Origin of the sequence: Maledivibacter halophilus (genome assembly GCF_900167445.1) — a bacterium.
GTDB lineage: Bacteria > Bacillota > Clostridia > Peptostreptococcales > Caminicellaceae > Maledivibacter > Maledivibacter halophilus.
Map to the genome: position 1 here is coordinate 142195 of NZ_FUZT01000011.1, position 57671 is coordinate 199865.

Genomic DNA, 57671 nt, shown 5'->3' on the forward strand with positions numbered 1-57671 from the left:
ATTTCTTCATCCTCTGTGATTTCTTCATCCTCTGTGATTTCTTCATCCTCACTGACTATTTTACCATCTAAAGTTATAGTTTCTTCTTTTGGCTCTGCATAGGAATAATACAATGCAGGGGATATCATCTGAACCAATATAGCTAATACGAGCATTAGGTGAATCACCCATTTGCTTTTCTTGTGAAAAACCTTCATTTTTTGCCTCCTTGATATGATTTTCATTGCTAATAGGTTTATTTTAAAACTCTATAAGCCCGCTTTTCAATTCTCTCAAATTGTCAGATTCATATCTATCCTTTTCTTGCTCACATGTATCCCTTTTTTTGCTCTTTTAGTAAAAAGCCGCTAATACAATATAAAAAAGTATTTTAAGGCAAATCTTTTACTATAAAAGGTAAATTTCATTCATATTATTGAACATTTCTAAAATTACCATCTTCATCAGTAACTACATCTCCAAGATAAAAGCCTCCAGTAGGAGTATGGACGATTCCTTGGATTTCAGATCGCCAACAACGATATCCGTTATTATCTACAAGGGGAATGATTGTGCAATAATCAAAAAGTTTTCTCTGAATAGCAGTAATTTGCTTCGTTCTTTCATCATAATCAACTGTTTTTCTGGCCTTAGCCACCATTGCATTGTAGTTTTCCGGATCTGGATTAGTACACTTAACATTCCTATTGCAGAAATTATCAACTAATAGAAATGGCTCTGACCAGCCTAATCCCAAGTAAGCCATTTGGAAATTACCATCAACTACATCTTGATTTACATATGACCAATTCTGTGTCTTTATTTGCATATCAATTCCAACTGCCTTCAAATCTATTTGAAGAGACTGGGCAACTTTTTTTGGAGTTTCTGAATCTCTGCAATCAAATTCGAATACAAAGTTTTTACCATCCTTATCTACAAAACCATCATTATTTGTATCTGTCCAACCGGTATCAGCCAATAACTGTTTTGACAATTCAGGGTCATATCCATAATTGGTTTTATAGTAATCAACTACTTCTTCTGAATAATTCAAGCATTTTCTTAATACCAAGCTATATGCAGGTGTTTCAAATTCACTCAAATAGGCCGCCAAATTATCTCTGCTGATAGCATGGATAATGGCTTTACGAACATTAATCTCTTGGAAAAGTGGATCAGTCATATTAAGTTCTGCGTAATTGACTTCTGCACCATATGCCTCAAACATATCAATATTTTCTGCATTCTTAAGTTCATCATAGTATTCAGAGGGAACCATTGCAAGGACATCATAGTCACCATTTTGAACTCCCTGTGCAAATGTAAAACTCTCACCAGAGAATACAACCTTTATAGTTTTTACAGGAGAAGGCCCCTGATTTTTCAACATGGGATTGTGGGTTTTATAGCCTTCATTAGCTTTCAATATTGCATATGCACCTGGCTGATATTCATCAAGATAGTATGCTCCGTAGGGATGACATCCCCAAAGTTTTTCATCAGCAGACATATTCTCAATTTCATCCTTATCAATCAATCCTACGAAACAATTCTGAAAATTATACAGCATATCTGCCTGATATTCACTCAAATGAACAACAACATTACGTCCGTCAACTTCCATTGACTTAATGGCCTTGTATCCGTCTGCATAAGGACTGACTTCTAAACCATATTCAACACTTGCAATGAAATCCACAGGTTCAACTTGCTCACCTGTGGAATATTTCATTCCTTCAGGAAAAGTAAGTGTCCATGTCAAACCATCTTCACTCCACTTAGATTCTGAAGCAATTCCCGGAAGCACATCTCCTGTTTTCGGATCTTTTTCAAGAATAGGATCTGCCAACAAACACTGCATGTCATTCCATGATGATACCTGGAAAAGATCCACACCCTCCCATGCATCATCCTGAATTATCAAAGTTTTTCTTCCTACCGCTCCGTCAGTATTTGCACTTTTACTGCAGCCGGCAAAGCTTGCAAGTGAAAGTACTAAAGCAAAAATTAATGTAAGTTTAAGTATTTTGCTCTTTTCCATCTATTTAACTCCTCTCATTTAAATGAACAAATTGCATAATTCCTTTCTGTAAAAACCATCTAATATATAGCTTTAAAATCTTCAAAAACATAACATATATATTATGCAATTTCCTCAAATAAGTTATATTTATAATACATTCTAAATTTTTTTTAGTATGGACTCATATCTAAAACAGGCCACTTGATGTCCATTGGGAAATATAATATTTTGAGGTGCTTCATTAGCACAATCCTTTGTGGCATAGGGACATCTCGGATGGAAGTTACAGCCCGTAGGCAAGTTAATTAAACTTACCGGAGCTCCCTCCATTAAATATTTCTCTTTATCTCTATCATGGGGATCAAGTATGGGAGATGCTGCCATCAAGCCTTCTGTATATGGATGCTTAGGATCTTTTATTACTTCATCAGTAGGGCCAAATTCAACAAGCTTACCTAGATACATTACTGCAATTCTGTCACTTATATATCTTATTACATTGAGATCATGGGTAATTACCAGATACGTCAAATTAAAACTTTCTTGTAAATCAAGAAGCAAATTTAATATTTGTGCTTGTACTGAAATATCCAAAGCTGAAGTAGGCTCATCTAATATCATTACCTTCGGCTCAAGAACCAGGGCTCTTGCAATGGCAATACGCTGCAATTGCCCTCCCGATAATTGATGGGGATAGCTGTTGAGATATCTTGAATCCATCTTAACAAGCTCTAAGGATTTAACTGCCTTTTCCTTAGCTAATTTCTTTGGCATACCGTGGAGTATCAATGGCCTCATAATAGAGCTCATAACCGTGCTTCGTGGATTCAAATTTGAAGCAGGGTCCTGAAAGACAACTGCAACATCGGTACGAAATTTTTTCATTTCTTTTCTAGTGGCCTTTGAAAGATTTATTCCATTAAACACAACATGGCTATCTGTAGGTTTTGTAAGATTTAAAATCACCCTTGCCAAAGTAGTTTTTCCGCTTCCAGATTCTCCAACCAAACCAACAATTTCACCTTTGTTGATGGTAAGGGTAACATCATCTACTGCCTTTACATAATTCTTTTTTCTTTTTATGCCTTTATTTATTGTAAAATATTTTTTAAGATTATTTAGTTCAATTACAGCTTCACCCATTATTCATCACCACCTTTTCTAAATGGCAGCTAAAGGAGTGGGATTCTGTAACCATTTTTTCTTCAGGGTCCTCTGTTTTACAAAGTTCAACAGCATATGGACATCTATTTTCAAATCTGCATCCAGGAAGGTTCTCTGTCAATCTTGGAACACTACCATCTATTGTCTGTAATCGGCCTTCTAACTTAGTTTTTCTTGGCAATGACTTCATAAGTAATTGAGTATAGGGATGTTTAGGATTATCAAATATGTCAAAGACTGTTCCTTGCTCTACAACTTCTCCTGCATACATAACTGCAACTTTGTCAGCAACCTCTGCAACCAAACCAAAATTATGAGTAATAAGCATAATAGCCGTATTGTATTTATCTCTAAGGTTTTTTATTATATTTAGAATTTGCGCTTCAATGGTAACATCAAGGGCTGTAGTGGGTTCATCGGCAATTAGTAATTGAGGCGTTCTCGCTAGCATCATGGCAATCATCACACGCTGTCTCATACCTCCTGACAACTCATGAGGAAAACTATATGCATTCTTCTTGGCGTCGGGCATCTTAACATCATTATATATTTTTATAACCCTGTTCCAAGCCTCTTTCTTTGAGACTTTATCAAGGATGATTCCTTCAGCCACCTGATATCCCGTGGTGTACACAGGGTTGAGAGAATCAAGGGGATTTTGAAAAATCATTCCTATTTCTCTTCCACGTATCCCTTCAAGCTGTCTATCGATATATTTATTTATATCCTCACCATTAAAGAATATATTTCCTTTTATTATTTCATTATGTTCAGTTAAAAGACGTAAAATAGAATGTGCAATTGTTGATTTTCCGCATCCAGATTCTCCTACAATTGCAAATATCTCTCCTTTATTTATAGAAAAGGAAACGTTCTTTACCGCGGATAAATACCCATCCTTAACCTTGTAATTCACACATAGTTTATTTAACCTTAATAATTCTTCACTCATACACCTCTCCTTTTACTGTGATTTCATTCTTGGATCAAGCAGGTCACGAAGGCCTTCGCCTAAAATATTAAATCCAAATACTGTATAAACCAATGCTAGTCCTGGGAATATGCAAAGCCATGGTCCACGGGATATAAAATTTATTCCTTCAGAAACCATCAGGCCCCAGTCTGGTGAAGGTGGCTGTGAACCCACTCCAAGAAAACTGAGGGTAGTAGTTGACATAATAGTTCTTGGCAACTGCATGGAAACTGTTACAATTAATACCGGAACAATATTGGGTAAAATATACCTAAACATTATAGATATAGGATTCTCACCAAAGGATATTCCCGTTTCTATAAAGGCTTGATTTTTTATTGACATTGTTTTGGCCCGTACCATTCTGGCATATGAGGCCCAATTCACTACAGCAATAGCAATTATAGCATTTGTAAGGCCTGAACCAATGACTGTAACAACAGCAAGGGCCATAATCATTCCGGGAATACACCAAGTCAAATCCGCCACAAAGGTCAGTAATCTATCGGCAAGTCCTCCAAAATAGCCACAAATCAAACCTATAATCACTCCAAAAATCAACTGAAGACCTGCACCTAATATGGCGACCTGCAGAGTTATTTTGCTTCCATAAATTATACGACTAAATAAATCCCTTCCCATATTATCTGTCCCAAATATGTATTTGACACTTGGACCAGCCAAAATATTTTGTGGATGGACTTCATCATAATTAAAGGAAGCAATTTGACTGGCAAATATTGCAGATATAATTACACTCAATATGATTATAAAACCAATCATAAAATTCCTATTTCTATAGCAAGAACTCAAAAACTCTTTAAATGGACTATCATTCATTATTTTTCACCCCCTGTAACTGAAATTCTGATTCGGGGATCTAAAATACCCAGAACTATATCACTAAGGATGTTACAGATAATTGTCAAAACAGTAATGATTAATATACATGCCTGTACAACATTAAAGTCCTGTTGAATAATGGCATTTATCATTAAATTCCCCATTCCTGGTATTCCAAAAATTTTTTCTATTATAATATATCCTGAAATCAGCCACGGCAGCGACATAAATAAATTTACAGTAATTACAATTAATGAGTTGCGAAGTACATGCCTTGTTAATACTGTTTTATTATCCAATCCCTTTGCATATGCCGTTGTAACATATTTTTCCCGAAGAGCATCCAAAGCTTCTGATTTAGTTAAACGTATGGTGCTTGCCAGTCCTCCTATTACACCTGTGGCTATAGGCAATATATAATTTTTCCAGGATTCAAAGCCACTGAGAGGAAACCACTTTAGCTTAACAGCAAAAATCAACATTAATAGTACTGCTAACCAAAAGGAAGGTATGGCTGTAAAAACCAAAGAGGTACTTACAGTTATGCGATCAAACCAGCTATCTTTTTTATATGCACAAATAAGACCTAATGGGATAGCTACAATTGTACTTATTATCAAAGTTGTAACTGTAAGTTTAAGACTGATTGGTATGCAATTTTTGAGTAACGACCAAACATCTATTCTGTACTTATAAGAAATACCAAAATCTCCCGAAAAAATTATGCGCCGCATCCAATCCATGTATTGTACTAGTAAAGGTCTATCCAGACCATACTCATGCCTTAAGCCCTCTAAATTTTCCACCTTAACTAACGGTCCTGCCATGAGAGTCACCGGATCACCAGGCATGAAATATAACATACTAAAAACGAGAAATGACACGCTAAACAGCAATAATATTCCAACTCCCAATCTTTTCATTATATAGTTTCGCATAAACCATCTCCTTTCTTATTATGTAATTAAATCAGTCTCAAAAGATTTTCAAATTAAGTCTGCCATCACTCCTTTGATATGAATTAATACATTCAAGAAAATCATAATTTCAAGATATAGCATAATTATTCTAAATAAGCAGTATTTATACCAATTATTTTATTGCAAATTATTATGATGAGGATTTAGTATTGCATTACTGTGAAGAAACTCTTTTCAGTGCATGATCTTATTATTAAATCCTATTAAATGAGCTAAACTGTAATATAAATTTGTAAAATTCAAAAAGATATTATGACAAAAGTGGGTTTTGTTTTTAATGGAATTCAATATTTTATTGAAAAAACATCTATTAGGTTAATGGATGAAAAATGGGTTATTATATTTGAAAAGAATTATCCTATATGTATTGAAAAGGAATTTTAAACATATAACATATTAATGGACTATATCTATGAGATTTGTAATCCCATAGATATAGTCTAAGTATTATGTAATTTCCTCAAATAGTTAAACTATTTGATTCTTAAAAGGTTCAATATATCAGCTTACACTTGTGTTAATCTTCCAGCTCCTTGCCTCCATTCGTTTTTCCCAAAGATCATTATATTTGCCCCTTTTTCTTATTAGATCCCCGTGGGTTCCTCTTTGAACAATTTTTCCTTCATTTAAGACTAATATTTGGTCGGCATCATTTATGGTAGATAGTTTATGGGCAATTACAATAATAGTTTTTTCTTTTATAAGCTCATCTATAGCCCTTTGTATATGCTTTTCATTATCAGGATCAACACTGGCAGTTGCCTCATCAAGAAGTATAATAGGTGCATCCTTTAAAATAGCCCTAGCTATTGATATTCTTTGCTTTTCGCCACCTGATAAAGTTGCCCCTGCTTCACCAACTATCGTATCATATCCATTTTCAAGATCCATAATAAAATTATGACATCTGGCTTTTTTGCAGGCCTTTATAACTTCTTCCATAGTAGCTTCTGGCTTTGAAAATTTAATATTATTTAAAATAGTATCATTAAAGAGATATACTCTTTGAAATACCATGCTTATATTTTTTAAAAGATTTTCCATTCCCATTTCCCTTATATCTATTCCTCCAATTTTTATACTTCCTTTTTCTATATCCCAAAATCTAGCTATTAAATTTGCAATAGTAGTTTTACCACAGCCCGAAGGCCCTACTAAAGCTGTCATGGTTTTTTCCTTTGCCTTAAAGCTTATATCCTTTAAAACCTTCTCTTTTTCATAGGCAAAAGACACCCTGTGAAATTCTATATCAAAATTATTCAAATTTACTTCTGTGTTATTTTCTTTTAATATTTTTTCTTCCATAAGCTTTCCATAACGGTCCAATCCTGCTATCATTATTCTTCCCAAGGGCAATGCACTTCCTATAACTCTAAAGGGGAGAAATATCTGATAAATAAATATCATCATCATAAAGGCAATAGGAAGCTCCATAGTTCCCTTTGTAACAAAATAGGATGCCAAAAATATTACAGCTCCTGTTCCTAGTGCTATAAAGACATCCAATGAAAGAAAGGGCTTAAGCAGTGATTTTTCAAGCTTTATTAATATATTCCTTGTATCTTTAAAGCTTTTATATGTAGCCTTTGACTTTTGTCCTTCTAAGTTAAAGGCCTTTATAACAGAAATCCCCTTTACATATTCTATTACAGCACTTACAAGCTTTGATTGCACCTCTTGCTTTTTCATCGAGTTTTCACTTGATTTTTTAAATAATTTATCTAGAATTACAAAGGAAGCTATGGTTGTTAAACTTACGACTATTCCAATTCTATAGTCAAGGATAATAATAATAATTGAACTTATAATTACCCCTATTGAACCAGAAACTATTTTAGATAAAGTGCTCATTCCATGTTCTTCTATAAAATTCAAATCAGAAGATAATACTGCACTGATATATCCTACATTTCCTTCTGTAAAATAACCCGTGGGCAGTTTTTTTAAATAATCCCCTATCTTCATCCTTTCATCTGCAAATATTTTATATCCAGTTCCGCTCTGTAAACCATCTACTAGCCTTCTAAATAATGCTCTTAGAATAACACTAATGACCACCCCAGAAGCTGCAATTACAACATCTTCTTTGACTAGAGTATTATCATTTATTTTTATTAGCCCATATAATATAAATATAATTGGTCCATTTATAGTAAAGGATTCTAAAATGCTAAAAATTATGGCCCATTTTAGACGAAGGCTGTATTTTCCTGAAAAATTTATTAATCTTTTAACTATACTAAGCATATTTTACCTCCTCTACATCTGCATTTATACTCCAATTCATAGTTTCTAAATGAGAATCCCATAAAGCCCTATATTTATGACTTTTTTCTAAAAGCTCCTTATGGGTTCCTTGAGCTATTAGCTTACCTTTATCCATTACTATAATATTATCTGCATCTACTATGGTAGAAAGTCTGTGGGCTATTACCACAACTGTTTTTCCTGCTATAAGTTTACTCAAGGCTCCTTGAATCTTATCCTCATTTTCCGGGTCTGTAAATGCTGTTGCTTCATCCATTATTATAATAGGGGCATCTTTTAAAATTGCCCGAGCTATTGTCATCCTCTGCTTTTGGCCTCCCGATAATTTATCTCCAGAGTCTCCAACCCTTGTCTTATATCCCTTTTCCATTTCCATTATAAAATCATGGCACTGGGCAATTTTTGCTGCACTTTTTACTTCTTCATCTGTTGCCCTTGGATTTCCTATTCTTATATTTTCCATAATACTTGTATTAAACAAAAAATTATCTTGGGAAACATAGCTTATCTTTTCCATTAAATCTTCAACGGAGAATTCATTTATATTATGTCCATCTATATTTATTTCTCCCTTATTGATATCCCAGAAATGTACTAAAAGCTTTGCCAATGTTGATTTTCCACTACCAGATTCTCCAACTATTGCAGTTAAAGTATTTTCCCTTAATTCAAAGCTTACATCCTTTATAACCTCTTCCTTTTCATATGCAAAGGTTACATTTTTAAATTCTATATCATATTTTTTTATCTTTAAATCTTTGTAGCCTTCCTTTAGTTGTGTACCTTCAAAGGTCTTTTCTAATTGATCAATTTTATAACTAAGCTGAACTACAGTTGGTGCAAATTCTAACATCCTAGTCAAAGGAATACCTGCACTCATAGATAAAATTAAAGAAAATATAAATTTACTAAGCTCTAATGTTCCATTTAAATACATATTTAATCCAAGGGGCAGCAGCAGTAATACAGTGCAGGGAAGTATTGCTCCATACATGGCCATATAGGTCCAGGATTCCTTAAACCAATCTAATGTAAAATCCCTATACCCTTTTACAGAATTTTTATATCTTTTATAAGAATCTGTAGTTCTTCCAAATATCTTTATTACTTCCATTCCATTTATATATTCAATTATTGTGGAATTCATATTTTCTGCCGACCTATAATATTTAGGCATTTTCTTTGTTCCATTTTTCATCATAATCATCATTGGAATCACCCCAAAGGGAATTGAACCTAATGAAAGCAGCCCTAGTCTCCAATCTACAGCAAATATTATAATGTATATTAAAATTGGAACTATAACAAAGGGTATTCCCTCAGGTATCATATGGGCAAGTAATGCCTCTACAGCTTCTATATCCTCTACTAAATTCTTTTTATAGCTTCCTGCTCCCTTATTATTTATCTCCCCTAATGGAATCTTTCTCATCTTTTCCACAAATTTGATTCTCATACCCATTAAGGTATCAAAGGCTGCTTCATGGGAAGCATCTAATCCTTTATAATAAAAATATCCCTTTAAAAACAAAGATAGAATAATACCCCCTGACATAATTAACAAGTAATTTGTTTCTACAAAAGCCCTTTCAACAAATTTTATTATTATATTGTAGGTTAATAAAAAGGGAACTACTCCCATTATTCCACTTAATAAAATAAGGAAAAAAGCTAAATAAATTTTGCCTTTAAATTCTTTTGCATAGTCAAAAACTTTTATAAAACCCTTCATTTTATATCCCTTCCTTCTAATGTTTTAATAAAAATAGGATTATCGATAATGAGTTTCATTATCGATAATCCTATTTTATTAAAATTTATTTTTATTTACCATTTCCAAAAAGGATTTTATTTTGTCTAATTAGTATTTTTTATCTTACATGGTAAAAGCAATCCCTTGGACTAAAACCATATTTTTTACGAAATGCTTTAGAAAAGCTGCTGCTACTTGAATATCCCACCATATTTGCAACCTCATTAACACTTTTATGGTGGATTTCAAGAAATAAACGGGCTAGTTCCATTCTTCTATCTAATAAATAGGTATATACTGGCTTTCCAAAAATATTTTTGAATCCAGTTTTTAATTTAAACTCATTTAAGCAAATCAATTTAGAAAGCTCTGTAAGGGTTATGGGGGAAGATACACTGTTATCCAATATTTCCTTTGCTTTATAGAGGCTTTGTATTTCTGTTTTAGAAAGCTTTATATCACTCACATTCTTAGTATATTTTTGTGTAATATTATTTAAACAAATTGAAAGAAGTTCTATAGCCTTACCTTCCAAGTAGATATTTTTCACATTGTTATAGGGGCAATGTAATATTTGTTCTATGACAATTTTACTTTCTACTGGTAATTTGAATTTATTTATCTTAAAATTTCTATATTCCTTATGAAAAATATTCTTGTTTAAGGACAGAGATGAAAGAAAGTCCTTAAATTTTTCAGGCTTTATAATAATCGATATACCTTCATAATAATGGCCGGGCATCCAATTGCAAATTTCTGTTATATTATCTACTTGATATAATATTGCTTCTCCTGTCTTCATTTGAAGTTCTGTTTTGCTATTATGCTCTATCCATTCCATATTTTCTCCAATACATATTGCCAATATAAATACTTCTCCTTCTGTTTTAGCACCTATTTCAATATCTTTTTTTGTATTTATATTATTAAAATATATTTCTAAATCTTTGTTTAGTATTGTTTTAACGCATTTTCCCTTTCCAATATATTCAGGAAATTCAAAGCTTATTTCTTTATTATGAAAAAATCTTGTAAATTCTTTGGAGAAATCACTATTTATATTAGAAAATGTTTCAATTTCCCTTATTATATCTGATTTATATATATCAAATTCCTCCTTTTAAATAAATCAATAAAATTACTAAAACATATATTCTATTTGAATAGTCTTCCTCTATATACTTTATCTCCTTTTTAATGAAGCAAATTACATAATATATATGCTAGTCCTCTAAAGATTTGAAAACTATATAGTAGTCAGTTTCCATAAAAGAAAATTATGTAATTTCCTCAATTACTAGAATCTTGTACTTTTATATTTCTATTATACATTTTATATCATTTGATAATTATTATCAATATATAATTAAATTGAACAGACTAATTTCAATTGATTAATCTATCCTTTGTCTTTTTTTATCATTTTTTGCATCTTATTAAGATTATCATTTGTTTTCTTTTTCTTTTATTAATTTTATTGCACTATCTATATAACTATCTCCAATTTTTTCAACTTGTATTGAGCCATTAATAGGACTAACCATAAGATATACATCTTTATCTTCTAATTTACCAGCAAACATATAAGACTCAATAATTCTTTTATTTGTTGGTAATTTATCAGAAAATACAACTTCAAAGGGTGGTTTTTTAAAATCTGTAAGATCATAGTCTAAAACTTTACTAGATAAATTAAAAGTAAAACCACAAAATAATAATGATTAAAACACATAGCCATCCTTGCAAAACACTGCTTGGATGGCGTTTTTATTATTGTGGCATATTTAAATTTGTTCTGGAATTGACGCTTATAATTAAATTAGTTCACAATAGTCTCGTTTGTTATTTGAGTATGCTTATTTAAAAGTCATACAAATAGCTTTTGTTTCTGTATATTGTTTATTTGCCCATATAGATCTATCACGGCCAAAGAAGCCTGATTGCTTATATCCACCAAATGGTGTATTTGCAGCACCTTCTGTAAAGCTATTTACCGATATAACTCCAGCTTTTATATCTCTAGTTAACCTATGGGCTATATGCATATCATTGGTATAAACCGATGCTTGTAATCCATATTCTGTGTCATTTGCTATTTTTATTACTTCGTCTATATCTTTAAATGTCATAATAGCAAATACTGGACCAAATATTTCTTCTTTTGCAATTGCCATATCCGGTGTAACTTCATCAAAAACAGCTGGCCTTACAAAATACCCACCGGTTTCAGTTAAAATCCTTTCTCCACCATATAATAATTTACCACCTTCATTTTTACCTATTTCAACATATTTAAGAACTTCATTCATATGTTTTTCTTCAATTAAAGCGCCTAATCGATTTTTAGGATTTAATGGATCTCCTATTGTCCACGATTTTACTTTATCTAAAATACATTGAGTCAATTTCTCTTTAATATCTTCATGTATTAATACTCTTGAATTTTGTGTACAGTTTTCACCCATATTCCAAAGAGTAGCCGCTGCAATTTGATCAGCTACATAGTCAAAATCATCTATATCCGGCATTACAATTGTAGGACTCTTACCGCCCATTTCTAAAAGAATTCTTTTAGCATTTGATCTTCCCGCACATTCAAGAAGTGATTTTCCAACAGAAGTTGAACCTGTAAAAGTTAATAGGCTAACTTCGTTATGCATAGCAAGATAGTTTCCAACAACGCTTCCACTTCCTGGCAATACATTTATAACTCCATCTGGAACTCCAGCTTCTTTAAATAATGCAGCTAGTTTAATTAAAGTAAGGGAAGTAAGCTTTGATGGCTTTACTAATACACTATTTCCTGCTGCTAAAATCGGTGCTAATTTCCAAGCAGCCATTTGTAATGGGAAATTCCATGGTAATATTGCAGCAACCACACCAATAGACTCTCTCACTACAATATTTAAAGTATTATCATCAGACGGAGTTATTTCATCTTGTATTTTATCTATAGCTTCAGCATGAAATCTAAAACACTCTATCGTTTCGGGTAAGTCCGTTTGAATTGTATCAAATATCGGTTTACCACTATCGAGGGTTTCCAGTATTGCAAACTCTTGAGCTTTTTCTTCAAATAAATTTGCAAACTTTAATAACACTTCTTTTCTAAAATTAGGATCTTTAGCCCAAATCCTAGACTCAAATGAGGCTTTAGCAGCATTTATAGCCATTTCAACATCCTTTTCACAGCAGCTTGTTACCTCAGTTATAACCTCTTCTGTAGCTGGATTTATAGTTTTGAATTTCTTGCCACCCAAGCTTTCAACATAATTTCCATTTATAAAAGCCCTTGTTTCAAGATTTTTAGATATTTCCTTTGCAAGTTCTTTATATTCACTAGTTTTTAAGAGCATTATTTAAACCTCCGATTATTCCATATTTTTTTCAACATCATCAATAATTCTATTGATATGTTCCTCCATAGTTTTCTTTGCAGCTTCTACATCCCTATTCTTAATTGATTCAACCAATTTTTTATGATGTTTTAATTGTGCAAGCTTTATATCTTCTGTTACTATGGAAAAGAATGTATATGCATTGTTCTCTGTAAGTAACAATCTACTTAAATAATATAAAGTTTTATTATGTGACATTTCAGCTATTTTTAAATGCAATTTCAAGTCTTGTTCATTTCCAAGTTTATTGTCATTAATTTCGCTAACATTTCCCATATAAATTAGCTCTAATTCAGTTAATTCACTATCTGTTCTATTTTGACAGGCAAGCTCTACCGATTTAATCTCTAATATTTTTCTCACTTCCAAAATTTCTATTAATTTTTCTTTTATATTATCATCATGGGATAGATTTGCTAATTCTAATGCTACATCAATCTTTGACTTTTGTTCATAGGTTTTTTTTAAATAACTTTCACCATTTTCCGTTAAAACTCTTCCTTTATTACTGATTTTTTTTATTAGTCCTCTATCTTCTAAGTCTTTTAATATCCTACCTACAGATGCTTGGGGTATATTTATTTCTTGACTGATATATATAGCGCCTACAGGAATCTTAACCTCAGACATTACAGACATAATTCTTATTTCATCAGACATATTAGTATTCATCTTCCACCTCTATAAATAATATTATTGCTTAATCATTTCTGATTAGCTAATACTATTTTACCATGTCTTTCTGATTTTTCAAGCTTATATAAAGGTAGCTGCTAATACAAATAGCCAATGTGCCATAATCCCTGCACATAAACCAGCTATTGTATGTGAAAGAATAGCTTTTGTTGCAAGTTCTCTACTATCAAGAGCATCCATCATAGCAACATGAACAGATAAATACCCACTATATGACATACCCATTGCAGTAAATACTGCTATATCATTTGCTCCTATTAAACCATTTTTCAAAAAGTCTGGAACCATACCTAAAGATGCTCCTACTGAACCTACAGCAGTGGCAGGAAATGCAATTGCTTCTGGTGTCAAAAATCCAAATAGAGGATCTAATATAAACCATATTTTACTTGCTAAAAGCGGCAACAACCCAATCCCCTCCATAGCAGCTCCAGTGTACATACCATCAGGTCCAACACCTTTAACAAGCATCATAACGAATGTACATATAATGATATTTCCAGGAATAATATCTAACCCAAGTTGAACACCAGTTTTTCCACCATCGAGTAATGTACACATAACTCTATTAACCATTCCGCCTGGTCTAATTTTTCTTTCTTTAAGTAGATCAAACTCAGTATCATCTGATTCAACTTTTATTAACTTATCCCCTTCTTTTCCATAATATTTTTTTGCAAAAATATTCATTAATCTAACACTGATAACGCTTGCAAATACAGCAGCAATATTACCACAAAAAACAGCCATAGTCATTTCTGTATCTCTAGATAATCCTAACATAAATGTAGCAACAATTAATCCCATACCAAATGTAGTGGCTAAATTAGTAAGTAAGGCCCTTTGTCTAAATGTAAAATACTTTATAAATCCTTTATCATTTCCTAAAGCTATAATAGCCGGACTATCAGATAAATAAGTAGTAATTATGCCTAAAGAAGAAGCTCCTGGCAAACCATAAATAGGTTTCATAAGTGGTGATAAAACTTTATTAATCAAAGCTATAATACCAAACTCAGAAAGTATTGCTGAAAAAGCTCCCGTAAGAACTGCAACTCCCATAATATAGAGTACCGTATTTATTATTAAATCATGGGCTGTATTAAACATTGTTCCAAACATATTTTTTACACCCATTATCGATCCAAATAGTGTGAAAAATAAAATTGTTACAATTATAGATATATAAGTCTCTCTATTAACCGCCTTAACTATGAGTGGATTTCTTTTATTAACTTGTTTCATAATTTATTCCTCCTCAATATTTTCTAATTGATTTCTAATTCTATTAGAAGTAGGAGTTTTTCCAAGACCACCGTAGGTACATCTAAACTCCAACGGTAACTTTGTTCCAATATCATAAATTGATTCAATTGTTTCATCTAACGGAATTACTTTATCAAACCCTGCTAATGCCATAGTTGCACTTGAAACAGCATTTGAACCCGCCATAATATTTTTACCTAAACAAGGTACTTCAACTCTATTTGCAACGGGGTCACAAACAAGACCCGTTATAGCCTGCAGAGCCATAGAAGCTGCATCAAGACATTTCTCTACATTCCCACCTCCAAATACTTGAACTATACCTGCTGCTGCCATACCTGACGCAGAGCCACATTCAGCTTGACAACCAGCAACTTCTGCCGCAAAAGTAGATTTATTAACTATAAATATACCTATTAAAGCGGCAGCCAGCATTCCTTTGACAATTTCCTCATGGGGAAAATCATAAGTATCTTTTAATGCAATCATTGTTCCTGGTAAACCTGCACAAGCTCCAGCTGTGGGAGCTGCAATAATTACTCCCATAGAACTTTTCATTTCCATTATAGCTGTAACATTTCTAACAATATTATTAACCAACTCATTTGGAAGTAGAAGATTTTTCCTTTTAGCCTTATCTACCATATCAGACTGTTGACCTAAGATTCTATCCTTATATTCATTGTGCTTAACACCTTTTCTTACACAATTCTCCATAATATCAACCAAATTAGACATCTCATTAAAAACTTCTTCTTCTGAAATATTACCTCTTTTACTTTCATATAAAGTTGCCATTTCCCACATTTCTCTATCGCTAGTTTTTGCAAATTCAAACAATTGCTTTGCAGTCTCAAAGGGCACTTCACATTTAGCAGATGATCTTGTAGGTAAAATCGGATCTAGATAAATAACGTATTCCTTATCGACTTTATCTAATGCTTTTTTAAGTTCTTCTCCAAAAGGTTTAGCATACTTAATTTCAAATATATATTTTCCATTATTACTATTTTCTAATATAAACTCATTTTCATTAAATACAGTAAAAACCAAATCCCTGATTTTATCTGATTGTTCTTCTGTACACATAATTAAAGCTTCATAGTAATCACCGCAAATATTAATATCAACACCATCTAATTTTTGCATTTCAATCATTCCGCCACCAGTACTAATTGCTTCCCAATTATGAACTTCTCCATTACTAGCAGTTATTTTCATTCTATAATTGTTAGGGTGTACAGCATTATAATCCAGAATATTAAAAACCACTTTTAATCCTGTTTCTTCTGCAATTTTTAACGCTTTAGGAACTTTTTCATCCGTAACATCAATTCCCATAAGTCCACTTACCAAGCCTATATCTGAACCATGTCCATCATAAGACTCTGCCAAAGAACCATTTATGTCAAAATCCACTATAGCTTCTTTTATACCATTTTGTGAAGACATATAAATCAATCTTCCAATTCTTGAAGCAGCAGCAACATGTGAACTTGAAGGGCCCCTCATCACCGGGCCAATTACATCATTAAAAATACTTGGTATTATTTTACTCATGATCTAACCTCCTAAAGTCTTTAATATTTATCTACATTTAAAAAACTAACTACTTTAAAACTTCTAGATCAACTTGCTTAAGTATATATTTCTTTTCAGATTCTGATAATTCTCTTCTTGGTCTTCTAGAATAACCACCTTTTAAACCCTTTACATCTAGTAGATATTTTAGAATTTGTGTAGGCTTTCCATATTCTTCTAACAGATATAATGCAGGCAGCATTTTTTTATATAATTCAAAGGCTTCTTCTCTTTTATTGTTGTTTATTAAATCATATAATGCAACACAATTTTTTGGTGCAACATTTGATAGCATACTAATCCAGCCATCAGCTCCGATTGCAAATGACTCATATGGTAGGCAATCAGAACCACAAAAAACAGATACATCTTCTCTAGCTATTATTTGCAATTTTGTTAATTCTGAAATATCTCCTGTAGAATCTTTTACTACTGCTATTTTAGGTAGGGTGAATAGTTTTTCAAAGGTTTCCTTCTCAATATTAACACCAGCAGAACCAGGATTATTATATACTATTAAAGGTAAATTTGTATTTTCTGTTATATATTTAAAATGTTCAAAAATTTCACCTTGGCTTGGATGACAATAATAGGGAGGTAAAACCATGGCAATCTGCGCACCAGCAGCCTCAGCTATATTTATCAGTTCAACAACATCCTCACTTCTTTCTCTTGAAGCACCTACAGCAACGGGTACTCTTCCATCAATATAAGGAATTATAGCCTCCAAAATTTCTTTGTACTCTTTTGTTGATACACTTAAATACTCACTTGTAGCTCCAAGCACACAAAGACCATGTATGCCCGACTCAATTAAATAATCAACATTTTTTTTCATCGCTTCAAAATCAAATTTTCCTTTTTCATCAAATGGAGTAACTACTACCGAATACACACCTTTAAATTTCATAATCATGTTCCTTTCTTTTTTAAATTTATTATAGATAATTGCAAATCTATTAACTACAATAGCTAGAGACCTTTTGTTTTTCGCATATTTTAGACTATTTCGGAAATTCCACGTATAGTCCAATCATGTTTTAGTCAATAAAATTCAGCATCACTAACCACTTATGATTTGTGATTGATTTAAATATATCATGTAAGGAAATCGTTGTCAAGATGTTTTTGCTAAATTTATTACCATATAATCATTTGTGGTTAGTGTTTTAGCAAAATTACAATAAAAAATGCCTCACAAAATTTTGTGTAGGCACTTTATTTAATAACTTGATTGGATATTCATATTCTTTTGGTTCTCTACAGCTAAATATTAGCATATCTTCTAAACCTCTATTTTAAAATTTATTCAGTACTCCTAGCCAGAACTCAGCTTACAATATACATCCTTCTGGTTTGGTGTATGTAATTATTTAAAAAATAGGAGAGTAAAAACAATATAAAATATGTACCTTATAAATACAGAAAATCTCTTATGAAAGATCTAAAAAAAGTATATCCACCCCTTACAAATAGAAGAAGCAGAACTTAAATTTTAAAAATTTAAAACTGAATGGGAAGAAAGGTATCCACTAATAATTAAATCTTAGAAGGATAAATGGGAAAACTTACGATATACTTCAAATATTACTATGATCTGTCTTAAAATCCACGACATTTGTCGTGGATTTTAATTAATTACACACTCTCTTTAATCAAATAGTGCTTTGATATAACCTGTGACTTCGTTATCTTTTGCATTAGCAAAGAATAATTCTTTAAATTCTTTATAGTCTAGAATATTTTTTAAATATTTCGTATCCATATTCTTATAAGCTTCCAACACTGGATATTGGGATGCAAATTTAATACTTTTATACATTGCTTTTCTACTACGCGCTTCACCTTCGGCATAGATTTTTGGATATCCTCCTCCAAATCCTTGAGCAAATAGTTTCTCAAATACATACCTCATATTAATTTCAGCACCCCATCCAAAACCTTGACCAAATGGCATACTGATAGCATTACCTGCATTTACTTGTGTAAATAAATAAGCATCTAACGGTGTATTTACATATCCACATGTAATGTTTGAAAAAGCATTACATGACATTGCTGCACCCTGACCAGTTCCACACCCAGTTACCACAAAGTCTACTGCTTCACTAGCCAATAGAATACTTGCAATTACACCTAATTGAATATAATTAATTTCATGTTTATCCTTTTCACTATACATACCATAATTTTGTACTGTATGTCCTTTTTTCTCTGCTTCTTCTTTTAATATAGAGTATATTAATCTATTTTTATCTGCTTGAGAATCTTCATTAATTAATGCGATTTTCATAATAATCCTTCTTTCTAGAATATTCTAATCAATGCACCTAAAATACCAAATAAAATTATACCAGCTAGTACTTTTGATATTTTAACATCTTTCTTCAATAAATAGAAAATAAATAAAGTAGTTAATAGAGATAATAAATTAGGCATAATCCCATTGATTGTTTCAAGTAAACTTGTTTCATTAAATGTTATTGCTAAAGGTACATTCATTGTTGTTGCAACCATTGCACCAATAACCATTAACCCTAAAATAGACGCCCCTTTGAATAGTTTTTCCATAACACCAGACTCTTCTACCTTATTTAGAAAAGAAGTCCCTAATTTATAACCTTCAAATACTAAATAGTAACGTGCTGCAAAGTTAGGAATGTTAAATAATATTAAATATAATATAGGTCCAAATATATTACCTTGTAATGCTAATGAACAACCTAATCCAGCAGCAATTACACGTAATGTCCCAAAGAAAAAGGAATCACCAATAGCTGATAAAGGTCCCATTAACCCTACTTTTACTGCGTTGATTGAATCAGTATCAAAATCTTTACTATTTGCATTTTGTTCTTCCATTGCTGTAGTAATACTCAATAATACAGTGCAGATAAATGGAGTAATATTATTAAATTCCAAATGTCTTTTTAAAGCCTTAGACATTTCTTTCTTGCTATCACTATATAACTTTCTTAGCACTGGCATTAATGACCATGCCCAACCTAAGTTTAATTGTCTTTCATAATTAAAAGAAGAGTTATAAGCGATGGATCTAAAAAATACCTTTTTCAATTCCTTTTTTGTAATTTTTTTATTAGAAGTCATCATCATTATCCCCTTTCCCTGCTACTGCAACTTGTTTGTTATTTACAATTAATAAAGCGATAAAGATACCTATGCAAGCAATACCTAATACTGGAATTTTTAAATAACTAGCTGCTAGGAATCCTAAGAAGAAGTATGGAGCTAGCTCTTTAGAAATAATCAGCTTAACTAACATAGCAAAACCTAAAGCTGGTAACATAGATGCTGCTGCAGATAATCCATTCATAATAAATCCAGGAATTATTCCTAATAAAGACTTTATTGTTGGTCCACCTGCATAGAAACACACACCAACTAATATAGCCATTGGAATTGAATAAGCAAATGTGGATAATACATGCATTCTTGCTACACCCTTATCATTTCCATCTTCAGCATATTGGTCAGCTTTATGTACAAAGTAACCACGAACAAATGTATAGATAAATTGTTTAACTAATAATGCAAGAGTAGCAATTGGAAGTGATAAAGCTACAGCTCCTTCAATTCCTGAACCAGTAGTAATTGCAAATGCAGTACCTAATATACCACCAGTATAAATATCTGGTGGAAAAGCTCCTCCAATTGTTAAAGTACCCATGTAAACTAGTTCTAAAGATGCTCCTACTAATAATCCTTGCTGTACATCCCCTAATGCTATACCAACTAATAAACCAGTACATAACGGTCTGTCATATTGTGAATATCCAAGTGCATCACCCATGTAAGCAAAAAATGCAATCAATCCTACCAAAATAGCTTGTATCATATTGTTCTCCTCCTTCTATAATGTTTAAAAATATTTAACAGGATCGTTAGGTACCATACGTAATTCAATACTTTTACCCATATTTTTTAATTCAGTTAATTCTTGTTCATCCTCATCTGAGAAGTTAATATTATTGTTTGCTGGATGTGGATGAGTTTTATCAGTAGCTTTTAAACCACCAATATTCACAGTTTTAATACGATCCACGGATTTTGCTAATCGATAAGCATCTACAACTTTATCTACTACGATAAATAAATTATACTTATCAGTTTTGCCATTATTAAGGGCATTAATAGAATCTTCTATACTTTTGATAACTAATTTACAGCTAGCAGGTTTTGCTAATCTCAAAGTAGTCCTTTTTAAATCATTAATTACTGCTTCGTCATTGGCAATTAAAATGCAATCTGCACCTAGATAACCTGTCCATGAAAACGCTACCTGACCATGTAACAAACGATGGTCTACCCTAAGTAATTTAACCATTTTCTTCACCTCCTAAAAATCACTTTCTACATCTGTATTCTCTAAGCAGTCATTGCAAAACACAATAAATTTTTCGCTATTCCTGCAGCAAGAGCGAATGGATTCTTCATTTAAATCATCTTTGTGCATTACTAATTCTAATAGTAATCCAAGATTTAAACCACCTACCAAGTAAAATGGATAATCATTTATATATTTCATAAATTCATTATTTACACTCCCACCAACTAAATCAGTAATTACTAATAAATTTAAAGTGCTATAATCATGTTCTCTTACTTTCCTTTCGATTAAATCTCTATAGTCAACATTTTGTTGGCTATAAGCACAAAGCACCTCAATATTATCATAAATTCCTGCAATCATTTGCAACGAGTCCTTTATCCCATCTGCAAATTTCCCATGTGTTGCAATTAGAATTTTAGTTTTCATTTTCTATCCCCTTAATCTTCTTTTTTGTCATCACAATTTATATAGTCATATAAATATGAAATTTCACTTGTTGGAATTTCAATACCATAGTGTTGACAAATCTTGTAGAAGCTCTTCTTTATAATGTCAATAAAATTTTTGTGTTTCTTTTCAAAATTCTCAATATTATTACAGTTTTTAATTGGCTCCTTTGTAACTAATCTTTCTACCATACAACATATGTGAATGTATAATCCTATGATTGTTCTACCATAAATTCTTTTATTTGATTGTGATTGCATTTGATTTACTGCTTCTTTTACAAAATTAAGCAATTTTTCTGCATCTAAAATACTTAAACTATCTACTACACTTTCCAATGAAAAACTATAAATTAAGTTTTCAGAAAATATGTCTAATTCTTCGGCTGTTAAATGTTTACCTATTTTACTTCTAATCATGTCAATATTGAATATAATATCTTCTAATGAAACAAATGGTTTTAGTATATTACTACTTGTACAAGTACCTGAGATAAATAATATATTGTATTCTTTAGTTAAATTATCCATAAGCTCCTTTTTAAGCAAATCTTTTTGCTCTAAGGAAATAACATTTATATCAATCTCCTTAGGTAAATTTTTCACAAATAACTTTTTCATACGATTGGCCATTTTAATTCCATTATCGGAAATAAAAATAATCAAATCCTTTAGAATCTTATTTTCTACTAAGGTATATTTAGCAATAGCATTGTTTGAAGCCTTTTTTAATATTGTTTGCATATCTAAATCCTTTAGTGCCATCTGGCCTACTTCTATGGCCATACGCGTAGAAACATTATTAATAATTCCAATATTACAGTTATCTATAATTTGAAAATGTTCATATAATCGTTCTAAGGAACCCATATCTACTAACAATATGATGTCATTTTTAATACTATAACGGTTAATAAAATCCTTTAGACGTTCTGCCATATCTATACAAGATGTACCTAATGCCATATCAAAGGCTTCAAATACATGGGCTCCAATTAATGCATTTGCTGTTTCTGCCATACTAGTTGCAGTTGAACAGCCATGAGCAATAATAATACATAAATATTTATTTTTATTGACAGAATTATTGAAATAAATAAGATTTATCAATAAAATAATTTTACTCATTTCCTCAAATTCAAGTCCTAAATTATTCTTCATTGCAAATCTAATCTTCTCTACTATCAACTTACTTTGAGGGCTAAATTTTTCTAATTTTTTCAAACAAAGTATCATATCATTTTTTCTATCAGTATGCCATTGTTGGACTTTCTCATTAGATGAATTCAATAAATATAAGTAAGATGGAAACAAACTAAAACAGTTTAAAGGAATTGTGACATTATATGAAATTAATACTTTATTTAATATATATTTAATGCTACTATCTTTATACTGATATCTAAAGTCTCCATAATTACTTAATAGAAAATTGCAGTATTGTGTTATATCTGATATAATTTCACTTATTTTATGTCCAGTTAAATAATTTGTATTCTTTAAGTAATCTATCACACTATCAAAAAGTTCTAACATTTTCTCAGATTCATCTACTTTTTTATAAGAAGTAACATCTACAAAATCAACTTGTTCTGCAATAAAATCCTCTTTGTATCCTTTTAAGATTGACTCAGGCAACTGAAATGCACGTATATAAAGATTCTCTGAATTACTAGCAGCATTAATTTTAGCACATAAATTTTCAATAATATTCTTCAATTCATCAATGTTGTAATCATAATCTTTCATAAGAAGCATTTTGATCGTTGTTCTACTAACAAATAAATGCTTTCTTAATTTTAAGGACTGTTTTTTAAAAAGATGGATTACTAACTCTTCTTTCTCATCTAAGGAGCGTTCTTTAAAATTTGGTATATAACAAACTACAGGAAAACACTGAATAAAATCATAAATCATTTTTTTATAATAAACTTCATCTACAGACAACACGATTCTAGCATTAAACTCAATATTTTTATTGGTTTTTATACGCTGAAATACACCTGACTCAATAATCTTAGCTATTTTTTGTTGAACCTTCAATTTTAAATTTTGTGCATGCTGAATAAATACTATTCCACCATTACACTTTTCAAAAAGTCCTCTTTCATTTTCTACTCCTAAAAGTTGTTCTAAAATATTTTCACTCTCTAAAAAAACTTTTATTTTGCAAAATTTGTTATTTGAATTTAATATTTCACTATCAATAGCATACTCATACATTTCTCTACATAATAGTAACTTGCCTGTCCCTTTCTCTCCATATATAAGTATGGGAAGGCCATTATTGGGATACTTTAAGGCAGCTTTAACTTGATCAATTACTTTACTTAATGAAGAATCATATCCTATCATTTTCATGAAATTTCGCTTAATACAAACTTGCTCTGATATTGTATTCATAAATTCTTCAATTGATAAGAATACATTTTCTTTCAATAAAACTTGGAATTTTTCTTCAATTACTTTTTTATATAAGAAACATACTGGTCTAATTGCAATCTTAATCAATACTCCTTCTTTTACAAAAGCATTTAGGTATTGACTAGCTAAAGACCTTGATATATTTAAGTCATTACTTAACACACTTGCAGATAATTTCTCAATATCTGTCATATCGGTATTAATTGTCTTTTTTATACAATAAGATAGAATTTCACTTTTAGTACTTTGCATTATTCTCATTACTCCCTTTAATAAGACCTAATTATATCTAACTTCTGGTGGACTTATGTCAATATAGTAAACACATTTTTTTGAACAAATTATGCAAATTCTCTAGCTATGTCCTCACATAAATGAGGAGTAATATATCCAAAGGACTCTATACATGCATTATCATAGGGATTTTCCTTGCCACTAAAGGAATGAATAATATTGAGTTTTGAAATATATCTCTTAAATTCTAAACTTGTATATTGGTTTCCAAGGTTACTATGAAGAACTAATCCTTTTTGATTTTTTACCACTTGAATCCGTTTCTATTCCTTAGTTTTTTTCATGTAATTACCCTTGTTTTCATAATACTATCTACCTGTTTTTACATTAATATCTTTCTATTTTCTAAAACGATTTCAACAATATCTTTGATATTAATATTGAATATTGTTTTCAAATATTCTTTTGTCCCCACTTCACCAAAACGATCTTTTACCGCAATTATACGTAGAGGTGCTTTTGCTGGTAATTGTGCCATAACTCCAGCTATCAATTCACCAATACCACCATATTTATTATGGTTTTCAACAGTAACTACAAGTTTATGTGAATTAACTACTTCCTTAATTAATTTTTCATCCAGTGGTTTAATAAATAGTAGATCTACAACACTAGTACTTATTCCTTTTCCTTCTAATACTTTGGCAGCTTCTAAACAATCAGAAACACTTGGACCTTCACCAATCAAAACAACATCAGTACCTTTTTTAATCCATTGACCTTTTCCATATTCAAAGGTTGATCCTTCTTCATAGATTACCGGCACTACCTTTCTAGGCGCACGATTATAGAATATTCCACCATGCTTTGCATAATATTTCAATACCCATACAAAGCTTGTGGCATCACTTGGTGCAACTACATTTATAGAAGGAATTGAACGAACAATTGCCAAATCTTCAAACGTTGTATGTGTAGCCCCATTGTATAATGACCAATATCCAGGATCTGATGCATAGATATGCATGCTCCCTTGTGCAAATCCTAAACTCATAAAGATTTGATCTGTAACTCTTCGTGAAACAAATGGCGCAAAGCTATGAACAAAAGGTTTTATACCTACAAATGACATTCCTGAACCTGCAGAAATCATGTTTTGTTCACTAATACCAAAATTCACACTATTTTCTGGATATTTTGAATAAATAAATCCTGCTCCAGAAGAACTTGCTAGGTCAGCATCACAAACAACTATATCTTTATGTGTTTGAAGTAATTCATCTAAGGTTTCCCCATAGGCTTTACGTATTTCTTTTTCCTTTCTGCCTTCTACTAGCTTCCAACTCATTATTTTAACTCCCTTCTTGTTTCATCAACAAACTTTTGTAATTCTACCAATTGTTCTTCTGTAAAATTAACATGATGACATGCAGATAAATCTTCAAAGTATTTAATACCATATCCTTTGATTGTATTCATAACAATTGCATTGCCTTTCCCTTTTTGCTTTAAGCAATTCTCAATGGCTTTATCTATTTCTTCAATATTATTACCATTAATTTCTTGTGTATAGAAGCTAAAATTCTCTAATATATTTTTAAATTTGAAATCACAACTAATATGACTAGTAAATCCATCTACTTGCTTTTTATTATCATCAATTATTATTATTAAATTATCTAATTTTTTATTGGCAGCAAATTGTAATGCTTCAAATACCTGCCCTTCATTACATTCGCCATCTCCAATAATACAATAGACATTTCCTTTCTTACCTTGTACTTTTAAACCATAGGCCATTCCGCAAGCTTCTGAAATTCCTTGTCCTAAAGAACCTGTTGTACATTCTACTCCAGGTGTACGTGTACGGTCTGGATGACTTGGTAAAATCGTACCATCTTCATTTAATGTACATATATGTTCCTTAGGAATATACCCTAACAAACATAAGGACGCATAATATGATGGTCCAGCGTGTCCCTTTGATAATACAAAATAATCTTCTTTTCGTTTATATTTACCAAAAATAGTAGCAATTGCTTCAACAATAGAAAATGCTCCGCCAATGTGCCCATCTTTTCTTTTAATAAACATCTCACAGGTTAAAGCACGTATTTCCCTTGAAAAACGTCTCAAATCTTTATTTCCCTTCATAAAATCCTCCCTGTATCGCATTATTGTAAATAGTAATAATATCTTCTTTTAATAAAGGTTTAAAATGGCCAATTGTAGTAGATCCCAATAAACAATTATTAGCCATTTGTTCAATATCTGCTTCATTTAATACTAGCCCCAATTCATCAATGGAAGTAGGCATTCCAACTTCTTTAAAGAAATTATTTAAAGCTTCAATACCCTTTAATGCTGTTTCTTCTATATCAAAATAGTTTGCTTCTACTTTCATTACCTCAACAGCAAATCTAAAAAATCTTTCTAAATTTGTTTTATATACATATTTTGCCCATGTTGCCCATAAAGCAGTTAATCCACAGCCATGTATTACATCAAATAAACCACTTAATTCATGTTCCAATCTGTGTGTTGCCCAATCACTTATCCTGCCAGTTTCTAGCAAACCATTGTGAGATAAACTACCAGCCCACATTAAATTTGCTCTTGCTTCATAATCACAAGGATCTTTTTTAGCTGCTTTAATAGCCTCCATTACTGTAATTAATAAACCTTCGGACATACGATCAATTAGTTCTGTATTTGAAGTAGTGCAAGTAAAATAACGTTCTAAGGTATGCATTAAAATATCACAGCCACCACTAAGCATTTGTATTTTTGGTAATGTAAATGTGGATATTGGATCCATAATAGCAAATCTAGGACGAATTTTATCAGAGTCATAGGCACGCTTTAATTTTTGCTCATCAATTGTTAATATAACGGAACAGCTTGCCTCACTTCCTGAGCCTGCAATTGTTGATATTACTCCTACTGGAAAACAACTGTCAACTTCTTTATTCCCATATAAAACATCAATAATATTAATATCACTAGCTGCTTCAATAGCAATGCCTTTAGCAGTATCAATAGCACTACCACCACCTATTGCTAATAAAAAATCAACATTCTTTTCCTTCACAATGGCAGCCGCTTTTTTTACTTGTGATACACAAGGATTAGACTGTACTCCATCATAAATTACATAATCTAACCCAGCATCCTTTAATGATTCTTTAACTAAATCTAAAGTGCCATTTTCTTTTAGGTAATCACCACCATATACAACCATGACACAATTTGCTTTTTCATTCTTACAAGCCTCTCCCACTTGTTTTATACTATCTTTACCAAAAATAATTTTAGTTGGATTATTATATACAAAATTATCCATAATCTACCTCCTGTAACAATTTGCTTTATTAATACAGTTAAATAAAGTCATTTTATGTGTAATTACCTTTTTGGCCTCTATTACTGCATCTTCAAATACATCTGGTGTCCAAAAACAATTTTTTTCATTTAATGTTTTTTTAACATTTGAAAAAAATGCTCTACGATAATCGCTTGCAATATTTACTTTGCAAATACCATTTAAGCAAGCCCCTGCAATTTCTTCATCCTTATTTGAAGATCCTCCATGTAATACTAAAGGATGTGAAGTTTTTGTATTAATATCTTTTAATATATCTAGCCTTAGTTTTGGAACCATCCCTTCTGGATAAATCCCATGGGCAGTTCCAATTGCAATTGCTAAAGAATCTACACCAGTTCTACTAATAAAGTCTAATACCTCTTCTGGTTGTGTATAAGTTACTTTTTCTACTCCACCTTCCACACTATCGTTCAAAGCTCCTATTGTACCAATTTCACCTTCTACAGAAACACCTACGCAATGAGCAATTTCTGCCACCTTTTTAGAAATAGCAATATTGTCTTCATATGGTAATTGAGAGCCATCAATCATAACAGATGTAAAACCACATCTAATTGCACGGATACAATCTTCTAAAGTCTTCCCATGGTCTAAATGAAGTACGCATGGAACTGGACTTTTCATTAGTCGTTTAATTACAAATTCAAAAAATTCATCTGTTACATATTGAAATTCAGGCGGTGCTAATTCTACAATGACAGGTGCATTATTTTCTTCTGCTGCTTCTATTACACACTTAAATAATAAGCTGTCACAAATATTAAATGCCCCAACAGCAAAATTATTATCTTTTGCCACTTTCAATAACTCTTTCATATTCATTAACACGTTACTTACCTCCTCTTTAAATCAAGTAATATTTTTTAATATTCTTGACTAAATTTTTATAATTTCTAATAGATTATTTCAGTAAACATTCTAAATTCTACGTAAAATATCTATTTTTATCCTCAATTAATAAAGATAGCACTTATATTTTTTATAAACAATGGCTCTGCTCATTTTATAATATTAGTAGAGCCTCTTTCTAGCAGGATTAAATTCCAAGTTTCTTAGCTTGACATATTGCCAATCCTCTTAAATTAATTACATATATATAATAAAACAAATTTAAAACTGAAAACGGATTTGTTGAAAATTTAAAATGTAATTCCCCTTTTTAAACACTAATTCACTACTTTTTTTGTAACATAAACAAAAAACAATGTTCTTTTATACTAAAATAATAATGGGTTAATATTTTTATTTTAAATGTATGGATTGTCAACCCTTTTAAAGACACTTTTTTCTCAACCATTAATATTCTAGAGAAGATAACTTAGTAATCCGTAAATTCTGTGGTCATTACACTAGTTTACATAATTAAATCTGATGTATCTAAGCTCAAGATATTTTAGAATATAAAAAGCATTAAGGTAACAGAACTTAAAAACATATATACACTAAAAAATCCTGAATTCACTCAATTAGAATTCAGGATTTTTTGCTACTTGTTTTCCATTTGCTGACCTTTTAAAGCTTTTGATTTCCATGTAGATAATTTGATTTATGTATGCCTGTTTCATTTGAAAGTTTAGTTACTAAATAATTTTCTGGGGGCAGCATTCGTTTTATCAATCTTTGTTTTTCTTCTATTGAATATCTTTTATTGTTTTTTGCTATAAGTTTAATCTCCTTCTTTACTTTGTTGGATAATATCATTAATTCTTTCCTACGACAACTATCTTCCCACAGGAGGGTAACAAAAAAGCTAGCACAACAGATTGATCTCATTTTTCAAATATGATTTTGTATTAGTACAACTTTCTGTAAATATTCAATATGTTTTCTCTTGAAAAATGTACATAATTATTTGCTAATAATCTTTGCTGTGATGCAATTACACTGTCTGTAAACAATTCAATTTCCTCTGTTTTCATACCATATTCTCTTAATTTTTTCTTTTTTAATAATTTGCCTAATAAAGAATCAAGGGCATCATATACATCTAATACATCATCTATTTCAAGAAGTTTAATGAATAGAGAATTCAATTTTTCAATTTTTCCTTGTGGCTTTAATTCATTGTATACTTTAAATACTTCCGTAAAAAATTGATAATTTGCTTCTCCATGTGGCACATGATAATTCCCACCTAATGGATATGAAAGGGCATGTACAGCTCCTGTTCCTGCATTTCCAAATGCAATCCCTGCATAATTACTGGCTATAAGAAAGTCTTCAATAATTTCTAATCTATACTCTATTCCTTTTTGTAATATTTTTTTATAGCCATTTATAATTAATCTAATAGCATTAATACTAAATATTTCTGTATAATTATTTGACTTTGGTGATACAAAGGATTCCACCCCATGAATTAAAGCATCGATTGAGCTGTAAACAAAAAATTTATATGGAAGGCCCTTAATAAGCTCCGGTATTAATACTGCATAATCTGCATATAATTCATCGACTGCCAATCCCATTTTTGTTTTCTTTTCCTTTATTTCTGCAATAGAAATATTGGTTACTTCACTTCCTGTTCCACAGGTTGTAGGAACTATAATTAATTTCTTTTCTTTAATTATTGGTATCTTCTTTTCAAATAAATCAGTTGACTTATTTACATTCTTTAAAGTTAATAATTTAGCAATATCAACTAAAGAACCTCCGCCAACTGCAATTATTCTCTTATATTTATTATGATCAATTGAATTAATTATTTTGTCAATCAGTTCGTTTGAAGGCTCACCTTTACCGAAATTGTCCCTAAATAAAAAATCACAATCTAGGCTTAATGTCTTCATAAACGATTCATATAAAGATTTTTTTGTGAATATTAAATCATCTTTTCCTATTTTAAATTCCCCAGTAAAATCATTAAATCTACTGTATTTATAAATTTCAGGCTTAATACTAAGGGCCTTCATTTACAACCAACTCCTATTTTAAATTTTAAATTGGCGAATTATAATTCCTATTTTAATGTGTCTAAATCTATCCAATCAATATCTGAATAAGTTTTATTTTCTCCTACCATACTCCATACAAGGGTATAGTTTTTAGTTCCAACCCCGGAATGGATTGACCAGCTTGGACTTATGGCTGCCTGTTCATTTCTCATAACAATATGTCGTGTTTCACCAGGCTCACCCATTAATTGAAACACAATCCCATCATCATCCATATCAAAATAGAAATAAACTTCCATCCTTCTATCGTGAAGATGACAAGGCATGGTATTCCATACATTATTAGGTTCTAATATTGTCATACCCATAAGAAGCTGACAGCTTTCACATACGCTAGGATCAATATATTTTACAATCCTTCTTGCATTTGATTGGGCAATATCACCGGATTTTACAATTTCAGCTTTATCTATATCAATTTTCACTGTTGGATATTTTTTGTGGGCAGGTGCACTGTTAAAATAAAATTTAGCCGACTTATTAGAATCAATACTTTTGAAAACTACATCTTTTATTCCCTTTCCTACATATAAGCCATCCTTATGTTTTAATTTGTATACCTCTCCATCTAATATAACTTCACCTTCAGCACCAATATTAATGATTCCTAGCTCTCTCCCTTGTAAGAAATAATCAGCACCAATTTCTTTTCCTGCTTCTAATTTAAGCTCTTCTTTTACTGGAAATGCTCCCCCAGTTATTATTCTATCAGTAAAGCTGTAAACTAATTTTACCTCATCAATATTAAATAAATCTGTCATTAAAAATTCATCTCTTAGTCTTTTTGTATCATATAATTTTACATCCTTTGGATTTGAAGCGTGTCTAATTTCCATTTCTATCTCTCCCTAATATTTATATAATTTATTTTCTAACCCTTTGATAACACTACTTTTTTCTTGATATAGCTCTTTTGGCCTTTTTCATGATATTTTTGTAAGTCATATTATATTCTTTCTTTAAGTATTCCACATCTCCTACTTGTCCATATCTATCAAAGACACCGATTCTTTCCAAAGGCACTAGTTCATTTTCACATAAAACTTCAGCTACTGCAGAGCCCAGTCCATTGATCACACTATGATTCTCAGCAGTTACAATTGCTCCAGTTTCTTTAGCTGCTTTTACAACTGAGTCCTCATCTAAGGGTTTAAGTGTGAACATATTTAAAACTCTTGCTTTTATCCCTTCTTTTTCAAGCTTTTCTGCTGCTTTTAATGATTCATCAACCATTATTCCAGAACAAATTATAGTAATGTCCTCTCCTTCCTTCAATTTAACAGCCTTACCTATTTCAAAGGTTGAATCAGCCCCATAAATTTTAATTGCATTTTTTCTCAAAAGCCTTATATAAAAAACACCATAAAGATCCATAGTTTGCTTCATTATATCCTTTAGCATAGTTGTGTCTACTGGCTCTAAAATAGTTATATTGGGTATATTTCTCATTATACCCATATCCTCAAAGGGCATATGGGTTCCCCCATTATAAGCCGCAGTTATTCCAGGGTCACTTCCCATGATCCTAACATTGGCTTTTGCATATCCACAGGATAAGAAAACCTGGTCATAGGCTCTCCTGCTGGCAAAAGGAGCAAATGTATGGGCAAAGGGAATCTTTCCAGTTAATGATAGTCCCGCAGCTGTCCCAATCATGTTTGCCTCCTGTATACCTAAATCAAAGGCCCTTTCAGGATAGGCTTTTAAAAAGAGTTTAGTTCCCATTGATCCCATTAAATCAGCGTCAAGTACAACTAGTCTTTCGTCTTGCCCAGCTATTTCTATTAATGTTTCACAGTAGGCATCCCTCATAAATTTATCTTCTATAATTCTTTCCTTTACCAAAGAAGCCTTCATCTAATTAGCCATCCTTTCCAAAGCACTTAATTCATTTTCTAGATCAGCTAATGCTTCATTTACTTGGTCGTCATTTACTGTCATATGATGATTATTTAAAATTTTTTCTGCAAATAAGCATCCTTTACCCTTAATAGTGTTAAGTACAATTACCGATGGCTTATCCTTAACATCTTTTGCTTTTTCTATAGCATTATATATCTCTTCAATACTCCCTCCATCTATTTCCTGGGAATGCCAGTTAAAGGTTTTAAGTTTAGCTTTAATATCTCCTAAATCATTTATATCCTTTGTATATCCATCAAGCTGCTGTTTATTATTATCTACAAACATTATTAGATTTCCAAGTTTAAGCTGAGAAGCTGACAATATAGCTTCCCATACCTGGCCCTCCTGCATTTCTCCATCACCGACAACTAAATACACATAGCTATCTCTTTCATCCATTTTATTACCTAGTGCTATTCCAACTGCTGCTGAAGCTCCTTGTCCAAGTGAGCCTGTTGTCATATCTATTCCAGGAGTCAAATTTCTATCACAATGACTAGGAAGCATTGTTCCATTTTGATTTAGGGTTGCCAACTTATCAATAGGGAAATAACCTTTCAAGGCAAGAGCTGAATATATTGAAGGACCAGCATGTCCCTTTGAACATATGAACCAATCTCTATTATCCCATTTAGGTTCCTTAGGACGTATATTCATAATTTCACCATAAAGGACACTTAAAGTATCAACAATTGACATTGCTCCTCCTATATGACCAAAACCGCGTTTGCCAATCTGTTTTAATGTTTCAATTCTTATTCTTGCAGCAAATTTTTGCAACTCAACAATTTTATATTTATCAATCATTATTTACCTCCAGTTTGTATATATTGTTTTTTTATATACTAATCATTTTATTCCCATAAACTTTTATATATTTGAACAATATCTTCTTTAGTAGGCTGTTTTCTAGTATTTGCTGGGCTGCCGCTTGCCAGTGCATCCTCTGCCATTTTTTCAATATTAGCAAAAAACTCATCTTTATTAATACCATATTCCTTTAAAGTTGGTATATTAATATCCCTGCATAGGCTTTCTACTTCATCTACTAAGCTTTTGGAAGCCTCAGTATCAGTTATTCCCTTATGATACAAATTTATTTTCTTTGCAATATCAGCAAAATATGAAGGCCCACCCTCTACTACAAACTTTAAGCATTTTACAATTAGCATTGCATTTGAAATTCCATGGGGAACATGAAACAAAGCTCCAATAGGTCTGCTCATCCCATGAATTATAGTCACTGATGAATTATTAAAGGCAATGCCAGCCTCTAACGCTCCAAGGGCCATTTCTTCTCTAGCCTTTAAATCATCCCCATTCTTATAAGCCTTTCTTAAATACTTAAAAATACGCTCAGCTGCAGATAATGCAAATGTATCTGACAAGGGATTGGCAAGCTTTGATGTATATGCTTCAATAGCATGGGTTAATGCATCAATTCCTGTGGCTGCAGTAACATGGGGAGGTACGGTTTTTGTCATTTGAGAATCAATGATTGCTAAAGCTGGAATAAGGCTTGGTCCCTTTAATAGCATTTTTATATCATTTTTAGTATCCAGTATAATAGTAAATTGTGTAGCCTCGGAACCTGTGCCTGCTGTTGTAGGTATAGCAACAAGGGGTGGCGGACAGTTTTCTATTATCCTACCCATGTATTCAGTAATATGACCCTGATTTGTAACCATAGCTCCTATAGCCTTCATTGCGTCTATGGGGCTTCCCCCACCTAGAGCAATTAAAAAGTCACATTTCGTATTTATATATATTTCTAAACCTTCCTCAACCATCACATCTGTTGGTTCACTATCAACTTTACTATAAACTTCATATTTTATATCTGCATCCTCAAGTACCTTCCTAAGTATTGACAAGTTACCTATCTTACCCATAATGCTATCTGTTACTATCAAAGCTTTTTTCCCTAAATCCTTAAAATACACTCCACTTTCCTTAATTGCATTATCACCAAATATTACCTGCTTTGGAGTAAAAACTTTAAATGCCACTATGCATCCTTCCTTTCTTAAGAAATAATAAAGCCTATCATCTGAAGAGGAGGGGAATGAAAGATTTTCATTCCCCTTAATCAAATTATGTATGAAATTTTTTTACACATCATTTATTCATAAACTTTTTGCTCAAGATTGCTAAATGTATATCTATTGGATGGCCCAATTAAGTCAATATAATCTGAAACAAATTTATAAACTGCATTTTCTACGGATATACTTATTTCAAGAAAATCTGCTTTTGGATTTTCTTTTACTGTATTTAGTATATTTTCCTTTGCCACCTTGAAAACATCTGTACAAACATTTATTTTATTTATTCCATTCTTTACAGCTTTTTTTACATTTTCATCTCCTGAACCGGATCCACCATGCATAACCAGGGGCATTTTCAATTTTTCCTTTATTTGGGCTAATCTTTCAAAATCTAATTTTGGAATATACCCTTCTGGATAACTACCATGGGCAGTTCCAAAGGCAACAGCTAAGGCATCGACGCCGGTTCTATTGACAAAATCATATGCTTGCTCTACATTTGTAAGCAAATCAGCATTACCATAATCCCCCGCATCGGCTTGTCCTACATGCCCCAACTCAGCCTCTACAGAAATTCCTTTTTGATGGGCTAAATCTACTACCAATTTAGTCCTTTTTATATTTTCTTCATAGGGTAATGATGAAGCATCAATCATTACATTGGTAAACCCATGTTGTATACATGAAATAATGGTATCTAAATCTGAACCATGGTCTAAATTCAAAGCAACTGGAACCTTTGCTTCTTCAGCCATTCTTTTTACCATAGGAGCCATATCCTCAGGATGGGCATGCTTTTTCATTTGACTAGGTCCCATTTGAACTATTATTGGGGATTTCTTATCATTAGCAGCATTTATTACCGCCCTTACTATCTCTAAATTTATTGAGTTAACCGCCATTACAGCATAATTATCTCTATTTGCTGCATCTAAAATGGATTTCATTGTTGTTAACATTATAACTCTCCTTTATACTTATAAAATGTCTACTTCTATATCTAAATCTTCTATTTCTTCTTCTTTTGCATCCTCATTAACATTACTTCTTCTCAAAATACTATATACAAAACCTGTTGTTAAGGACCCAGCCGTTAAAGCTATCAAAAATCCTAAGGGATTGGTCATAAGAGGAACTACAAATATTCCACCATGGGTAGCCATAGATTCAACTCCTAAGGTCATAGTTAATCCTCCTGCTATTCCTGATCCAACCATACAGGATATAATAACTCTCAATGGATCCGCTGCAACAAAGGGCAATACACCTTCTGTTATATATGAGAATCCCATGGGAATAGCTGCTATAGCTGACTTCTTTTCAGTCTCATTAAATTTCTTTCTGCCAAATACTAATACTGATAGTGCAATACCTATAGGAGGTACCATTCCACCTATTATTTTTGTAGCAGTAGGTGCAAATATTCCATCTGCATTAAGACCATTAGAAAAGGCACAAGCAGTTTTATTTATTGGACCACCCATATCAATAGCCATTAAAGCTCCTAATATTGCCCCAAATAAAAATCTTGATGATCCCTGTAATCCTTGCAGAAACCCTGTAATTCCTTGAGTTAACCAAATTATTGGTGGGGAAATTAATAAATAAAATAATAGTCCAATTACTATTGTTGATACGAAGGGTATTATAAGTACCCCCATCAAACTTCTAATCATGCTTGGTATATTTAATGTCTTTATCCACTGAATAAAATATCCTAATATTAAAGCAACAAGCATTCCTCCAAGGAATCCAGCCTTAAGCTGAACCGATAAATAACCAAGGGCCAGCCCGGGTGCAATACCTGACTTATCACAAATAGAATAAGCAATACCTGCAGTTAAAATTGGAACCGCAAACTGCATTGAATAACTTCCAATTAAGTTTATTATCCATGGTATAGTATTCTCTGCTTGACCTACATTAGCGCCACCAAATACCCTTGCAGCAGCCATCAACAATCCACCAGCAACTATAGCAGGAATCATATAGGATATTCCTGTCATTATATGCTTTTTAATGTTTAAATTCTTCATAAGTTCACCCCTAACAGTATTATTTACAGTACTATTTATTGATTTTTTTAGCAACAGTATTAATTAATGACTTTGGAGATTTCATAACTGTCTTTATTGGCACTTCTACCACCGGTTTACCTTTAAATCTTTCTTTTCCTTTAATCTTTGTATCGGCTGCAATTATAACTGCATCGGCTTCTTTTATGTCTTCTTCTGTTAAAGCATCTTCAATTCCGCCTGTACCTTGAGCTTCAATCTTTATCTCATGACCGAGCTCCTTAGCTGAATCCTCTAATTTCTCCTTAGCAATAAAAGTATGAGCTATTCCTGTCATACAGCGTGTAACACCTACAATTTTCATATTTTTCCTCCCTTTCTTTTTTAAATCTGTTAAAATATAAATTATTTATTATATGGCTATGGCAAAGATAAAGGTTCTATTTAAATACTTGTAATATATCAGCAAATGTTTTAGCTTCCTTCAAAGCTTTTATATTTTCCTTCTTGGCTAATCTTCTTGCAAGAGAAGATAATAATTTCAGGTGAGGATTACCCTCAACATTTCCTTTACTAACAGCAAATAAAAATATTAAATTTACATCCTTTCCATCTATGGTCTCCCACTTAATAGGTTTATTAAGCTTACCAATGGCTATACCAATCTTCTTAACACTTTCAGATTGCCCATGGGGAATAGCAACTCCTTCACCTATTCCAGTCAAATCTAAAGATTCTCTATAATATATATCCTTTAAAAACATATCCAAATTCTCTATATAACCTGCATCTTTAAGCTTTTTTGACAAATATTTCAATGCTTCATCTTTATTTTGGGCTTCCATATTCAAATCTACTACTGCACTATCTAGAACATTTGCAATTTCCATATAAATATCACCTCATATGATTAAATTTAACCCCTATGTTTTTGCTACTTTAGAAAATTTAAAAAAGTATGAACAGCTTAATTCACTTCTATTTATTGGAGTTAATCAACTCTTCAATTTTTTCAACAGTCGGCATAGCATCCGATGAGCTATGTTGACTAACAACTATAGCTGCAGAGGCACTTCCATAATTCAATGCTTCATTAACCCCTTTATCTAAGGCATATAGAAAGGCCGATGCAAATGAATCACCAGCTCCAAAGGTTTTTAAAACTTTAACTCTATAGGCATTTGCTGAATATTTATTGCCCTTTTTATCAAAGGCATTTGATCCTTTAACACCGTGTTTAATGACAATTAATTCAGGTTTATATTTGAATAAATTATTTACTGTATCTAAGTCATCTCCATTTTCTGTATTTTCCAATATATTGAATTCATCTCTGGTTCCAATTATAATATCTGATCTTTTGGCAACCAATTTATAGTATATAGATGCTTCTAATTCATTAGTCCATGTATAAGGTCTATAGTCCAGTTCAAAAGCAATTTTCACTCCATTACTTTCAGCTATTTCTAAGGATCTCAAAACTGCCTCCCTGGATGGACTCATTGATAAAGCTGTTCCTGAAATAAGCAGCATTTTGGAGCTTTTAATATATTCCTCATGGATTTCCTCAGGTCTTAAAAACAAATCCGCAACATTATCACGATACATTAATATACTGCATTCAGTAGGGCTTTTTATTTCCGTAAAAGTGAGACCAATCTTATGTCCTTCATTATCAAATACAATATTTGACACATCTACTCCAACGTGGTTCATATAATCTTTTACATATCTTCCATGCTGATCATCGGAAACTTTCCCTATAAATCCTACTTTTTGTCCAAGTTTTGCACTGCCTATAGCTATATTGGCCGGTGAGCCTCCAACATACTTAGAAAAGGAATTGGTTTCTTCCATTGGTCTATTTATTTCTGCGGCATTTAAATCAACAGCTGCTCTTCCTATACAAATCAAATCATATTTTTTATTATCCATATTTAGCTACCTCCTATCTAAAATCCATTCATGATCAGGGTCATTATGGAATACCCACTTTTTAATCGGTCCTGCCATAACATTCAAATAATAGCTATTGTAGCCATCAGGAACGCCAACTGGATGATATCCCTTAGGAGCACAAACACAATCACCATTTTCCACCGCCATAGTTTCATCAATAAGCCTATCATCTGTATATATTCTTTGGAAAACAAAACCTTGAGACTTATCTATTTCGTGATAATATATTTCTTCTAAATTTGTTTCATATGGCAAATTGTTCTCATCATGCTTATGAGGAGGATAGCTTGACCAATTGGCACTATCTGTGAAAACCTCTACAACTAACAAAGACTGGGATATGTCACTATTATCGGGCAATATATTATGTACTAATCTTTTATTCATATACTTTCCTCTGTTCTCAATAGTATTATCAGAAGCTTTAATCAATGTAGTTGGCCTATCATCATCAGATTTTGCATAACAAAGAAGCACCTTACAATCGGTTTCTGCTTCTATTGCAAACTTTTTCCCATTAGATATGTATACGCTGTCGGTAGGTTTCTTATCAAACACACTATTTCGTTTCCCTATATTCTTAAAAACATTATCCCCTTCTTTTACTGTAACCTTTCCAGTTAAAACTACTATACAAAGTTCAACCCCCTGGGTATTGTTTTTAAAATTACTTCCTTTAAGTAATTTTAAAGTTTTTACTGCAGTATACTTCATTGGTGAATTCTCAAAATTGATATCTTGTAGTATATCTATTGAGTTTTTTGTTATGTTCCGAGATTTGTAAAGTAAATTACTCATAATTTCTCCTTTCTATTACTTAATTATTTGAAGTTCAATAACTCTATTGAGTTTAATATTAGTTAATTAAACCATTAGAAAAACTTTTTGTAAATTTACCCATATTTTGTTGATCATTTTGGGTAAATTGGGTAATTCTTAATTGTATTATAATTAATTGTTGGTAAATTGTCAATAAATTTTATACAAATTTGCCAAAATGGTAATTTAATGTTATTATAAATTTAATATATATATAATTATGCTATATAGACTATATTTTAATAACTAGAATCTTTTAATTTAAAACCTACTAAATCGTAAAGCTTTGGAGGTGTTTTGGAGGTAATATATGAAAAATACAAGATTAAAAAAAATAGAATCTTTCCTAAAAGAAAAAGAAACTTCTACTGTTCAAGAATTATGTGAGGTTTTTAACGTTTCAGTAAATACCATTAGACGGGATATAGCCGAATTGACTGAAAAAGGAACCGTAAATAAATTTTACGGTGGAGTTTCATACAATAAAACAAAATATTCAACCTACGAAAATAGGTCTACTCAAAACAAATCTATAAAGGATAGAATTTCTGAACTGGCGGCTAAAAATATAAAGGAAGATGAAATAATTTATATTGACTCAGGAACAACTACTGCCAATATACTTACACACTTAGACTCTAATATACGACTTACTGTTATCACAAATAGTTTGGATATAATAACCCATGCAAGTAAAATGCCAAATGTAGAGCTTTATATTATAGGATATAAATATCGTTCAATTTCTAGATCATTTATAGGTACACTTGATAATAATAAAGTGTTAAATTTCAATATAAATAAAGCCTTTATGTCCGTCAGTGGAATATCTATTTCTGAAGGATTGACTAATTCTGACTATTCGGAAACCGAAATAAAACATTCTATATGCAATATTGCAAATGAAATATTTGTTCTAGCTGATTCAACTAAAATAAATAAATCAGCTTTATTAACATACTGTGATCTTGAAGGAATAGATGCTATTTTCACAGATAAAAATTCAGATACTAATTTTAATAATTTTTGTGAAAAACATAATATTAAGATATTGATTTGTGATTAATTATAAACTATATTTTTTCAGGTATAAATAACTATAAATAACGTCAGAAAGTATTAATTGTCCTAACTATTATATTAATACTATTTAGTATAGCATAATAAAAATCCCCTATAGAATAGACTTTTTCCATTGTCTATTCTATAGGGTAAAAATAAAAAAACAAACTTATAAAACAGAAGGAAGAAACAGTTTTGTGCTCTTAATAGCAATCGTTGTGGCAATACAGCCTATGAGAGAAGAAAATGAAATACCAACATGCCCATTTGAAATTGTCAGGACTTGTTTGATAATCAAATCTGACATAATTGCAGCTGCAACATAATTGAAATATAAACATAGGGTTGGATTCATTTTTCGCCCTACCATTATTTTTACACCAATGATTCGTGATAAACGGGAAACGCTAAGTCTAATCCAAATATTTGAGGATCAAATAAATGGTACCAGGGACCTTTCATTTAATCTCTTTCATAGTATCACCTTTTCTATTTCAAGAAAATTCAATCCCTTTTAGTATCTACTTCTGCAAATTTATTACAACCTCTCCATACAAAGATGATAGTCTTTAAATATTCTCAACCTACTAATTATTATCATTTCCTAATAATAATCTCAGCAGTATATAAGTGTTTCTAATGTGCATTTTCAAATTACTTGAAGTATCATTGATGTTTATATATACTGAAAAGCATGGAGGTGAATTTATGCTTAGTATAGGTGATTTTTCAAAGTTAACACATGTTTCAGTTCGCATGCTGCGTTACTATGATGAACATGGCTTATTAAAGCCTGCCCATGTAGATAAGCATTCGGGATATCGCATGTATTCTGCTAAACAGGTGCCTGAATTACAAAAAATAGTGCTATTGCGTGATTTGAATTTTTCGGTTGTTGATATAAACAATCTGCTTAAAAATTGGAATGATAAATTTCTCGTTGAGCAACTAAATAATAAAATTTATGAAACTGAACAGCGCATACGGGCAGAAAAAAAACGAATTAATAAAATCAAATCTGTAATCAATGATATACATAAAGACCAAATTGACATTCATTATAATATTACAATAAAATCTATACCTAGCTATAATATCGTTTCATTACGAAAAAAACTACCTGATTATTCATATGAAGGAGAATTATGGTATGAATTAATAAATTTTATAAATAGAGAACATATTGATATAGAAAGGCACAGCTATAATAATATCGCAATATATCATGATGAAGGGCATGTTGATGCCGATGCTGATGTTGAAGTAGCCTTCATTGTAAAAAAACCTTCAAAAAATATAGATCAATTTGTATTTAGAGAATTGGAAAGTGTTGATCAAATGGCTTGTATGATGGTGTATGGTTCATATGAGAAACTATCTACTGCTTACCAGAGCTTTATCTATTGGTTGGATGAACATAATGAATATAAAATGAAAGGAATAAGCAGACAAGTTACTATAATAGGGGAAACAGATACTTCTAACCCGGATGACTATTTGACAGAAATTCAAATACCAGTACAAATAATATAAAACAATACTAACATATTTTAGAATAAAAAAATTACCTCTTGACCCTGACACCGTGTTAGGGTTTAATATCAAATTCGATGGGAGGAATTTAAATTATGATAAATAGAAATAACCTAGATTTTTACGTGCAACAAAGTGTGATTACCGATCCTAGGCAATATGGGAAAAAATTAAATGCACTTCCCGAAAATCCAGAAGAACTTCTAAATATCGTGCAAGGACTTGTCATACATGGTGCCCTTGGCAAGTTATATGGTATTAAATTTAGTAAGAAGCAATCTGATGAAGAATTACTTCGCATAGTACCTCAAATGCTAGAAGCTATTTTCCGACTAGATCACCGTTCTTTGACAGAAGCACGAGAGCCTAAACAGCGTCTTGTTGGCATGTGTAGAGACTACGCCCTACTTCTAGTCTCCTTTATGCGTCATAAGAAGATACCAGCTAGGCTACGAGTAGGATTTGCTAACTATTTTGATAGTGAGTTAATGTTTGAGGATCACTGGGTGGCAGAGTATTACCATGCTAAACAGAATCGCTGGATTCGTGTAGATGCACAGGTGGATGATGTTCAAAGGAAATATTATGACATTACCTTTGATACCTCTGATATGGACTCAAATTCTAACTTTCTTCTTGGAGGAGAAGCATGGATAAAAAGCAGATTAGGTGAACGCCACCCCGAAGATTTTGGCTACAATAAAAACTGGAAGGGCTGGCACTCTGTCAAAGGGAACCTGTTACATGATTTCAATTGCCTACAGGGATTTGAACTGTTGCCATGGGATTTATGGACAGAGCTTAGCACAAAAAAATTCAGCCAGCTTTCTCAAGGGGAAAAACAGTTTGTTGACGAAATGGCAGACCTTACATCAAATTGTAACACTTCAACCAATGAATTTAAAAACCTACTTGATCGTCTACCCGATGAATATATGCAATCAATTCGTTCTAAACTAGTTATTTTAGATATAATTGGTCAATCAAACATGATTAGCCCAGATTCCCTAAGTGATAAATTTCAAATAGAAAATGTGAAGATACAACAGAAATCCATTCCTTCTGATGTCATATCCACTATACCAAATCAAATACTTCTAAAAGGTGGTCGCCAGAACAACCTTAAGGATATTACTATTTCTATTCCTAAATCAAAGCTCACAGTAATTACAGGAGTTAGTGGAAGTGGAAAATCCTCACTGGCTTTTGACACAATCTATGCCGAGGGTAAGCGACGCTATCTTGACAATTTATCCAGTGGAGCAAGAATGCAGGACCAGCCTGAAAAACCAGAATTTGACTCTTTGCAAGGGCTTACTCCTACTATCGCAATCGAGCAAAAAAAGGGCAGCCAAAATCCACGTTCTACAGTAGGTACATTAACAGGTACTCTTGATTATTTGAGAATGCTATATGTGGCAATAGGTGTTTCCCATTGCCCTTATTGTGGAAAACCTTTAGTAAAAAGGAGTAAAAATAAAAATAGCTGCTCAAATTGCGATCTTCTTTTCCCAATCTTAACGGCATCCTCATTTAATCCCAATACCCATAGTGGAGCCTGTCATGATTGTAACGGTCTTGGATTTATGTACGAGATAAATCCTGATGCAATCGTAATGAATGACGAGTTATCAGTTTTAGATGGAGCCACTCACTGGTGGGGTAAATTAAGAGGCAAAAAACTTACTGGTAACTGGTGGGTAGGTGAACTATATGCAATTGCAGAACATATGAAAGTAGATCTAAATCTACCATGGAAAAATCTGCCTGAGGATTTTAAAAAGGCCGTACTTTATGGAACAGGTGATAAAATTTATAACTTTACCTACAATTCTCGTGGTAGAGAAACTGTTATTTCACGACCTGCTGCAGGAGCTTTTTCTCATATTCTCCGTCTATTTAGAGAATCGAAAACAAGTAACAATACTTACAAGCAATACATGAAGGAGATCCCATGCCCCACATGTAAGCAGGAGCTGCTTTGTACAGAAGCTAGATATACAACTATTCTAGGATGGCGTCTACCTGAATTGACAAAAATGCCAATAAGCCAACTGTACAATTGGTTTACTACCATGGTAAATAATTTACCTGAAACACAAAAAGAAAAAACAAAGGATATTTTTCCAGAAATTGAAATTCGAATTGCAAATTTAATACAGGTTGGACTTTCTTATCTCACCCTAGACAGAACAGCCCCCACTCTATCTGGTGGAGAGCTCCAAAGGGTTCGACTTTCCTGCCAATTAGATAGTGACCTTGTGGGATTAACCTATATTCTAGATGAGCCCTCCATAGGACTCCATCCTAGGGATCATCATTTAATGATAAATACCATGAAAAAGCTTCGTGATAAAGGAAACACAGTTATTGTTGTTGAACATGATAAAGATACAATGCTTGCAGCTGATCATATAATTGATGTGGGGCCTGGTGCTGGGGTTCATGGTGGTGAAATTGTTGCATCGGGAAGTGTGGAAGATATCATTAACAATCCTTTATCTATAACGGGAAAATATTTAAAGGACAACGAGCTTGAGCCATTACCAGAGTTACAAAAGCCTAAGCAATGGCTTACTCTATTAGACTGCAGGGCCAATAATCTAAAAAATATAACCGTTGATTTTCCTCTATACAAAATGTGTTGTGTTACTGGAGTGAGCGGCTCTGGGAAAAGCACCTTGGTATTTGACACCCTTATACCTGCCTTAGATGAGTCCATTAATAAGAAACGCTTAATAAATCGTAATTTTAAAAAACTACAGGGTTTCGAAGAAATTGATGGTTTCATACATATGGATCAAAGCCCTATTGGCAAATCGCCTCGTTCTACACCAGTCACCTATATTGGAGCATTTGATGAAATCCGCAAAGTATTTGCCTTACAACAGGATGCTATGGAGCTTGGTTTAGATGAAAAGCATTTTAGCTTTAACTCTAAAAAGGGACAGTGTCCAACCTGTGAGGGACGCGGACAAATCAAAGTAGCTTTTCAATACATGGCTGATTACTTTGTTACCTGCCCAGATTGCAAAGGGAAACGATATAAGCCTCAAGTATTAGGAATAACATACAAAAATAAAAGCATTTCAGATATTTTAAATATGGATGTCTCTCAAGCTACAGTATTTTGGAAGGATAATCCAGAAATTTTCAATAAGCTATCAGTATTAGAAGAGGTAGGTCTGTCATATATCAAATTAGGACAGAATACAACAACCTTTAGTGGTGGTGAGTCCCAGCGATTAAAGCTGGCTAAGGAGCTGAGTCGAAAACAAAAGAAGCATATGCTTTATATTCTGGATGAGCCTTCCACCGGTCTGCATTTCAATGATATTGAAAAACTGATTACTATTTTCAAGAAGCTGGTTACATCTAATCACACAGTATTAATCATCGAGCATAACACTGATATTATTAGCGCGTCGGACTGGATTATCGAAATAGGACCAGATGGTGGGAATCTTGGTGGAACTGTAGTTGCAACTGGCACACCAAATAATATACGAAATAACAGCAAAAGCATCACCGGCAAATACATTTAAGGAGGATAAAATATGCTTAAAAAAATAGAAATCAACAATTGGCGTTTTAAATTATTTGCCTATATGACGAGCCAAGGTGTATCTTTACTTGGCTCCACTATCGTTTCCTTTGCAGTTATGTGGTATATTACCTTGAAAACGGGATCAGGAATTGCCGTTGCAGGAGTCGCTATCACAACCTATTTGCCCCAAGCGCTAATCATGTTATTTGGAGGTGTTATGGCAGACCGTTATCCTCCTAAAAAAATTGTAATGCTGGCAGATTCAGCCGTTGCCTTTTCTACACTTGTTTTAGCTATACTCTTTTTAATTGGAATCGATGGAATTGGTTGGATATTTTTCTTTAATTCTTTACGATCCCTTGGCTCTGGGATTCAAATGCCAGCAATCAAAAGTATGCTGCCAATCCTTGTTCCTGAAAAGGAGTTGATGCGTGCAAATAGTATATACACAAGTATTTGGTGTGTTATTCAGCTTATTTCTCCTGGCATAAGCGGGATTATCATGAGCTTCATGTCAATGTCGGGAGTATTCTTTATTGACGTAATTACCGCAGCAATTGGAATTTTACTGCTTTCAACCATATCAATGCCAGCACGACAAAACAGCGTAGACAATTATAAGGCAATAGAGGAGTTAAAATCAGGAGTGAGATATATTCTATCCAACAGCTCATTGAAAAACAGCATCCTATTTTACAGTGCTTTTTCCTTTTTAGTAGTGCCAGCTTCACAATTAACTCCCCTTCTAGCTTCTCAGACATTTGGAGATGAAATTTGGATATTGAGTGCAATTGAAACAGCTTTTTCCATTGGAGCTTTACTAGTTAGTCTCTTTCTATCCTATAAGAAACTGTCAACTGAATCCTTTAAACTAATAGGTTTTTCCTCCATGTTGTTCGGTTTAGTAATGATACTGCTGATTCCAAGCAAAAATATTATTTTGTTTGTTATGCTGATGTTTATGATGGGAATAGGAAGCCCCTTATATTACACTCCATTAACAACACATATTCAAGAAATTACTGAGGAATCATATCTTGGACGTACCTTTTCTTTTGTAGATCTGTTTTCCTCATTAGCTATACCTTTTGGAATGATAATATACGGTCCACTTTCAAATTTAAGTATTGCCATACCATTTTTAATTCCTGGAGTTCTTTTGATTTTACTTGGTCTAAAATCAAAAATAATATCTTGATACTTCAATAAAAAGATATATTTTAAAGATATTCCTCTAAGTTTTTAAGGCATACTCGAAAAAACCTGCGGTCATCCAAGCCTATTCAATTAAAATGGATGTTTTCTATTCTTATATTATAAAAAGTTTCTCTACTAATAATTTGAACTCTTTATACATTAAACTAAGTAAAAGATCTAAAAATAAGATTATTAGCTTTGATGATGTTTTGATAAAAGTTCAAGAAATTAAGAAAAGAGGATATTCATATGAAGAAGATGATGTCCGATCAGGCAGTCTATGTATAGCTGAACCCATATTTAATAAAGATAACATTCTTATAGGAGTTTTAAGTATAAATGGACTAAAATCGAGACTAAACAATTTTCCATAAAAAGTATAATAGAAGAAATAGTACAATAGCAGAATTTTTTATTGACCTGCTAAGGTAAATACAAGGATACGAGATAAAGCCCACTGAAAAATCCCTTTTTTCAGTGGGCTCTACTATACTCTTATTTCTTCACCTATCCTATAGTAGGTATTACTCTAATACATTCTTTCTTTATCAACATTTATGAACGTCTTTCTTTCATTAACGTCTTGATTCCTCCGGCTTCTATGATCTTCAGTGCCTGTTCTCCAAGCTTATCACAACTAAAAACTTCGCCAGTTTCCTCAACTGTAATTATTCCCTTTTCAATGTCTATGTTAATAGTATTATTTTCTTGAACAACTTTGCTTATCCCTCTACATACGATAAGCGGAAGTCCCAGATTAATTGAATTACGGAAGAAAATTCTAGCAAAGGAATCTGCCACAACCGCACGTGCTCCCATATTTATAAGAGCTATCGGTGCGTGCTCTCTACTTGAACCACATCCAAAATTTGTACCTGCCACTACAATTCCGCCTTTTGGAAAAGAAGATGCAATATTTTCATCCACGCCACAAAGGCAATGGGATCCTATCTCTTCTGGGTCAGTGATTGCAAGAAAACGTCCTGGATAAATCTGGTCAGTATCAATATTGTTTCCAACTATAATTATCTTACCACTAATTTGTTTTTCCATTATACCACCTCCTACAGATATTCTCTTGGATCAGTGATACATCCATTTAATATACTACTTGCAACTACTGCAGGGCTTGCAAGATATATTTCAGCCTTTGTTGAACCCATACGTCCTGGGAAGTTACGGTTTGTACTGCTTATACAAACTTCACCTGGTGCCAGAATACCTTCATGGGCACCAAGACATGCTCCGCATCCCGGTGATGTAATGGTTGCCCCTGCTTTCATCAAATCCTGAATATATCCTTTTTCCATACATTTTTGCATTACTTCAGCCGATGCAGGCACCACCACAAGTCTAGTGTATTTTGATATCTGTTTGCCTTTTAATATTTTAGCTGCTTCTGCAATATCTTCTTCACGGCCTCCTGTACAACTTCCAACATATCCTTGATTCACTGCTATTGATTTCTGTGAAACAACTTCAGATAAAGGTTTAACGTTATCCACACTGTGAGGGCAGGCTAGCTGAGGTTCAATAGTGCTTACATCAAATATATGTGACTCTGCATATTCAAAATCAGAATCCGTAGTAACCACCTCATAAGGCCTTACTGTTCTCGCATTTACATATTCTATGACAGCATCGTTTGGCTGCATATACGCTGTTTTTGCGCCCATTTCCACAGCCATATTGCATATTGTCATACGTCCTGCCACATTTAGTTTTTCTACATAACTTCCGGTAAAATCAATTGCTTTATATACAGCTCCATCGGCTTTAATTTTCCCTAAGACATGAAGAATCACATCTTTTGGATATACGCCTTTAGGTTCTTCGCCCTCCAACCTAACTTCAATTATTTCAGGAACTCTGAACCATAATTCTCCTGTCATTAAAATAGTGGCCATATCTGTTGCTCCGCATCCTGTTCCCATAGCACCAAATGCCCCGTGTGTGGTTGTATGGCTATCCGTGGCAACAACAATCATTCCCGGGTAAATGACACCAGCTTCAGGCATTACCTGATGACACACACCACAGTTAGTATCGAAATGGAATGCCAAGTCGTTTTTTCGAGCAAATTCTCTCATTTCTTCATGGTTAGAAGCACTTTTTATATCTGGTGCTGGAGCATAGTGGTCAAATACAAATGCTGCTCTCCTATTATCCCAAACTTTTTCTCCACCCATTTCATAAAATGAATAAATCGTTTGGAGATATAAGTCATTAATCTCAGCGAAATCTACTTTTGCAGTTACTATTTCGCCTGCACTAACTTTTTCTCTACCGCTGTTTTTGGCAAGTATTTTTTCAATTGCATGCATAATATTCACTCCTACTTGTACTTTTCTATATGTTTTCTCATTTCTTCAACAACAATTTCGGGCTTTTCTTCCGGAACAAAATGACCACAGCCTTCAACTGCATATCCAGTTACATTATTTGCAAGATTCTCCCATATGTTCACTACATCCCAAATTTTACTGATATTGCCGTCGGATCCCCACATACACAATATTGGGGTTTCCATTTTATTTTCCCTATCAAGCATGTCATGATTCCAGTCAATAGTTACACTTGCTCGATAATCCTCTGCAATTGCATGAACTGTTTTAGGGTCAGAATAGTACCTTATATATTCCTGTACTATATCTTCTGGAAACATGTCAGCCTTTAGGGAACCAGGTATGGTTTTTTTCAAAATATTACTGCGGATAAAGTACTCAGGTCTTGCGCCTAAAAAGGTTTCTGGAAAAGGTGCAGGCTGAATATAGAAAAACCAGTGCCAGTATTTTGTTGCAATCATTTGATCTGTTCTATTATAAACATCTATTGTTGGAATAATATCCAATAGTGTGCATGACTTGATTTTATCAGGGTAATCTATCATCATTCTGTGGCAGACTCTACCACCTCTATCATGACCTGCAATATGAAATTTTTCATAGCCTAATTTTTCCATTACTATGCCCTGATCTTTTGCCATCACTCTTTTTGAGTATGTTGAATGATCATCAAGACCTTCGGGCTTGGAGCTTTCTCCATATCCACGCATATCTGTAATAACTACTGTGTAATCCTCTGCAAGTTTAGGTGCAACCCCGTGCCACATAAGATGGCTCTCTGGATGACCGTGTAATAATAAAACTACTTCAGATCCTTCCCCTGCCACCCATGTATGTATGATAACTTCACCTGTGTTAATTTCTAAATGTTTAAATTCAGGAAAATACTTTTTATTTATCATGTTTATCTCCTCCTTGTTCTAAGCCGCAAAAAAGAACGGTACTAATGTAAATAATACTGCCAATAGAGCTATACTAAGGGGAACACCAACTTTTACGAAGTCTTTAAATCTAAAGCCTCCTTGCATTACTATTACTGTAGTCGGAGATGCAAGTGGTGTTGTAATAGCGATAGACGTTGCAATAATAATTGGTGCACAAAAATATAATAGATTTATATTAAGTGCAACAGCCATAGAGATAGCCATAGGTACTACTATTGCATTTGCTGCAGTATTACTCATAAACTGAGACAAAAACCATCCTACAATACTAAGGGCAACCATAACAACGAAAACACTGGCAGTTTCACCACCAAAAAGATTAATAATCCAATCAGCCATAACTTGTCCTGCACCACTGACTTTTAAACCATTTGCCATGGAAGAAACTCCTGCCATAACTATGATTACATTCCAATTACATGTCTTTAGTGATTCTTTGATATTTACAGCATTTGTAGCCCATAATACAAGTACTCCAAGTATAGAACAAATCGCAAGGTCCCAAGTACCTGTGATAAATCCAATTATAACTATTATAAAAACAAGAGTTGTCAGTACTGGTTTCCACCTAGGAATATTATGATTTGATACTTCCTCTGAAGCCTCAAACTGAGGATCTTCAAAGTCAAAGCTTTTTTTCATGATATCATAACCGATTGTGGCAAAATACAATGTTCCAAGTACAATCATGATGATAGCGATACCGGCCATATGAAAATAACTCATATCTGTACCGGCTTCAATTACCATAGCAGCGCCTAAAGCCACAGCCCCAGATCCTGATAATGAGAGAGGTGAGCCTATTGTACTCATCAATCCTACTGGCATTAATAAATGCTTTGCTTTAACATTGCCATCGGAGGATTCTGCAAGAGAACGGGCTACAGGAACCATTGTTGCCGCTATAGCTGAGTTGGTTGTAAATCCTGTTATTAATCCGGTGAAGAGCGAAAAAGCAGCCACAAGTCCTCTTTCACTTTTTTTAGCTAACTTACCAAATAAAGTATGTGTTAATCTTTGTATTGCACCTGTTTGAAACAAACCGTTACAAATTATCATTGTTGCACCAACGAAAACTACTGTTTTACTTCCATAATAGGCGTATGCATCTTTCAAAGGTTGAACACCGAAAATTGACATTGCAACACTTGCAAACAATGCAGTTACTGCCAAAGGGAGTCTATCGATGACTACCAATATCATTGTAATAACCAAAATAATAATTGCTATAGTACTTTGATCCATTCTATTACCTCCAGTAAGGTTTAATTTTGTTATACTTGACTGTTTTTTTAAATAATGTTATTTATATATTGATATTAACATGAGGCTTTGATAAAATCTAATTTATAAAATATATATTTCTATAAATATTATTTATAGGACCTGTTAGACATATCAAGTATATGAAGGTGAGATGAAATGGATAATTCATTACTATATATTTACACAGTTTATAAAACAAAGAGTTTTTCTAAGGCTGCAAATCAACTATACATTACTCAACCAGCGTTGAGTATCGCAATAAAAAAAGTAGAACAAGCAGCTGGATCTCCTTTGTTTGATCGCAAAAAAAACCCTATTCAGCTAACCGATGCTGGCAGGATTTATATTGATAAAATTGAAAAGATTATGTTCATTGAAGAAGACTTAAAACGCCAGATACAAGACCTAGAAAACCTGCAGAGTGGTCATATAAGCATTGCAGGTACACACTATGTCAATTCATACATTTTGCCACCTGTATTAAAGGAATATATGTCAAAATATCCAAGAATAGAAATAGAAATACTTGAAAACGACCCTGAAAAAAATCTAGAGTTACTGAAAGAGGGAAAAGCAAATATTTCGTTTAATGCTGGTGAATACAACAAAGATGACTTTAACACTGCTGTTGCCTTCAACGACTTTATATTTTTAGCTGTTCCTGAAAATTTTGTTTTAAATTTCGATTATGAAAAATATGAAGTAAAATATGAAGAAATAGCTGAAATGAATTATCCCTATGATGAATTGATTGAAACACCATTGACTTTTTTTGATGATTTACCAGTGATTCTGTTAACTCCCCATAATAGTCACTATCACACTACCCAAAAAATTTATAAGGAAATTGGTATTGAACCCAATATAATATTATTGGTAGATCAGTCCGCAACGGCATATCATTTAGCAGCTTCAGGTATAGCTGCAGTTTTTGTCAGCGACCTCATTATTACTAATAATAAACCTAATAGAATGCGTTATTTCAAACTTCAGACACAAGTAACCAAACGTACTTTTCTGGGGCTTACAAATAAATCCAGATACACAACAAAAGCTACAAAGGAATTTATCAGAATTATGCAAAGCACTTATGATTCTTTGTCCCTCTAATATATCAGTTAATAAAGTAACCCAGTATACTATAAATTCTTTGAAACTTTATATGCACTTCTAGTGGTATTTGCAAGACGCCCTATTTTGTCAGCATCACCAACCACATAGAGATTTTGATACTGCCCTACTAATTTTTTGTGAAAATTATCAACTGGACGAATACCCACTGACAACACCACTTGATTAACTGCTACTTTTTTCTCTTTTCCATTTTTTGTATTCTGGATTGTTAACTCTTTTTAAGATACTTTTTTTCGGATATTAATGTTCTATATTCCACGAGGATAAGGTAATTTAATAATCCGTGAATTCTATGGTTATTGTAGTAGTTTACATAATCAAACAATAGATATTCAAGCTCCTCAAAACTTTCAAATATTTTATTAAAATTAAATTCTGGTTTAACAACTTTAAAGGCTGCTTCTTCTACTACATTATCATAGGGGCAGCCCTTTTTGCTTAGAAAGCGATTTATTTTAAATGGAGCTATTAAATCATCTATAAGCTTATTTTTAAATTCATTTCCCCTATCAGTATGTAATATTTTAATCTCTTTTAGTGGTCTTTGGATCTTTGTAAATGCTTTGTAAAAAAGGTTTGCATCCTTATTTTTTTTATTATATCACGTCTGAGTTTTTACTGTCTATTTAAGTATAACCGATCCAATGAATATAATATCTTTTCTGATTTTGATATGAAAAGAATAGGAAATATTCCCAGTATATATATAAAATTTTAGATGAAATTATCACTCCTTGCCTTGTTCATGCCGACTTGTGAGATTGTAATGTATTAATGGAGATGCAAATTTTGAATTAGCAAGTGGTTAGATTATAAGTGATGATTTTATTTCTGGATACGGTAGTTTTCAAAGATAAAATTTAAAATATTTAACCCCAAAAAATTTACATGCTGTTATATGATTTAATTGACTTTTATGTTTAGCTTGTTGAATATGATAATATGCAAAATAGCATTGATGCTAAAGATAAGGTGTTGCAATTAGTTGATAAATTGTATATTTTAAGAGAATAGTGAGCATATTTCTAAACATAACACTCATATAAAAAAGTTTTGCTATTTATGTCTGCAATTTCCCTTTTCTTAAAATCACTGTATACATGGATTCTTTTAAATCCTGCTTTCAATATTAGCTCGTCCAATTCTCCAAAATCATATAATTTTATACGAAAATCCATTTCTTCTTTTCGTAGCAAATCAACACCATCATATAATTCATACAAGCTCGGTGATAATAGTATTTTTTTATGTTTATCATAATAATTCTTAGTTTTTAAAACTAAGTCGTAACCTTCCTGGGTCTTTACTCGACAATCTTCAAGATAATCTTTCCTATCAGGAATTATATTAGCAGTTGTTTCAGCAGCAAAAACAAATTTACCTTTTGATGTTAGTGATTCTTTCATTTTCATCAGTACATTAAAAGCAGTATCTTTATCAAGAAATAATGAAAATGAACCAGATGTAATAAAAATATAGTCAAATTTTTCTTTGCAGCGAAATTCTTCGATAGAACTTTTAAACACCTGAGCATATGGAGCTTTTCTATAAAGTTCTTCTAACATTTCCGTAGACATATCAAATCCAGTAATATTAAAACCTTTTTTTAAAAAAGGTACTAAAAATCTACCAGTGCCACAAAGTGGTTCTAATATATTCATTTTGTTATTTGCATATTGTAAATAAAATTGTAATTCATCTTCTGGTGCAATAGGATGTAGCAATTCATACATTGTTGTACATAAACTTCCATAATAATTAATCATTTACACTGTCCTTTCAATTTTTTTATTGGCACATAAATTTCCATAACTGTATCTGGCCTAAAATGACATCGTTCATCATAAAATTCAAAATCTAACTTTTCTTCATCATATTCATAATCATTTTTCATAAACCATTCGCTAAATATATATTTCCATGACTGATTAATAACTTGTGCAAACTTTTTTTGTTCTGGATCATCTACCGTATCAATTGGAACAGTTGTAAATACTGCATACTCAGCTTCTGGAACTTCAGCAGTTACCATATCAGAAGTTACTTTTGAAAAATCCTCAACAATAACACCTAATAGATAAGTTACGTCTCCATTATCAGAAAAAGGCATACATAATCCGACTTCCCCATGTTTTAATGGTGTAAGAATTTTATATAGTTTATCTTCTAAACTCTCTCCTCTATAATTACTCCAAAAAGATGCAACATCTTTTGTATAATTGCTATCTGAAACATTCGTTTTGATACCATAACCAGCAACTTTAAAGTTCGCTTTTTTAATAATATATGGCTCCATCATAAAATTTCCTACAGATAAAATATTTTGATTTTTGTAATAAGTTTTCATTCTTTCAAGATATTGTGTTGGACTATACCCAAATTCTTTACGAAAAGCTCTTGCAAAACTACTTGGAGCTTCAAATCCCCAATTTAATGCAACATCAATTATCTTTTGACCTTCCAATAAGTCTATTGTAGATAGGGACAACTTCCTTTTTCTTACATATGTCATTAATGGCATACCTTTTATAAAAGAAAATACTCTACAAAAATGATATAATGAGTAACCCATTTCCTGTGTAATCTTTTTAGCTGTAAGAGGCTCTTTAATATGTTCTTCTATATACTCAATACAATCTTCTATATCCTTTCTATAATTCATTACATAGCCACCTACTTTCTAAAGCTATTATTATAATATAGTAAAACAAAATATTTTTCTGTTCCTATTTTGCTATTTTTATTGCTAAAATTAACTTTGAATATTACCAATCATTATACAAACTTATATTTTAATATGCAATCATTACATAAAAATAATTTGTTATTTTGTGATAATGTCAAACAAAGAATTCCTATTCAACAATCAGTGAAATAATACCAAAAGATTAATACAATAATTTGTAAACTGTTCTGAAAATAGCCAATAAAAAATCCTGAATTCCATTTCAATAATTCAGGATTTTCTACTCATTTTTAACATGTTCCCACATACCATATTATATAGCAATTTTTATTTTGATACTCCTTTTTATATCTTTTCCGACATAATTTTCACTACTTTTCCTAAAAGAATAGAAATCACAAAACTGTAGTCCGCACCATCAAAAGCAAACTTATTGCCATAAATGATTCCCAGCAAACCGAAAACCTCTCCTTCTGAAACGGACAAGTCAATCCCATTGATGATGCATAGATCCCCATAGGATTTACAGAGACCAGAAACTTGAATAATTGATTGCATTTCATAATACCTCCATTACTTGTTGCAGGTTAAGGTTATCATAGGACAAAGGAGTGGTGGCATAGTGTAGACTTTATTTTTTCATTTGCTGCATTTTTTCGATCTGAGCCACTGCGTATAGCATATTGATTTTTGTCTCAGCCAGAGAAGTCAGAAGTTTGTCACAAGCGGTTATGACATCTTCATTGGCTTTTGGTGTGTTAATGGTTTTTCGAATATCGGCAGAGGGATTGTATGACAATTCCTGAAGCATACGCAAAATTGCTGCCAGAGAATAGTTTGCACACCGAAGGGAACGAATTATCTTAAGTCGCTGAATATCTTCATAAAAATAAACACGGTATCCATTCTGTTTGCGCTTGACTGTGATTAATCCATTAAGTTCCCAATTTCGAAGAGTGTCTATTGTAATATTCAATACTTCAGCTGTTTCCTTTCGGGTAAGATTAAGTGTTTTTATCGGTATATCCGCATCATTACCAATCAATATTTTATGTGCAATTTCAATAGCTTCTTCTGCACGGTTCATCTCCAGATCCAACTGCTGTAAATAGCATTCTGCCATTTTCTTAGCATCCTCGAAATTGCTAAGGGCAGAAACTTTGAGGATATCTACAGCTTGCTTTCGCAGGCCGTTTTGTAATACTTCAACCTTAAGAACTGCTCTCGCCATTCTAAACTGCTCTATGTGAAGATCTGTAAAGACCCGATATCCATTACTCAGGCGATCCGGTTTGGAAATCAACTTGCACTTTTCATAGAGTCTCACTGTATTCACGTGGATACCGATGATTTGTGCAACTTCATAGGTTTTATAAACATTCATTGTATACACCTCCATTCTCATGATACTACATATTAAAAGGTTGGTGGTTTAATGTAGAGTTGTTAGTATACTTCATAAAAGACTCAAAAGCAAGCATACTTATTTAACCCTACACTTAACCACCAATCATCCTTTTAAAGGTATACTTTCTTTGTACAAATAATTTACACTTATGGAAGGAGAGTATAATACTGTGAATATTGTAATTAGAGGTGCTCGTGAAAATAATTTAAAAAACATCAACATAGAAATTCCCAGAAATAAACTGATTGTTTTTACAGGTCTATCCGGTAGTGGAAAATCAACATTGGCGATGGAAACCCTGCAGCGGGAGTGTCAAAGACAATATATGGAGTCAATGGGGATGACAATGGAAATGGGATCTAAGCCAATGGTGGATTCTATCGAAGGACTTTCACCAGCCATTTCCATTAATCAAAAAAATGCAAATCGTAACCCACGTTCCACAGTAGGCACTGTCACTGAGATTTCCCCTTATTTAAGAGTTGTATTTTCAAAATTGGGCAAAAGACCTTGTCCTTATTGCGGTAAGACTATTACACAAAACTATGCAGAAGAAACTGGAGAAATATTTGCAGAGATACCAGATCAAACGGTAGAATCGACTGAGATGTATGAACGTATGATGCCTTGCCCCCATTGTGGCAAAAACATTGTGGAACTCACCGCAAGCCACTTTTCCTTTAATAAACCGTCTGGAGCTTGCCCAACATGTAAAGGTATCGGGATCGTTAGCTTACCCAATGTCAATCTGCTGATTGACAAGAAAAAAAGTATTGGTGAGTTCGCTATACAAGGTTGGGATCAAGTATATATTGACCGATATGGCTCTTCTCTTGTAAATGCTGCCAAATATTACGGATTTAACTTTAACCTTTCCTTGCCTATTGAACAATATAGTGAAGTAGCTATGGATTTATTACTTTATGGGGTTTTGAGCGAACATTTTATACGGCATTTTCCTGATAAAAAACCTCCCAAGACCGTTCCTGAAGGTCGTTTTGAAGGAGTTGTGACAAACTTGATGCGCCGCTATGATGAAAAAAAATCATACAGCGCAAAGCAACGGATCGAAAAATTTTTGA

At 32.4% G+C, this 57671-nt stretch carries 54 protein-coding genes and 2 pseudogenes (1 of these 56 running past the window's edge); 7 read left to right on the top strand and 49 right to left on the bottom strand.

Going from position 1 to position 57671, the window contains the following annotated elements; translation table 11 throughout:
* The 38 genes and pseudogenes from B5X81_RS27615 to iolB all read right to left on the bottom strand — a co-directional run.
* The coding region (locus tag B5X81_RS27615) for a hypothetical protein (protein ID WP_170917510.1) at positions 1-197 on the bottom strand (197 nt) is incomplete at its 3' end.
* 215 nt (positions 198-412) lie between these two features.
* Entirely contained in the window at positions 413-2023 is a 1611-nt protein-coding gene (locus B5X81_RS19885; RefSeq protein WP_079494247.1) for an ABC transporter substrate-binding protein, read from the bottom strand.
* Positions 2024-2164: 141 nt separating this feature from the next.
* Entirely contained in the window at positions 2165-3148 is a 984-nt protein-coding gene (locus tag B5X81_RS19890; protein ID WP_079494248.1) for an ABC transporter ATP-binding protein, read from the bottom strand.
* A complete protein-coding gene (locus B5X81_RS19895) occupies positions 3141-4121 on the bottom strand; it encodes an ABC transporter ATP-binding protein (protein WP_079494250.1) in 981 nt (326 codons plus the stop codon). The genes B5X81_RS19890 and B5X81_RS19895 overlap by 8 nt, the downstream gene beginning before the upstream one ends.
* A gap of 12 nt (positions 4122-4133) precedes the next feature.
* Positions 4134-4982, bottom strand: coding sequence for an ABC transporter permease (locus tag B5X81_RS19900; protein ID WP_079494251.1), 849 nt, complete (start codon positions 4980-4982; stop codon positions 4134-4136).
* Entirely contained in the window at positions 4982-5923 is a 942-nt protein-coding gene (locus tag B5X81_RS19905) for an ABC transporter permease (RefSeq protein WP_079494253.1), read from the bottom strand. Before B5X81_RS19905 ends, B5X81_RS19900 begins: the two co-directional genes overlap by 1 nt.
* A gap of 543 nt (positions 5924-6466) precedes the next feature.
* Positions 6467-8212: an ABC transporter ATP-binding protein gene (locus B5X81_RS19910; protein WP_079494254.1), complete on the bottom strand. Its 1746-nt coding sequence runs from the start codon at positions 8210-8212 to the stop codon at positions 6467-6469.
* On the bottom strand, positions 8205-9965 hold the full coding sequence (locus B5X81_RS19915) for an ABC transporter ATP-binding protein (protein WP_079494256.1): 1761 nt from the start codon (positions 9963-9965) through the stop codon (positions 8205-8207). The genes B5X81_RS19910 and B5X81_RS19915 overlap by 8 nt, the downstream gene beginning before the upstream one ends.
* Before the next feature lie 139 nt (positions 9966-10104).
* Positions 10105-10851 (bottom strand): helix-turn-helix transcriptional regulator, encoded by a 747-nt coding sequence (locus B5X81_RS19920; protein WP_079494257.1) that lies wholly within the window; start codon positions 10849-10851, stop codon positions 10105-10107.
* Between the two features lie 580 nt (positions 10852-11431).
* On the bottom strand, positions 11432-11569 hold the full coding sequence (locus tag B5X81_RS27620; RefSeq protein WP_170917511.1) for a hypothetical protein: 138 nt from the start codon (positions 11567-11569) through the stop codon (positions 11432-11434).
* 273 nt (positions 11570-11842) lie between these two features.
* A complete protein-coding gene (locus tag B5X81_RS19925) occupies positions 11843-13342 on the bottom strand; it encodes an aldehyde dehydrogenase family protein (protein ID WP_079494259.1) in 1500 nt (499 codons plus the stop codon).
* Between the two features lie 15 nt (positions 13343-13357).
* The gene (locus B5X81_RS19930; RefSeq protein WP_079494260.1) at positions 13358-14056 is read right to left on the bottom strand and encodes a FadR/GntR family transcriptional regulator; all 699 of its coding nucleotides are present in this window, start codon (positions 14054-14056) and stop codon (positions 13358-13360) included.
* An 84-nt stretch (positions 14057-14140) separates the two neighbouring features.
* Complete coding sequence (locus tag B5X81_RS27175) at positions 14141-15325, bottom strand: CD0519/CD1768 family membrane protein (protein ID WP_139380401.1); 1185 nt, start codon at positions 15323-15325, stop codon at positions 14141-14143.
* A 3-nt stretch (positions 15326-15328) separates the two neighbouring features.
* Positions 15329-16906 carry an L-serine ammonia-lyase, iron-sulfur-dependent, subunit alpha gene (locus B5X81_RS27180; protein ID WP_139380402.1) on the bottom strand — a complete coding sequence of 526 codons (1578 nt, stop codon included), beginning with the start codon at positions 16904-16906 and terminating at the stop codon, positions 15329-15331.
* Between the two features lie 49 nt (positions 16907-16955).
* Complete coding sequence (gene dapA, locus B5X81_RS19940; protein WP_170917512.1) at positions 16956-17837, bottom strand: 4-hydroxy-tetrahydrodipicolinate synthase; 882 nt, start codon at positions 17835-17837, stop codon at positions 16956-16958.
* 741 nt (positions 17838-18578) lie between these two features.
* Complete coding sequence (locus tag B5X81_RS19945) at positions 18579-19220, bottom strand: RpiB/LacA/LacB family sugar-phosphate isomerase (RefSeq protein ID WP_079494263.1); 642 nt, start codon at positions 19218-19220, stop codon at positions 18579-18581.
* 14 nt (positions 19221-19234) lie between these two features.
* Entirely contained in the window at positions 19235-20035 is an 801-nt protein-coding gene (locus tag B5X81_RS19950) for a PTS system mannose/fructose/sorbose family transporter subunit IID (protein ID WP_244282169.1), read from the bottom strand.
* Positions 20025-20783, bottom strand: a complete 759-nt coding sequence (locus tag B5X81_RS19955; RefSeq protein WP_079494266.1) for a PTS mannose/fructose/sorbose/N-acetylgalactosamine transporter subunit IIC — start codon at positions 20781-20783, stop codon at positions 20025-20027. Before B5X81_RS19955 ends, B5X81_RS19950 begins: the two co-directional genes overlap by 11 nt.
* A gap of 24 nt (positions 20784-20807) precedes the next feature.
* A complete protein-coding gene (locus B5X81_RS19960) occupies positions 20808-21272 on the bottom strand; it encodes a PTS sugar transporter subunit IIB (protein WP_079494268.1) in 465 nt (154 codons plus the stop codon).
* A gap of 12 nt (positions 21273-21284) precedes the next feature.
* Complete coding sequence (locus B5X81_RS19965; RefSeq protein WP_079494269.1) at positions 21285-21704, bottom strand: PTS sugar transporter subunit IIA; 420 nt, start codon at positions 21702-21704, stop codon at positions 21285-21287.
* Between the two features lie 11 nt (positions 21705-21715).
* Complete coding sequence (locus B5X81_RS19970) at positions 21716-24400, bottom strand: sigma 54-interacting transcriptional regulator (RefSeq protein ID WP_079494271.1); 2685 nt, start codon at positions 24398-24400, stop codon at positions 21716-21718.
* 140 nt (positions 24401-24540) lie between these two features.
* A pseudogene (locus B5X81_RS19975) lies at positions 24541-24681 on the bottom strand (IS3-like element ISBce13 family transposase); the annotation flags it as partial.
* Between the two features lie 83 nt (positions 24682-24764).
* The gene (locus B5X81_RS19980) at positions 24765-25730 is read right to left on the bottom strand and encodes a transketolase family protein (protein WP_079494274.1); all 966 of its coding nucleotides are present in this window, start codon (positions 25728-25730) and stop codon (positions 24765-24767) included.
* Positions 25730-26536, bottom strand: coding sequence for a transketolase (locus B5X81_RS19985; protein WP_079494275.1), 807 nt, complete (start codon positions 26534-26536; stop codon positions 25730-25732). Before B5X81_RS19985 ends, B5X81_RS19980 begins: the two co-directional genes overlap by 1 nt.
* Positions 26523-27725, bottom strand: a complete 1203-nt coding sequence (locus B5X81_RS19990; RefSeq protein WP_079494277.1) for an iron-containing alcohol dehydrogenase — start codon at positions 27723-27725, stop codon at positions 26523-26525. Before B5X81_RS19990 ends, B5X81_RS19985 begins: the two co-directional genes overlap by 14 nt.
* A gap of 3 nt (positions 27726-27728) precedes the next feature.
* Complete coding sequence (locus B5X81_RS19995) at positions 27729-28589, bottom strand: ketose-bisphosphate aldolase (protein ID WP_330397433.1); 861 nt, start codon at positions 28587-28589, stop codon at positions 27729-27731.
* Between the two features lie 690 nt (positions 28590-29279).
* Positions 29280-29468, bottom strand: a complete 189-nt coding sequence (locus B5X81_RS20000; protein ID WP_079494280.1) for a hypothetical protein — start codon at positions 29466-29468, stop codon at positions 29280-29282.
* Between the two features lie 92 nt (positions 29469-29560).
* Entirely contained in the window at positions 29561-30679 is a 1119-nt protein-coding gene (locus B5X81_RS20005) for a 4-hydroxybutyrate dehydrogenase (protein WP_079494281.1), read from the bottom strand.
* Positions 30680-30726: 47 nt separating this feature from the next.
* Positions 30727-31557, bottom strand: a complete 831-nt coding sequence (gene kduI / locus B5X81_RS20010) for a 5-dehydro-4-deoxy-D-glucuronate isomerase (protein ID WP_079494283.1) — start codon at positions 31555-31557, stop codon at positions 30727-30729.
* A gap of 52 nt (positions 31558-31609) precedes the next feature.
* Positions 31610-32578 carry a transketolase family protein gene (locus B5X81_RS20015; protein ID WP_079494284.1) on the bottom strand — a complete coding sequence of 323 codons (969 nt, stop codon included), beginning with the start codon at positions 32576-32578 and terminating at the stop codon, positions 31610-31612.
* Positions 32579-33433, bottom strand: coding sequence for a transketolase (locus B5X81_RS20020; protein ID WP_079494286.1), 855 nt, complete (start codon positions 33431-33433; stop codon positions 32579-32581).
* Between the two features lie 47 nt (positions 33434-33480).
* A complete protein-coding gene (locus tag B5X81_RS20025; RefSeq protein ID WP_079494287.1) occupies positions 33481-34635 on the bottom strand; it encodes an iron-containing alcohol dehydrogenase in 1155 nt (384 codons plus the stop codon).
* 113 nt (positions 34636-34748) lie between these two features.
* Positions 34749-35633: a class II fructose-bisphosphate aldolase gene (locus tag B5X81_RS20030; RefSeq protein ID WP_079494289.1), complete on the bottom strand. Its 885-nt coding sequence runs from the start codon at positions 35631-35633 to the stop codon at positions 34749-34751.
* 18 nt (positions 35634-35651) lie between these two features.
* A complete protein-coding gene (locus tag B5X81_RS20035; RefSeq protein ID WP_079494290.1) occupies positions 35652-36710 on the bottom strand; it encodes a PTS fructose transporter subunit IIC in 1059 nt (352 codons plus the stop codon).
* A gap of 31 nt (positions 36711-36741) precedes the next feature.
* Entirely contained in the window at positions 36742-37053 is a 312-nt protein-coding gene (locus B5X81_RS20040; protein ID WP_079494292.1) for a PTS fructose transporter subunit IIB, read from the bottom strand.
* A gap of 76 nt (positions 37054-37129) precedes the next feature.
* Complete coding sequence (locus tag B5X81_RS20045) at positions 37130-37579, bottom strand: PTS sugar transporter subunit IIA (RefSeq protein WP_079494293.1); 450 nt, start codon at positions 37577-37579, stop codon at positions 37130-37132.
* Between the two features lie 88 nt (positions 37580-37667).
* Positions 37668-38624: a 5-dehydro-2-deoxygluconokinase gene (gene iolC / locus B5X81_RS20050; RefSeq protein WP_079494295.1), complete on the bottom strand. Its 957-nt coding sequence runs from the start codon at positions 38622-38624 to the stop codon at positions 37668-37670.
* Between the two features lie 6 nt (positions 38625-38630).
* The gene (iolB, locus tag B5X81_RS20055; protein WP_079494296.1) at positions 38631-39446 is read right to left on the bottom strand and encodes a 5-deoxy-glucuronate isomerase; all 816 of its coding nucleotides are present in this window, start codon (positions 39444-39446) and stop codon (positions 38631-38633) included.
* Between the two features lie 331 nt (positions 39447-39777).
* Between iolB and B5X81_RS20060 the strand changes: the two genes are divergently transcribed.
* Positions 39778-40533 (top strand): DeoR/GlpR family DNA-binding transcription regulator, encoded by a 756-nt coding sequence (locus tag B5X81_RS20060; protein ID WP_079494298.1) that lies wholly within the window; start codon positions 39778-39780, stop codon positions 40531-40533.
* Between the two features lie 165 nt (positions 40534-40698).
* Here the strand turns inward: B5X81_RS20060 and B5X81_RS28845 are convergent, their stop codons facing one another.
* Positions 40699-40899 carry a hypothetical protein gene (locus tag B5X81_RS28845; protein ID WP_079494299.1) on the bottom strand — a complete coding sequence of 67 codons (201 nt, stop codon included), beginning with the start codon at positions 40897-40899 and terminating at the stop codon, positions 40699-40701.
* Positions 40900-41168: 269 nt separating this feature from the next.
* Here B5X81_RS28845 and B5X81_RS20070 point away from each other — a divergent pair, with 269 nt between their 5' ends.
* The 4 genes from B5X81_RS20070 to B5X81_RS20085 all read left to right on the top strand — a co-directional run bounded on the left by B5X81_RS20070 (position 41169) and on the right by B5X81_RS20085 (position 47180).
* Complete coding sequence (locus tag B5X81_RS20070) at positions 41169-42062, top strand: MerR family transcriptional regulator (RefSeq protein ID WP_244282177.1); 894 nt, start codon at positions 41169-41171, stop codon at positions 42060-42062.
* A 95-nt stretch (positions 42063-42157) separates the two neighbouring features.
* Positions 42158-45607, top strand: coding sequence for an excinuclease ABC subunit UvrA (gene uvrA / locus B5X81_RS20075; RefSeq protein ID WP_079494302.1), 3450 nt, complete (start codon positions 42158-42160; stop codon positions 45605-45607).
* A gap of 63 nt (positions 45608-45670) precedes the next feature.
* Positions 45671-46807, top strand: coding sequence for an MFS transporter (locus B5X81_RS20080; protein WP_244282170.1), 1137 nt, complete (start codon positions 45671-45673; stop codon positions 46805-46807).
* A 94-nt stretch (positions 46808-46901) separates the two neighbouring features.
* Positions 46902-47180: an IclR family transcriptional regulator domain-containing protein gene (locus B5X81_RS20085; protein WP_079494305.1), complete on the top strand. Its 279-nt coding sequence runs from the start codon at positions 46902-46904 to the stop codon at positions 47178-47180.
* Positions 47181-47361: 181 nt separating this feature from the next.
* Here the strand turns inward: B5X81_RS20085 and B5X81_RS20090 are convergent, their stop codons facing one another.
* The 4 genes from B5X81_RS20090 to B5X81_RS20105 form a co-directional block, all read right to left on the bottom strand.
* Positions 47362-47859, bottom strand: coding sequence for a LeuD/DmdB family oxidoreductase small subunit (locus tag B5X81_RS20090; RefSeq protein WP_079494307.1), 498 nt, complete (start codon positions 47857-47859; stop codon positions 47362-47364).
* A gap of 11 nt (positions 47860-47870) precedes the next feature.
* Positions 47871-49130 carry a 3-isopropylmalate dehydratase large subunit gene (locus B5X81_RS20095; RefSeq protein WP_079494308.1) on the bottom strand — a complete coding sequence of 420 codons (1260 nt, stop codon included), beginning with the start codon at positions 49128-49130 and terminating at the stop codon, positions 47871-47873.
* Between the two features lie 11 nt (positions 49131-49141).
* Positions 49142-49978: an alpha/beta hydrolase gene (locus tag B5X81_RS20100; RefSeq protein ID WP_208985103.1), complete on the bottom strand. Its 837-nt coding sequence runs from the start codon at positions 49976-49978 to the stop codon at positions 49142-49144.
* A 93-nt stretch (positions 49979-50071) separates the two neighbouring features.
* Complete coding sequence (locus B5X81_RS20105) at positions 50072-51340, bottom strand: SLC13 family permease (RefSeq protein WP_079494311.1); 1269 nt, start codon at positions 51338-51340, stop codon at positions 50072-50074.
* A 177-nt stretch (positions 51341-51517) separates the two neighbouring features.
* Here B5X81_RS20105 and B5X81_RS20110 point away from each other — a divergent pair, with 177 nt between their 5' ends.
* Positions 51518-52471: a LysR family transcriptional regulator gene (locus tag B5X81_RS20110; protein WP_079494313.1), complete on the top strand. Its 954-nt coding sequence runs from the start codon at positions 51518-51520 to the stop codon at positions 52469-52471.
* 29 nt (positions 52472-52500) lie between these two features.
* On the opposite strand, the gene B5X81_RS27625 is transcribed toward B5X81_RS20110, so the two are convergent.
* The 6 genes and pseudogenes from B5X81_RS27625 to B5X81_RS20135 all read right to left on the bottom strand — a co-directional run bounded on the left by B5X81_RS27625 (position 52501) and on the right by B5X81_RS20135 (position 56565).
* Positions 52501-52641: a hypothetical protein gene (locus B5X81_RS27625; protein ID WP_170917514.1), complete on the bottom strand. Its 141-nt coding sequence runs from the start codon at positions 52639-52641 to the stop codon at positions 52501-52503.
* Positions 52642-52703: 62 nt separating this feature from the next.
* Positions 52704-53087 (bottom strand): annotated as a pseudogene (locus tag B5X81_RS20115) (IS3 family transposase); the annotation flags it as partial.
* A 433-nt stretch (positions 53088-53520) separates the two neighbouring features.
* Positions 53521-54261 (bottom strand): class I SAM-dependent DNA methyltransferase, encoded by a 741-nt coding sequence (locus B5X81_RS20120; protein ID WP_079494316.1) that lies wholly within the window; start codon positions 54259-54261, stop codon positions 53521-53523.
* A complete protein-coding gene (locus tag B5X81_RS20125) occupies positions 54258-55157 on the bottom strand; it encodes an AraC family transcriptional regulator (protein WP_079494317.1) in 900 nt (299 codons plus the stop codon). The genes B5X81_RS20120 and B5X81_RS20125 overlap by 4 nt, the downstream gene beginning before the upstream one ends.
* A gap of 369 nt (positions 55158-55526) precedes the next feature.
* A complete protein-coding gene (locus B5X81_RS20130) occupies positions 55527-55739 on the bottom strand; it encodes a hypothetical protein (RefSeq protein WP_079494319.1) in 213 nt (70 codons plus the stop codon).
* A gap of 73 nt (positions 55740-55812) precedes the next feature.
* Positions 55813-56565, bottom strand: a complete 753-nt coding sequence (locus B5X81_RS20135; protein ID WP_079494320.1) for a MerR family transcriptional regulator — start codon at positions 56563-56565, stop codon at positions 55813-55815.
* Positions 56566-56758: 193 nt separating this feature from the next.
* On the opposite strand from B5X81_RS20135, the gene uvrA (B5X81_RS20140) reads away from it, so the two are divergent.
* On the top strand, positions 56759-57671 hold the start of the coding sequence (uvrA, locus tag B5X81_RS20140; RefSeq protein WP_208985104.1) for an excinuclease ABC subunit UvrA. The gene runs 1619 nt beyond the window's last position; 913 of the gene's 2532 nt are visible here — the first part of the coding sequence; the start codon lies at positions 56759-56761; its stop codon lies beyond the right edge, outside the window.

Excerpts from the sequence above, each read along its gene's own strand:
- kduI (WP_079494283.1), bottom strand. The coding sequence starts at position 31,557 with ATGGAAATTAGACACGCTTCAAATCCAAAGGATGTAAAATTATATGAT.
- B5X81_RS19895 (WP_079494250.1), bottom strand. The coding sequence starts at position 4,121 with ATGAGTGAAGAATTATTAAGGTTAAATAAACTATGTGTGAATTACAAG.
- dapA (WP_170917512.1), bottom strand. The coding sequence starts at position 17,837 with ATGAAATTTAAAGGTGTGTATTCGGTAGTAGTTACTCCATTTGATGAA.
- B5X81_RS20095 (WP_079494308.1), bottom strand. The coding sequence starts at position 49,130 with ATGCATGCAATTGAAAAAATACTTGCCAAAAACAGCGGTAGAGAAAAA.
- B5X81_RS19905 (WP_079494253.1), bottom strand. The coding sequence starts at position 5,923 with ATGCGAAACTATATAATGAAAAGATTGGGAGTTGGAATATTATTGCTG.
- B5X81_RS19945 (WP_079494263.1), bottom strand. The coding sequence starts at position 19,220 with ATGAAAATCGCATTAATTAATGAAGATTCTCAAGCAGATAAAAATAGA.
- B5X81_RS19930 (WP_079494260.1), bottom strand. The coding sequence starts at position 14,056 with ATGAATACTAATATGTCTGATGAAATAAGAATTATGTCTGTAATGTCT.
- B5X81_RS20030 (WP_079494289.1), bottom strand. The coding sequence starts at position 35,633 with ATGTTAACAACAATGAAATCCATTTTAGATGCAGCAAATAGAGATAAT.
- B5X81_RS20000 (WP_079494280.1), bottom strand. The coding sequence starts at position 29,468 with ATGATATTATCCAACAAAGTAAAGAAGGAGATTAAACTTATAGCAAAA.
- B5X81_RS19980 (WP_079494274.1), bottom strand. The coding sequence starts at position 25,730 with ATGAGTTGGAAGCTAGTAGAAGGCAGAAAGGAAAAAGAAATACGTAAA.
- B5X81_RS20130 (WP_079494319.1), bottom strand. The coding sequence starts at position 55,739 with ATGCAATCAATTATTCAAGTTTCTGGTCTCTGTAAATCCTATGGGGAT.
- B5X81_RS19900 (WP_079494251.1), bottom strand. The coding sequence starts at position 4,982 with ATGAATGATAGTCCATTTAAAGAGTTTTTGAGTTCTTGCTATAGAAAT.
- B5X81_RS27620 (WP_170917511.1), bottom strand. The coding sequence starts at position 11,569 with ATGTTTGCTGGTAAATTAGAAGATAAAGATGTATATCTTATGGTTAGT.
- B5X81_RS20135 (WP_079494320.1), bottom strand. The coding sequence starts at position 56,565 with ATGAATGTTTATAAAACCTATGAAGTTGCACAAATCATCGGTATCCAC.
- B5X81_RS19950 (WP_244282169.1), bottom strand. The coding sequence starts at position 20,035 with ATGACTTCTAATAAAAAAATTACAAAAAAGGAATTGAAAAAGGTATTT.
- B5X81_RS19915 (WP_079494256.1), bottom strand. The coding sequence starts at position 9,965 with ATGAAGGGTTTTATAAAAGTTTTTGACTATGCAAAAGAATTTAAAGGC.
- B5X81_RS19885 (WP_079494247.1), bottom strand. The coding sequence starts at position 2,023 with ATGGAAAAGAGCAAAATACTTAAACTTACATTAATTTTTGCTTTAGTA.
- B5X81_RS19960 (WP_079494268.1), bottom strand. The coding sequence starts at position 21,272 with ATGGTTAAATTACTTAGGGTAGACCATCGTTTGTTACATGGTCAGGTA.
- B5X81_RS27175 (WP_139380401.1), bottom strand. The coding sequence starts at position 15,325 with ATGAAACAAGTTAATAAAAGAAATCCACTCATAGTTAAGGCGGTTAAT.
- B5X81_RS20085 (WP_079494305.1), top strand. The coding sequence starts at position 46,902 with ATGGATGTTTTCTATTCTTATATTATAAAAAGTTTCTCTACTAATAAT.
- B5X81_RS20045 (WP_079494293.1), bottom strand. The coding sequence starts at position 37,579 with ATGGAAATTGCAAATGTTCTAGATAGTGCAGTAGTAGATTTGAATATG.
- uvrA (WP_079494302.1), top strand. The coding sequence starts at position 42,158 with ATGATAAATAGAAATAACCTAGATTTTTACGTGCAACAAAGTGTGATT.
- B5X81_RS27180 (WP_139380402.1), bottom strand. The coding sequence starts at position 16,906 with ATGAGTAAAATAATACCAAGTATTTTTAATGATGTAATTGGCCCGGTG.
- B5X81_RS20105 (WP_079494311.1), bottom strand. The coding sequence starts at position 51,340 with ATGGATCAAAGTACTATAGCAATTATTATTTTGGTTATTACAATGATA.
- B5X81_RS19955 (WP_079494266.1), bottom strand. The coding sequence starts at position 20,783 with ATGATACAAGCTATTTTGGTAGGATTGATTGCATTTTTTGCTTACATG.
- iolC (WP_079494295.1), bottom strand. The coding sequence starts at position 38,624 with ATGGATAATAAAAAATATGATTTGATTTGTATAGGAAGAGCAGCTGTT.
- B5X81_RS20090 (WP_079494307.1), bottom strand. The coding sequence starts at position 47,859 with ATGGAAAAACAAATTAGTGGTAAGATAATTATAGTTGGAAACAATATT.
- B5X81_RS19910 (WP_079494254.1), bottom strand. The coding sequence starts at position 8,212 with ATGCTTAGTATAGTTAAAAGATTAATAAATTTTTCAGGAAAATACAGC.
- B5X81_RS19990 (WP_079494277.1), bottom strand. The coding sequence starts at position 27,725 with ATGGATAATTTTGTATATAATAATCCAACTAAAATTATTTTTGGTAAA.
- iolB (WP_079494296.1), bottom strand. The coding sequence starts at position 39,446 with ATGAGTAATTTACTTTACAAATCTCGGAACATAACAAAAAACTCAATA.
- B5X81_RS19925 (WP_079494259.1), bottom strand. The coding sequence starts at position 13,342 with ATGCTCTTAAAAACTAGTGAATATAAAGAACTTGCAAAGGAAATATCT.
- B5X81_RS19890 (WP_079494248.1), bottom strand. The coding sequence starts at position 3,148 with ATGGGTGAAGCTGTAATTGAACTAAATAATCTTAAAAAATATTTTACA.
- B5X81_RS20020 (WP_079494286.1), bottom strand. The coding sequence starts at position 33,433 with ATGATTGATAAATATAAAATTGTTGAGTTGCAAAAATTTGCTGCAAGA.
- B5X81_RS28845 (WP_079494299.1), bottom strand. The coding sequence starts at position 40,899 with ATGGTAGGGCGAAAAATGAATCCAACCCTATGTTTATATTTCAATTAT.
- B5X81_RS19985 (WP_079494275.1), bottom strand. The coding sequence starts at position 26,536 with ATGAAGGGAAATAAAGATTTGAGACGTTTTTCAAGGGAAATACGTGCT.
- B5X81_RS20040 (WP_079494292.1), bottom strand. The coding sequence starts at position 37,053 with ATGAAAATTGTAGGTGTTACACGCTGTATGACAGGAATAGCTCATACT.
- B5X81_RS19970 (WP_079494271.1), bottom strand. The coding sequence starts at position 24,400 with ATGCAAAGTACTAAAAGTGAAATTCTATCTTATTGTATAAAAAAGACA.
- B5X81_RS19965 (WP_079494269.1), bottom strand. The coding sequence starts at position 21,704 with ATGAAAACTAAAATTCTAATTGCAACACATGGGAAATTTGCAGATGGG.
- B5X81_RS19995 (WP_330397433.1), bottom strand. The coding sequence starts at position 28,589 with ATGAATATGAAAGAGTTATTGAAAGTGGCAAAAGATAATAATTTTGCT.
- B5X81_RS20120 (WP_079494316.1), bottom strand. The coding sequence starts at position 54,261 with ATGATTAATTATTATGGAAGTTTATGTACAACAATGTATGAATTGCTA.
- B5X81_RS20125 (WP_079494317.1), bottom strand. The coding sequence starts at position 55,157 with ATGAATTATAGAAAGGATATAGAAGATTGTATTGAGTATATAGAAGAA.
- B5X81_RS20070 (WP_244282177.1), top strand. The coding sequence starts at position 41,169 with ATGTGCATTTTCAAATTACTTGAAGTATCATTGATGTTTATATATACT.
- B5X81_RS20110 (WP_079494313.1), top strand. The coding sequence starts at position 51,518 with ATGGATAATTCATTACTATATATTTACACAGTTTATAAAACAAAGAGT.
- B5X81_RS20005 (WP_079494281.1), bottom strand. The coding sequence starts at position 30,679 with ATGAAGGCCCTTAGTATTAAGCCTGAAATTTATAAATACAGTAGATTT.
- B5X81_RS20060 (WP_079494298.1), top strand. The coding sequence starts at position 39,778 with ATGAAAAATACAAGATTAAAAAAAATAGAATCTTTCCTAAAAGAAAAA.
- B5X81_RS20015 (WP_079494284.1), bottom strand. The coding sequence starts at position 32,578 with ATGAAGGCTTCTTTGGTAAAGGAAAGAATTATAGAAGATAAATTTATG.
- B5X81_RS20035 (WP_079494290.1), bottom strand. The coding sequence starts at position 36,710 with ATGAAGAATTTAAACATTAAAAAGCATATAATGACAGGAATATCCTAT.
- B5X81_RS20080 (WP_244282170.1), top strand. The coding sequence starts at position 45,671 with ATGACGAGCCAAGGTGTATCTTTACTTGGCTCCACTATCGTTTCCTTT.